This is a genomic window from Pseudoclavibacter sp. VKM Ac-2867 (assembly GCF_015351275.1).
GTDB lineage: Bacteria > Actinomycetota > Actinomycetes > Actinomycetales > Microbacteriaceae > Pseudoclavibacter.
The window spans coordinates 445,536-503,206 of record NZ_JADKSL010000001.1 but is presented as its reverse complement, the minus strand read 5'-3'; the positions used below and the strand labels follow the sequence as shown (position 1 = coordinate 503,206).

Below are 57,671 nucleotides of genomic sequence, written 5' to 3'. Positions count from 1 at the left end.
GGCTGTCCTTGTACTTGTGAGGGCTACGGATCACAGCGATCACGTTCTTCTCGGTAGGCAGGGGCACCGGACCGATGACGGAGGCGCCAGCACGGGTTACGGTGTCGACGATCTTGCGCGCCGAGCTGTCGATGACCTCGTGGTCATACGACTTCAGTCGAATGCGGATCTTCTGTCCCGCCATGGTTGACTCTCTCTCTCAATGACGTGCCGCCATTGCGGCTTCGCATGCAACCCCGTGGCGTCTTCACGCCGGGATTCGCACCACTGTTTTTCTGTCAAGTTCACCTGCTCGGAGCACAGGAGTGTACTCAAGCTGATGGACGGCCTTCCGGATTCGACCTCGGTGAGGTGTCGTCCTTTGGCCGGAGCTTTGCTCTGCTGCCGGCGGCCTAAGCTGCACACCAGGCGTCTTGCGACGCGGGGCGCTTATGCACACTCCGGGCAGTGATTCGAACACACGACTAGCGCCGTGCCCCGAAATACTGAACTCACCGAGTTTAGACCGGCGAGGCCCGTTCTTGCAACCCGGGCGTGTCGCGGATTTCGAATCCGCGGGTCAGAACCCCTTCGGTGCGAGAACGCGGTCGCCGATGACCTTCGAGAGGTAGAGCGAGTACTGCCGCCCGATGTGGGTCGGGTCGCTGTGCACCGGCATCCCGGCGACGACGCTCGGGCAGACGCCGAGCACTCCGTCGCAGAACCAGGAGGCCGTCGGGACGACCGTCGCGCCCGACTCCCCCATGATCTCTGCGAGCTGGTCGGCGCGCAGCTGACGCTCCGCGCCGAACGGCGTCTCGCAGGAGCCGGCAGCCTGCGCCGGCGTCGACGCCTCCATGCACTCGTCCAGGTCCTGCGTGGGAGGGACTGAGTCGAGCCAGACGACATCGACGCCGAGCTCGGTCAGTTCGCGGACGTAGTCGCTCGAGCCCCGCCCGAGGTCCACGCCGATGTCATCGCTGAGGTGCTCGTATCCCTCGCCGACCCACCAGGCACCGTAGGAGATCACCACGAGATCGGGAAGGCGCTCGGCCGCGAGGTCGACAACCCACTCGTTGTGCCCCTCGCAGGTCTCGCGGTAGTGGTCGATGCTGTCGAGCGCCGCGCCGGAGGTGAACGGACACATCGAGAGGCCCATGAGCTGCAGGCGCGTGTCCTCCCCGAGCGCCTCCCGGAAACCAGGAGCCCAGGTCACGGCCTGCGAATCCCCGACGAGCCACACCTCGCGTTCAGCATCAGAGCTTCCGTAGGCACAGCGATCCAGTGCGTCCTCAGAGGCGACCGAGACGCAGTCGTCGAGCTCCCACTCCTCGCTGCGTGCCTCGGCACCCGTGATGAGGGTTCCATCCGGCACGGTCGGCTGGGCTGCCGCCTCCGCGACCACTGCGGAGAGCTCGTCGAGGTTGTCCACTGCCGGTGCGAGCTCGATGGCCTCGATGGCGTCTTCGTGGACCTGCGGAGCGATCTGGACTCCGGCAAAGGCGACCAGCGCGACGAGCGGCACGGTCACCGAGGTGATGAGCCTCGGGTTCGGCTTCCACTTCGGGGCGGAGGCGTCGACCTGCGCGACCGGGTTCCTCACCCGACCGACCATCTTCAGCAAACGGGACGTCACCCAGGCGACCGCTATGGAGACTGCGAGCAGGATCACGCCATCGAAGAAGGAGACCGGCTCCGCACGCTCCGGGAAGAGGTCCACGAAGAGTTTGAGGATCGGCCAGCTCCAGAGGTAGAGGCCGTAGGAGAACCCACCGAGCCAGACGAGTGGCTTCCAGGTGAGCAGCCGGTTGCCTCCCGTGGGGGCGCCCGAGGCACCTGCGATGAGAACGAGCAGCGCGCCACCGACCGGGTAGAGCGCGATGAGTCCCGGGTACGGCCACTCGCTCGGCAGCAGCCCGGCGGTGAGGACCAGGAGGAGCCCGACGCTGCCGATCACAGCGCGCACGGCCTTGGGAAGATGGATGCGCGTGATGACCAGCGCCGCGATGGCGCCGATGCCGAACTCCCAGAGCCGCGCCCACGTGCTGTAGTAGGTCGGAACGGGGTCGACGGCGACGCCGTTCAGCGCGTAGGCGAACGATGCTGCGGTGAGGAGCACGAAGCCCACGGTGGCGACTCGGCGGACCGGCCAGCGCCCCACCTTCGCGATGAGGCCGAGCAGCAGGACGAATCCGAGCAGCAGGAGCGTCGACTGCCCTTGGACGGACATCGCCCAGAAGTGCTGGACGGCCGACTTGTCGTGTCCCGCCGCGATGTAGTCAGTCGCATCCCCCGCGAGGCGCCAGTTCTCCCAGTAGGTTGCGGCGGCGAAGACGTCGGTGACGTTCCGCTGGAACGACAGCGCCGGCGCCGTGAGCAGCAGCACGACCGAGACGACGAGCAGCACGAGTCCGGCCATCGGGAACAGCCGAGTGGCCGTGCGCTTGACGTACTGCCAGGCGCGGATGCTCCCCCGTCGCTCGAGCTCGCCGACCAGCGTCGTCGCAAGCAGGAAGCCACCGAGGACGAAGAAGAGGTCGACACCGCCAGAGACCGTGCCGAACCACATGTGGAACGACGCGACGAGAAGCGAGGCGATCGCCCGAAGGCCCTGGATGTCCGAGCGGTAGCGATTCGGCTCCGGTCGAGCTGGCACGCTCGTCGGGCGTTCTGCGCGTACGGACATACGTCGTGCTCCCTGACTGCACTGAGGCGATGGATGGCCCTCGGCTGGGGACGCGGAGGTGACCGATCAGCGCCAGGGAAGGGGCAGGCTTCGACCCGGCACACGAGAGACGAGTGTAGCTCGCATCTCGACTCCGTGAAAACGGATGAAAACACGAAATGGGGCCGGACCCGAAGGTCCGACCCCACTGCGAAGTGAGCTGGAAGCTTACTTGTTGATCTTCGTCACCGTGCCGGCGCCGACCGTGCGGCCACCCTCACGGATTGCGAAGCCGAGGCCCTCTTCCATGGCGATCGGCTGGATGAGCTCGACCGTCATGTCCGTGGTGTCACCAGGCATGATCATTTCCTTGCCCTCGGGCAGGGTGATCACGCCGGTCACGTCCGTGGTGCGGAAGTAGAACTGCGGGCGGTAGTTCGTGAAGAACGGGTTGTGACGGCCACCCTCGTCCTTCGAGAGGATGTATGCAGTTCCCTCGAAGTTCGTGTGCGGCGTAACGGAACCGGGAGCGACGATGACCTGACCGCGCTCGACGTCCTCACGCTTGGTGCCACGAAGGAGCAGACCACAGTTCTCACCGGCCCACGCCTCGTCGAGCTGCTTGTGGAACATCTCGATACCCGTGACGGTCGTCTTGACGGTCGGACGGAGTCCGACGATCTCGACGTCCGAGTTGATGGCGAGCGTGCCACGCTCGGCGCGACCCGTGACGACGGTTCCACGACCGGTGATCGTGAAGACGTCCTCGACGGGCATGAGGAACGGCTTGTCCTTGTCGCGGACGGGCTCCGGCACGTTGTCGTCGACAGCCTGCATGAGCTCGACGATCTTCTCGGCCCAAGCCTCGTCGCCCTCAAGCGCCTTGAGGCCGGAGACCTGGACGACAGGAGCGTCGTCGCCGGGGTAGTCCTGGCTCGAGAGGAGCTCGCGAACCTCGAGCTCGACGAGCTCCAGGATCTCCTCGTCGTCAACCATGTCGGCCTTGTTCAGCGCGACGACCAGGTACGGCACGCCGACCTGCTTCGCGAGCAGAACGTGCTCACGCGTCTGAGCCATGGGGCCGTCGGTTGCGGCGACCACGAGGATTGCGCCATCCATCTGCGCAGCGCCCGTGATCATGTTCTTGATGTAGTCGGCGTGACCCGGAGCATCGACGTGAGCGTAGTGACGCTTGGGCGTCTCGTACTCGACGTGGGAGATGTTGATCGTGATACCGCGCTGACGCTCTTCCGGAGCGGAGTCGATCGACGCGAAGTCACGCTGCACGTTGGTCGCCGAAGGGTACTTGTCAGCAAGCACCTTCGAGATCGCTGCGGTGAGCGTGGTCTTGCCGTGGTCGACGTGACCGATCGTTCCGATGTTTACGTGCGGCTTGGTCCGCTCGAACTTGGCCTTGGCCACTGTGGTCCTCCTAGGACGTCGTTGGTGTCCATCCGCCAATGATGCAGAAGGACTTCCGGGTTTTCAGTGATGAATGTTACCCGCTCGGGCGACGCGCTGCGTCACCCGAGCCGGTAGAGGCTTATTCGCCCCGGTTCTTCTGGATGATCTCCTCGGCAACGGCCTTGGGGACCTCGGAGTAGGTTTCGAACGTCATCGAGTACACGGCGCGACCAGAGGTCTTGCTGCGCAGGTCACCGATGTATCCGAACATCTCCGACAGCGGTACGAGTGCACGCACTACCTTCACGCCACTGGCATCTTCCATCGACTGGATCTGGCCGCGGCGGGAGTTCAGGTCGCCGATCACGTCGCCCATGTACTCCTCAGGAGTACGGACCTCGACCGACATGAGCGGCTCGAGGATGACGGGACCGGCCTTGGGGGCTGCTTCCTTGAACGCGATCGAGCCCGCGATCTTGAACGCCATCTCCGAGGAGTCGACGTCGTGCGCAGCACCATCGAGGAGCGACGCCTTGACGCCGACCATCGGGTAGCCGGCGAGGACGCCGACCTGCATGGCGTCCTGGATGCCAGCATCCACGGATGGGATGTACTCACGAGGCACGCGACCACCGGTGACGGCGTTCACGAACTCGTAGGTCTTCTCCGCATCCATCTCAAGCGGCTCGAGCTTGATCTGGATCTTGGCGAACTGGCCGGAGCCACCCGTCTGCTTCTTGTGGGTGTAGTCGAACTTCTCGACGACCTTCGTGAGCGTCTCGCGGTAGGCGACCTGGGGCTTGCCCACGTTCGCCTCGACCTTGAACTCGCGCTTCATGCGGTCGACGAGGATGTCGAGGTGGAGCTCGCCCATGCCCTTAATGACCGTCTGACCGGTCTCCTGGTCGAGCATGACGCGGAACGTCGGGTCTTCCTCGGCCAGCTTCTGGATAGCCGTTCCCAGCTTCTCCTGGTCGGCCTTGGTCTTCGGCTCGATCGCGACCTCGATGACGGGGTCCGGGAAGGTCATCGACTCGAGGACGATCTGCTTGTCCGGGTCGCTCAGGGTGTCACCGGTCATGGTGTCCTTGAGGCCGATGACGGCGTAGATGTGTCCAGCGGTCATCGACTCGACCGGGTTCTCCTTGTTGGCGTGCATCTGGAAGATCTTCCCGATGCGCTCCTTCTTGCCCTTCGAGGAGTTCACGACCTGCGCGCCGGACGGGACGTGTCCCGAGTAGACGCGCGTGTAGATGAGGCGACCGAAGAACGGGTGCACGGCGATCTTGAACGCGAGAGCCGCGAAGGGCTCGTCGGCGCTCGGACGACGCGTGAGCTCCTCCGACTCGTCGCGCGGGTTCATGCCGATGACGGCAGGAACGTCGAGCGGCGACGGGAGGTAGTCGACGACGGCATCGAGCATCGGCTGGACGCCGCGGTTCTTGAACGCGGAGCCGCAGAGCACCGGGTACATCTCGCTCGTGACGGTGAGCTTGCGGATGGCTGCCTTGATCTCAGGAATCGAGATCTCCTCGCCGGCGAAGAAGCGCTCCATGAGCGCGTCGTCGGTCTCGGCGACGGCCTCGAGAAGCTTCGTGCGGTACTCTTCCGCGCGCTCCTTGAGGTCTTCCGGGATCTCCTGGGTCTCGTAGGCGGCACCCAGGGTGGTGTCACCCTTGGAGTCGCTCGGCCAGACCTTGGCGTTCATCTCGACCAGGTCGACGACGCCGATGAAGTCGTTCTCAGCGCCGATGGGGAGCTGGATGACGAGCGGCTTCGCGCCGAGGCGGTTGACGATCGTGTCGACCGTGAAGTAGAAGTCAGCGCCGAGCTTGTCCATCTTGTTGACGAAGCAGATGCGCGGAACGTCGTACTTGTCAGCCTGACGCCAGACGGTCTCCGACTGGGGCTCAACGCCCTCCTTGCCGTCGAACACGGCGACAGCACCGTCGAGGACGCGGAGCGAACGCTCCACCTCGACGGTGAAGTCGACGTGACCAGGCGTGTCGATGATGTTGATCTGGTTCTTCTTCCAGAACGACGTCACAGCAGCGGAGGTGATCGTGATGCCACGCTCCTGCTCCTGCTCCATCCAGTCCGTCGTCGAGGCGCCATCATGCGTCTCGCCGAGCTTGTGGTTGACACCGGTGTAGAACAGGATGCGCTCGGTGGTTGTCGTCTTGCCAGCATCGATGTGCGCCATGATGCCGATGTTGCGGACCTTGTTCAGGTCAGTAAGCACGTCCTGTGCCACGGGTGTCCTCCGAAAGGATTGAAGCGAGAGTGGTGAGGGCTACCAGCTGCTGGATTACCAGCGGTAGTGCGCGAAGGCCTTGTTCGACTCGGCCATCTTGTGCGTGTCTTCACGGCGCTTCACCGCGGCGCCGAGGCCGTTGGATGCGTCGAGGATCTCGTTCGTGAGGCGCTCGGTCATCGACTTCTCGCGACGGTTCTTCGCGTAGCTCGTGAGCCAGCGGAGAGCGAGCGTGTTGGCGCGGTGAGGCTTGACCTCGACCGGGACCTGGTAGGTCGAGCCACCGACGCGGCGCGAGCGAACCTCGAGCGTGGGGCGCACGTTGTCGAGCGCCTTCTTGAGGGTCGCGACTGCGTCGAGCTCGGACTTGGCAGCGACACCCGCGAGTGCGTCGTAGACGATGCGCTCGGCGAGGCCCTTCTTGCCATCAAGAAGAATCTTGTTGACGAGCTGGCTGACGATGGGGGCGCCGTACACGGGGTCGGCGACCACGGGGCGCTTGGGGGCTGGACCCTTACGTGGCATTACTTCTTCTCCATCTTCGCGCCGTAACGGCTGCGAGCCTGCTTGCGGTTCTTCACTGCCTGGGTGTCAAGTGCACCGCGGACGATCTTGTACCGCACACCCGGGAGGTCCTTCACACGGCCGCCACGGACGAGCACCATCGAGTGCTCCTGGAGGTTGTGGCCCTCACCTGGGATGTAGGCGGTCACCTCGGTGCCGTTCGACAGCTTGACACGGGCAACCTTGCGGAGCGCCGAGTTCGGCTTCTTAGGCGTCGTCGTGTAGACGCGGGTGCAAACCCCGCGCTGCTGAGGGTTGGCCTTCAGGGCTGGCGTCTTGGACGCCGACGCCTTGGGGCGGCGGCCCTTGCGGACCAACTGCTGAATTGTTGGCACGAATAATCTCCTTGGTTTTGTACTGCGTGATCGTGGTAAGCACGATTCCTGTGCCTACGAGGCACTGTTTGCCTCTTGATAACCGACCGGCGGTACAAAATCTCTGGTATCGCTGGTTGGTGAAGCGGTGGCAGTCGAGGCGACTGGCGTTGCTTACAGTTGCGCGTCGAGCTGCGGTTTTACGCAGTTTCAACGTTCGCACGGTTTTGGGCGCGACAGGGCGCGCGCACCGAAAAATCCTACCCCGTCAGTTTTGCAGGGTCAAGCCACACCCCGATCGCGTCCAGGCGGACGCGCGGTCGAGAGGAGCACGGCGACGATCACGATGATCGCGAGTGGCACGATCGCGATCCCGAACGGACTCGTGGAGAGGCCCACGGCGACCTGTCCCGGAAGGGCGGAGAGCGCATCCGACTCCCCCGGCTCCGGCCGGGAGCTCGACACCGCGATGCCGGCCATGATCGCGAACGAGAGCCAGGCCAGCAAGCCACCGGGAAGTGACACCCACAGCGAACCCGGCTTGCCGAGGAACCTCCTCCGGAGGGCGAAAGCCGCCGAGAGCCCGACCACGACGGTCGCGGCCGCGACGGCCAATGGGGCCACGAGGACACCGACGCCAGGCAGCTCGATGACATCCCGATCGAGGCCGAGGGAGACGAATCCCCACGTGGCGATCACCAGCGAGGCGAACACGAGGCCGCTCACCGCACCCCACGTCGCGGCCCTCCCCCACGAGGAGCCGGGATCAGGCGGCAGCTCGGCGTCGAAGCGTTCGATCATGACCTCGCGGCCGCCTTCCTCAGGACGCGACCTCGACCTGCAGGCCGCGGACGATGCGCGCGATGTCCTTGCCGATGTGCGCCGACTGTCCCGCGGTGCTCGTCCCGACCGCCGTCACGATCTCCGTGACGGGCCCACGGTGCAGGATGACCATCTTCGAGCGCACTTCGAGTCCGCCGAGCCTCGGGTCGCGCTGCGTGGACTCGACGTAGTGGGAGAGCTGGGGCTGGTCGAGCGTCTCCGCGGAGCGCTCCTTGCCACCCCCCTGTGTGATGCGCTGCCGGAGCACGGTGAGCGCATCCTCTGGCGAGATCGTTCCCGGCCACCGCTCGATCGTGACGAGCACATTCGGGTTGAATCCATTGGTCGCCACGAGGTGACGCGCGCCGAGCACGGACCCCGCCCACTGGAGCGGCTCCCAGCCGGCCGGCACGTCGAGGGACACCGTTGGGAAGGCGGGGAACTCCTCGCTCGGCAACGTCAGTCGTCGCAGCTGCGTTCCGTCACTCACTCTGCCGCTCCGTTCGCCTCGGCGGTCTCGGCCGCGCGCTCTGCCATGCGCTTCTCGTAGCTGAGCTTGGCCCTGCGGTTCGCACGGGACACCCGTCGTCCGCGTGCCGCCGCGATGCCACCGACCCAGGTGAAGGCCTCACGGGCCGCGATGGCCGCGACGAGCGCCGTGAGCAGGTGCTCGGAGGCGCCGAACTTCGCGATCACCTCGTCGATCCGGATGCTCGAGAGCGGGAGCCCATCCGCGAGGTGCTGCTGCAGTGCGGCGCCGAAGTAGTAGCCGAGGACGACAAGCGCGGCCGCGAGGAAGCCCCCGAGCACGTAAGCCCACCAGCCAGCCCGATTCACGATGAGCGCCCAGATGACTCCGAACGCGGCGAAGACCGTCACCGGCACCGTGAAGGCCGCCGTTATGGCGAACTCCGAGGCTTCGCCGATCGGGTCGAGGCCGGCATTGAACGCCGTCCGGAGCAGAGCGAAGGCGAGGAGGTACAGGGCGGCGAACACCACAGCCGCGACCAGCGCGACGAACACGGCGAACATCCGGTTCCCGCGCTTCTTGGGCTTCACGGGCGCGAGGTCGTCACTGTCAGTAGGGGCGGAGAGACGCAGCGGGGCGAAAGTCGCGTCATCCGTCGACGGCGACGTTGCGACGGCTCCAGCGGCGCGCTCGTCATCGTCTCCGTCGTCAAGGCGCTCAGATGGGCGCGTGGCGTCATCCTCTGCGTCAATCGAGGAGACCTCTGCCCCCGGGGCTCCATCCGTCTCAGCGAGCCCCTCTGGAGCCTCTGCGGCCACCACGGGCACAACTGGGTCCGTGACCGACGCGCTCTCGAGGACATCGACCCGCTCCGTGACGGTGACGGCTTCGACCGTCTCCCCGTCGTCGGCAAGCTGCTCGGTCACCGTCTCCGTGACGACGACGTCCGCCTTCGCGGCGGTGTCGGTCTCCGTTTCAGTCTCCGTGGCCGCTGCCCGCTTGCCGTCCAGCGCTGCTGAAGCGACCGGGGCAGCGGCGCTGACCGCTGCGACGCGAGCCGCGGTGCGGTCGATCTCCAAGGTCCTACGGGGAGCGTCGAGCTCGTCCTCGGGTGCGGTTGCCGAACCGGCAGCGTCCACCGTGATCGCGGCAACGGATTCGGCGCCGATGGCATCGGCAGCGAGCTCCTGGGCAGGGACCGGCTCCGTCACCGGGAATTCTGCCGCGTCATCCTCCTCGGCGACCACTCGGTCCACGACAGGGACGGAATCGTAGGTGTCGACGAGGTGCTCACTGCTATCGGAGCGGACGTCGCCTGGCTCGGCGGCCTCCGACCGCACCGAGGCCCCCTCCTCGAGATCCGGAGACGAGGCGGCGTCACCATCCGTCTGCTCTGGGACGGCGTGGGATTCCTCGGCAGACAGCTCGGTTGCATCCTGATCCGGCTGGTAACCGAGCACAGCTGCCAGCTCCTCGCGGTCCAGGCCCACCGTGGCGTTGGGGTCTGCGGCCTCAGCAGGCGGCGCGCCGTCTGCCGCCAGCGGGTCGGAGAAGGCGACCGCGACGTCGTCCTGCGGGGCGAGTGCCGGATCGGTCGGTGCCTCAGCCCGTCCGTCGAACGCGAGGTCGTCCCCCGCGAGCACATCGCCAGAGCGCACATCCCCGTCCTCGCCGATGCCTCGGCTGCGCGCGAGCGCGGCCTCCAGCTGGTCCTGGGCGTCTGAAAGCTCTCGGGGCTCGCCCGTCCCTCCGCCGGCCTCCGGCTGCGGGCCGTCATCGAAGGGCTGGCGAGGCGCGCGCGTGTCGTCACTCATGAGGCCAACGTTAGGGCCGTCCGCACACATCGGGTCGGTGACAAGCCGCAGACGCACGAACGCCCCCACCCGAGACGGGTAGGGGCGTTCGCGTTGGAGCTGCGTCGAATCGACGCGAGCGAGTGACTAGCTGAAGTTGGATCCGCCGAAGTCGTCGCTCGAGAAGGCCTCGAAGTCCACGAAGGTGAGGTCGTTCTCGTCGAAGCTGCCCTCGTCGGCACCGAACGGGTACCGCTCGGCGCGCGCCTCGTCGGTCGGCTCGACCGACATCTCGCGGTACTTGGTGAGACCAGTACCGGCCGGGATGAGGCGTCCGATGATGACGTTCTCCTTCAGGCCCACCAGCGGATCGGTCGTCGCTTCCATGGCGGCCTGCGTGAGGACGCGGGTCGTCTCCTGGAACGAAGCTGCCGAGAGCCACGACTCGGTCGCAAGCGACGCCTTCGTGATTCCCATGACTTCCTGACGGCCGGTCGCGGGCTTGCGGCCCGACATGACGGCTGCGCGGTTGATGGAAGCGAAGCGCTGTCCATCAGCCAGCTCACCCGGCAGCATGTCGGTCTCGCCGTGGTCGATGACCGTGATCTTCCGGAGCATCTGACGGACGATGACCTCGATGTGCTTGTCGTGAATCGGCACACCCTGCGAACGGTAGACGCCCTGCACACCGCTGACGAGGTACTTCTGCACCTCGCGAGCGCCCTTGACGCGCAGCACGTCCTTCGGGTCGATGGGACCCTCGTGCAGCTGCTGGCCGTGCTCGACGTGCTGGCCATCCTCGACGAGGAGCTCAGCGCGCTTCAGCACCGGGTAGATGTGCGGCTCGTCGCCGTTGTCCGGGATGAGGACGATCTTGCGCGACTTGTCGGTGTCCTGGATCTCGATGCGACCAGCGGCCTCGGCGAGCGGCGATGCGCCCTTCGGGGTGCGGGCCTCGAAGAGCTCCTGGACACGCGGCAGACCCTGCGTGATGTCACCGGCGCTCGACACACCACCGGAGTGGAAGGTACGCATCGTGAGCTGGGTGCCCGGCTCGCCGATGGACTGTGCCGCGATGATGCCGACTGCCTCGCCGATGTCGACGAGGTTGCCTGTGGCGAGCGAGCGGCCGTAGCACGCCGCGCAGACGCCGACGCTGGACTCGCACGTGAGGACGGAGCGGATCTTGACCTCGGTGATGCCCGCATCCATGAGCTGGTCGATGACGACGTCGCCCATGTCGGTGCCTGCAGCTGCGACGACGTTGCCGTCGGCGTCGACTGCGTCGACTGAGATGCTGCGGGCGTAGACCGCGTTCTCCACGTTGTCGTCGACGACGATCTCGCCGCCATCGGTGATGTGGGCGATCTGGATGTCGAGACCACGTGCGGTGCCGCAGTCGTCCTCACGGATGATGACGTCCTGCGAGACGTCGACGAGTCGACGCGTCAGGTAACCCGAGTCGGCCGTACGGAGAGCCGTGTCGGCCAGACCCTTGCGTGCACCGTGAGTCGAGATGAAGTACTCGGCAACCGTCAGGCCCTCGCGGTACGAGTGCACGATCGGGCGAGGAATGGTCTCACCCTTCGGGTTGGCGACCAGGCCGCGCATACCGGCGATCTGGCGAACCTGCAGCCAGTTTCCGTTTGCACCTGCCGTGACCATGCGGTGGATGGAGTTGGTCGACGGGAAGGCCGCCTGCATCTCGTCGGCGACGAGCGCGGTTGCAGCTTCCCACTTCTTGATGACCTCTTCGCGGTACTCCTGCTCGGAGATCGCGCCCATGACCTGCCACTCGTTGCGCAGCTCGGCAACCTCGGCCTCGGTGCGCTCGACGATCTCGCGCTTCGAGTCAGGCGTCACGAGGTCGCTCAGCGCGATCGAGATGCCCGAGCGGGTCGCCCAGTAGAAGCCGGAGTCCTTGATGCGGTCGAGGGTCTCTGCGACCTCGTCCTTCGAGTACCGCTCCGCGAGGTAGTTGACGACACCGGACAGACGTCCCTTGGTCATCGTGTCCTCGACGTAGGGGTAGTCGGAAGGAAGCAGCTCGTTGAAGCGAGCCCGGCCGAGCGTCGTCTCGACGAGCACGGTCTCTCCCTGGACGTAGCCCTCTGGAGCCTTGCCCTCTTCGAACGTGATGCCCGTGAGGCGGAGCCTGATGGGTGCGTTGAGGTCGAGCGAGCCCTGGTCGAACGCCATGATCGCCTCGGCCGTGGACGAGAAGACTCGTCCAGCGCCCTCGACGTCGTCCTGCAGCGTCGTCAGGTGGTACAGACCCGCGACCATGTCCTGCGAAGGCAGGGTGACGGGGCGGCCATCCGACGGCTTGAGGATGTTGTTCGACGCGAGCATGAGCACGCGAGCCTCAGCCTGAGCCTCGACCGACAGGGGCAGGTGGACTGCCATCTGGTCACCGTCGAAGTCGGCGTTGAACGCCGCGCAGACGAGCGGGTGCAGCTGGATCGCCTTGCCCTCGACGAGGAGCGGCTCGAACGCCTGGATGCCCAGACGGTGCAGCGTGGGTGCACGGTTGAGCAGCACGGGACGCTCGCGGATGACCTCTTCGAGGACGTCCCACACCTCGGGCTTCGCGCGCTCGACGGCGCGCTTGGCTGCCTTGATGTTGGAAGCGTGCTGCAGGTCGATCAGGCGCTTGATGACGTACGGCTTGAACAGCTCGAGCGCCATCTGCTTGGGGAGACCGCACTGGTGCATGCGCAGCTGCGGGCCCACGATGATGACCGAACGGCCCGAGTAGTCGACTCGCTTGCCGAGGAGGTTCTGACGGAAGCGGCCCTGCTTGCCCTTCAGCATGTCGCTGAGGGACTTGAGGGCGCGGTTGCCGGTGCCCGTGACGGGGCGGCCACGACGACCGTTGTCGAACAGCGCGTCGACCGACTCCTGGAGCATGCGCTTCTCGTTGTTCACGATGATCTCGGGAGCACCGAGGTCGAGCAGGCGGCGGAGACGGTTGTTGCGGTTGATCACACGACGGTAGAGGTCGTTGAGGTCGCTCGTTGCGAAGCGGCCACCGTCGAGCTGCACCATGGGGCGGAGCTCCGGCGGGATGACCGGGACGACATCGAGCACCATCGCGGCGGGGCTGTTGCCCGTCGCCAGGAACGACGAGACGACCTTGAGTCGCTTGATGGCACGGATCTTCTTCTGACCCTTACCCTCAGCGATCTGCGTGCGCAGGAGCTCGCCTTCGGCCTTGAGGTCGAAGTTCTGCAGGCGCTTCTGGATCGACTCCGCGCCCATGAAGGCCTCGAAGTAGTCGCCGTAGCGGTCGACGAGCTCGTGGAAGTCGGTGTCCTCAGGCTTGAGCTCACCGACCTTCAGGTTCTTGAACGACTCGAAGACGCGCTCGACGCGGGTGATGTCCTCGTCGAACCCCTTGCGGAGCTGACCCATCTCCTTCTCGCCGGCGTCCTTCGTCTTGCGAAGCTGGTCTGCCTTGGCGCCCTCTGCCTCGAGAGCACCGAGCTCCTCTTCGAGCCGGAGCATGCGAGCCGCGATGGCCGCATCCTTCTGGTCGTTGAGGCTCTTGAGCTCAAGACGCATCTCGCTCTCGAGACCGCTGAGGTCGTCGCGACGACCCTCGGTGTCGACGGAGATGACCATGTACGCGGCGAAGTAGATGACCTTCTCGAGGTCCTTCGGCGCCATGTCGAGGAGGTATCCGAGACGGCTCGGAACGCCCTTGAAGTACCAGATGTGCGTGACGGGCGCTGCGAGCTCGATGTGGCCCATGCGCTCACGGCGCACAGCCGACTTCGTGACCTCGACGCCGCATCGCTCACAGACGATGCCCTTGAAGCGCACGCGCTTGTACTTGCCGCAGGCGCACTCCCAGTCGCGGGAAGGGCCGAAGATCTGTTCGCCGAACAGGCCGTCCTTCTCGGGCTTGAGCGTGCGGTAGTTGATGGTCTCGGGCTTCTTGACCTCGCCGTACGACCACTTGCGAATGTCATCTGCCGTGGCTAGGCCGATGCGCAGTTCATCAAACTTGGTTGCATCCAACAATGCTGTTGTCTCCTTGTGAAGAATGAGTCTTCGTCGTGTCGGGGAGGCTTAGATCTCGTCGACGGACGAGGACTCGAAGCGGCTGGAGATGTTGATGCCGAGTTCTTCGGCGGCCCGGTAGGCCTCGTCGTCGTTGTCGCGGAGGCTCAGCGCTGTTCCGTCGGCCGAGAGGACCTCGACGTTCAGGCACAGCGACTGCATCTCCTTGAGGAGAACCTTGAAGGACTCGGGGATACCCGGCTCCTGGATGTTCTCGCCCTTGACAATGGCCTCGTAGGCCTTGACGCGTCCGACGATGTCGTCGGACTTGATGGTGAGGAGCTCCTGGAGCGTGTAGGCGGCGCCGTATGCGTAGAGCGCCCACACCTCCATCTCACCGAAGCGCTGTCCACCGAACTGCGCCTTACCACCGAGTGGCTGCTGCGTGATCATCGAGTACGGACCCGTCGAACGCGCGTGGATCTTGTCATCCACGAGGTGGTGCAGCTTCAGGATGTACATGTAGCCGACGGAGATCGGGTCTGGGAAGGGCTCTCCGGAGCGGCCGTCGAACAGGACGGTCTTTCCGGTCGAGTTGATGAGGCGGTCGCCGTCGCGCGTCTTGAGCGTCGAGTCGAGGAGGCCCGTGAGCTCTTCCTCGGTCGCGCCGTCGAAGACGGGGGTTGCGAGCTTGACGCCCGGCGTTCCCTCGTAGGCCTCGGGAACGAGGTTCTTCGCCCACTCGGGCTCGCCCTCGATCTTCCAGCCGGTCTTCGCAACCCAGCCGAGGTGCGTCTCGAGCACCTGACCGAAGTTCATGCGCTTCGGGATGCCGAGCGGGTTGAGCACGATGTCGAGCGGAGTTCCATCGGCGAGGAACGGCATGTCCTCTTCCGGCAGGATCTTCGCGATGACGCCCTTGTTGCCGTGGCGGCCAGCGAGCTTGTCACCCTCGGTGATCTTGCGCTCCTGGGCGATGTACACGACAACGCGCTGGTTGACGCCCGAGCCGAGCTCGTCGTCGCCCTCCTCGGAGTCGAAGACCTTCACCTGGATGATCGTGCCGGCTTCACCGTGAGGAACCTTGAGCGAGGTGTCGCGCACTTCGCGGCTCTTCTCGTTGAAGATGGCGCGGAGGAGTCGCTCTTCTGCGCTGAGCTCGGTCTCGCCCTTCGGCGTGACCTTGCCGACGAGGATGTCACCGGGCTGGACCTCTGCACCGATGCGGATGATGCCGCGCTCGTCGAGGTCCTTCAGGAGCTCGGGCGAGACGTTGGGCAGATCGCGCGTGATCTCTTCCTTGCCGAGCTTGGTGTCGCGAGCGTCGACCTCGTACTCCTCGATGTGGATCGAGGAGAGCGTGTCGTTCTTCACCAGGTTCTGGCTGAGGATCATGGCGTCTTCGAAGTTGTGGCCTTCCCACGGCATGAAGCCGACGAGGAGGTTCTTGCCGAGCGCGAGCTCGCCATTCTCCGTCGCGGGTCCATCCGCGATGACCATTCCCTCTTCGACGCGCTCGCCGGCCGAGACGACAACACGGTGGTTGTAGCAGGTGCCGTGGTTCGAGCGGTCGAACTTGCGGAGGAAGTAGGACTCGGTTCCACCCTCGTCGAGCTGCAGGACGACGTGGTCGGCCGAGACCGACTGCACGACACCTGCGCGGTTCGCCGTGATGACGTCACCGGCGTCGATGGCCGCGAAACCCTCCATACCGGTTCCGACGACAGGGCTCTCGCTGCGAACGAGCGGGACGGCCTGACGCTGCATGTTGGCGCCCATGAGCGCGCGGTTCGCATCGTCGTGCTCGAGGAACGGGATGAGGCTCGTCGCGACCGACACCATCTGGCGCGGCGAGACGTCCATGTAGTTGACCTCGCCGGCTGGGACGAGCTCGACCTCTCCGCCCTTGCGTCGGACGAGGACCTCGTCCTCGACGAAGTGGCCGTCTGCCCCGATGGGAGCGTTGGCCTGCGCGACGACGTACTCGTCTTCCTCGGATGCGGTCAGGTAGTCGACCTGCTCCGTGACCTTGGTCTCGACGACACGGCGGTACGGCGTCTCGATGAAGCCGAACGCGTTGATGCGCGCGAACGTCGCGAGCGAGCCGATGAGGCCGATGTTCGGGCCTTCAGGCGTCTCGATGGGGCACATGCGTCCGTAGTGGGACGGGTGGACGTCACGGACCTCGACGCCGGCACGCTCACGCGAGAGACCGCCGGGCCCGAGGGCCGAGAGGCGACGCTTGTGCGTGAGACCCGCGAGCGGGTTGTTCTGGTCCATGAACTGCGAGAGCTGGGACGTTCCGAAGAACTCCTTGATCGCGGCGACGACGGGGCGCACGTTGATCAGGGTCTGCGGCGTGATCGCCTCGATCTCCTGCGTGGTCATGCGCTCGCGGACGACGCGCTCCATGCGGCTGAGGCCCGTGCGGACCTGCGACTGGATGAGCTCGCCGACGGCGCGGATGCGACGGTTGCCGAAGTGGTCGATGTCGTCGACGTCGAGGCGGATGTCAGCGGGCTCGCCGCCGCGCTTGCCATCGAACTTCTCGTCACCAGCGTGCAGCGCGACGAGGTACTTGATCGTCGAGACGATGTCCTCGACGGTCAGGACCGACTCGCTGATCGCGGACTCGATGCCGAGCTTGCGGTTGATCTTGTAGCGACCGACCTTCGCGAGGTCGTAGCGCTTCGAGTTGAAGTAGAAGTTGTCGAGGAGCGCACGCGCGGCTTCCGTCGCGACCTGCTCGCCCGGACGCAGCTTGCGGTAGATGTCCTTGAGGGCATCTTCCTTGGTGCGGATGTCGTCCTTCTCGAGCGTGAGCTCGATGGACTCGTATCCGGCGAACTGCTCGCGGATCTCGTCGGTCGTGAGGCCGAGGGCCTTCATGAAGACGGTGACCGACTGCTTGCGCTTGCGGTCGATGCGAACGGCGACCTGGTCGCGCTTGTCGATCTCGAACTCGAGCCAGGCTCCACGGCTCGGGATGATGCGGGCCGAGAAGACGTCCTTGTCGCTGGTCTTCTCAGGGGTGCGCTCGAAGTAGACACCCGGGCTGCGAACGAGCTGCGAGACGACGACACGCTCGGTGCCGTTGATGATGAACGTTCCCTTGCTCGTCATGAGCGGGAAGTCGCCCATGAAGACCGTCTGGGTCTTGATCTCGAGCGTCTGGTGGTTCATGAACTCGGCCTCGACGTAGAGAGGCGCGGAGTACGTCTTGCCGCGCTCCTTGCACTCCTCGAGGGAGTACTTCTCGGGCTCGAGGTACGGGTTGGTGAAGCTCAGCTGCATCGTCTCGCCGAGGTCCTCGATGGGAGAGATCTCTTCGAAGATCTCGTCGAGGCCTGAGCGGAGAGCGACGTCGGTGCGGCCTTCAGCCTGCGCCTTAGCGAGGCGCTGCTTCCAGGCGTCGTTGCCGACGAGCCAGTCGAAGGATTCGGTTTGCAGGGCGAGAAGATCTGGGACATCGAGTGTGTCGCTGATCTTCGCGAATGAGAGTCGGCGTGCATTCCGACCGGTCGTAGGCGTCGGAGATGCGTTGCGCGCAGCAGCCAAGGAAGTTCCCTCCACGATCCCGCGGATTCCGCGAGATGCCAGTAGTGTCGTCGGTGAGGTTCCGCCACGTTTCACGATGTACAAGGCGTGCCCATCGCCAACGGACGCGGTCGAGGAAGACCCGCGAAGAAGTTGGTGAGAGAAGCACTGCCAGGCCGACCGCAATATGAAGGCATGGTGAGACGAAGCGCAAACATCGAGTGTATGCGCCGTTTGGTGGTATGTCTACCCCGACCTTGCCTCAATCTGAATTCTCAGGTATAACGCGCTGGCCGATGGCGTTCGTGCTCCACCGAGCTCACCCGTCCGAGGCAGGCAAGGCTCTGCTCAGCAAGGGGACCCTGGCCTTATCAGAAAGGTGCCACGGAGTCCAGTGTCGGCTTGAGTACCGGCCTCTCCGGCTCCTACCGTGGGATCAACCCAACATCGGAGGCACACCATGACACTGCTCGATCTTCCCAACGTCAGCACCTGTTCAGTTGCCGGCTGCTCGTTCAACCACGACGGCTGCCACGCGCCCGCGGTGACCATCGACGGCCACGAGGGCTGCGCCACGTTCATTCCACTCGACCGCAAGGGCGGCCTCGACAAGGTCATCGCCGGCGTCGGCGCCTGCCAGTCGACCGACTGCCGCTTCAACAAGGACCTCACGTGCACCGCTCCGGCGATCCGCGTGGGCGCGCAGGGCAGCGATGCCGCTGACTGCCTCACCTACGAAGCCGCCTGACCGCCCCACAGCCCCGTTCCGAAGCGCCGACCTCCGCAAGGAGGCCGGCGCTTCGGCGTTCTCCTGCTGTTCAGGTGCTCGCTACCGCCACGGCACCCGCTCCCGCTTCGATGGGGGAGGCGCATGCGCTCGCCCCGAGCGCACTTCGCTTCATTCCCGAGCGCAGAGGAGCGCGTGCGTGCAAGCACAACGAATCACCCTGGCGGCCTTCGTCGCCGCCATCATCGGCGGAGGTGCGGCCCTGGCAGTTCCCATGTCGGCGAATGCGGCCACCTCCCCCGCGCCCCACCCGACCGGCGTCGTCATCAACGAGGTCGAGTCCGACGGCGACACGACCGACTGGATCGAGCTCAAGAACACGGGCGAGGTCCCCGTCGACATCTCCGGGTGGGCGGTCAAGGACAACGACGACACCCGCGACTTCCGCTTCCCGGCCGGCACGAGCATCCAGCCGGGCGCTCACCTCGTCGTGGACGACCTCCAGTTCGGCTTCGGGCTCGGCAAGGAGGACGAAGCACGGGTCTTCGACGCCTCGTCGACCCTCGTCGACTCCCACTCGTGGGCGCAGCACGCGGATGTCAGCTACGCGCGACTCCCCGACGGCACGGGCGCCTTCGCCCAGACGACAGCGAGCAGCAGGGGCGCGGCGAACCGCGACGCCCCCGCGGTCGGCTCCGTCGTCATCAACGAGATCGAATCCTCGGGCGGGGAGCCGGGCGACTGGGTCGAGCTCTTCAACCCGGGCATCGGCGCGATCGATCTGGGCGGCTACGTCTTCACCGACAACTCCCCGGAGGACACCACCCACCGCTCTGCGCTGGCGGAGGGCACGACCCTGCAGCCCGGGGACTACCTCGTGATCGAGGAGGCCGACTTCGCCTTCGGCCTGGGCGGCGGCGACAGCGCGATGCTCTTCGCGCCGGACGGGACCACGCTCGTGGACGAGTACTCCTGGACGCAGCACGCGGCGACCAGCTACGGCCGCTCCCCGAACGGCACAGGCGCCTTCACGGAGACCTCGGAGCCCACCAAGGGAGCCGAGAACCTCTTCGCCGGCGTCGCCCCCACCTCCCCCGTGGTCATCAACGAGGTCGAGTCGAACGGCGGCACCCCGGGAGACTGGGTCGAGGTCTACAACCGCAGCGCGGAGACGGTGGACATCTCCGGCTGGACGATCGTGGACGACAACGCAGGCCACACGCCCGCGCCCGCCCCCGCATCCACCGTGCTCGCACCCGGCGAGTTCTACGTCTACGAGGAGAGCCGCCTCGGTTTCGGGCTCGGCAGCGGGGACAGCGCCACGCTGGCCGACCCCAGCGGAACGATCGTCGACACGACCACCTGGATCGACCACGCCGAGGTGAGCTGGGCCCGCTGCGCCGACGGCGACGGCGACTTCCGCGCGACGACGGCTTCGACCAAGGGTGCGCTGAACGCGTGCTCCGACGTGCCCGTCGAGACGCCTGGACCCACGGCTCCCGCGCCCGAGCCCTGGACCGGCTCCCCCGAGGTGACTCCCATCGCGAGCGACATCACGCTCGGCGAGGACATGTCCGGCCTCGAGTACCAGTACTCCCCTGAAGGCAGCACGCTCTGGGCTGTCGACAACGGCACGGGCGGTCTGTACCGCTTCGACGTCGCGGTCGACGGCGGCGTCACCCCGGCGGCAGGCTGGGAGCAGCCCAAGCGGGTTCGCTTCCAGGCGGATGCGGAAAACCCGGCTGCTGCGGGCCCTGACGCCGAGGGCGTGACGGTCTCGGCCGAGCAGCCCGAGTCGGTCTACATCGGCTCGGAGCGCGACAACTCGGACAAGTCGACGAACAAGAACACGATCCTCAAGGTCGACCTCGGCGACGCAAGCGGCCCCGACGTCGTCGCGGCAGCCGAGTGGGACCTCACCGCGAGCCTGCCCCAGGTCGGCGCCAATACAGGCATCGAGGCCATCGAGTGGATGGCGGACAGCGAGCTCGAGGGGCGCCTCCTCGATGAGCGCACGGGGGCGCCGTACGACTCCGCGAACTACACGGGCGCCGACGGCCTGTTCTTCGTCGCCGTCGAGGAGACCGCAGGCGTGTACGCCTACGCGCTCTTCGATGACGGCACCGCCGCGCGCATCGCGACGCTGGAGTCGGGCCTCGGCGGCGTCATGGCCCTCGACTACGACGAATCGACGCAGACCCTGTGGGGCATGTGCGACAACGGCTGCGGCGGAACGAGCGCGCTCTTCCAGTTCGGCGCGGCAGACGGCGCCGCCGGCTACTCCGTGACGCACGTGGCACGCCCTGCCGGCCTGCCGGACACCAACAACGAGGGCTTTGCGATCGCGGCGAACGAGACCTGCATCGACGGCACCCGCGCAGCGTACTGGCTCGAGGACGGCGTGAAGTCGGACGCTCTCAAGCAGGGCGCGGTCGCGTGCGCCCCGCTCGCGACGCCCGACCCCACGGAGACTGCCGGACCCACGGAGACGCCCGGACCCACGGAGACGCCCGTCGGCACGGAGGCTCCGAGCGCGACGACGGCGCCGGGCGCGGGCTCCGGTGGCGCTTCGAGCGGTGGAAGCGACGCGGATGGCGAGGCCGTCGGCACGGGCACCACGCTGGCGACGACGGGTGCAGAGCACCTCGCCATCATCACGCTGACCGCCCTCGCAGCACTCGCTCTCGGAGGCGTGGCGCTCGCACGCCGCCGCGACGCGTAGCGGCACCAGCTCGACGAGCACAGCAATCGACGCACTGGGGGCAGGGGCATTCGTGCCGCTGCCCCCAATGCTCTTGCCACGCTTCCCGCCACGCTCATCGCCGGGCACGCGCACGTGCCAGCACCGGCCGTGCATCCGGGCAGTGCTCCCCCGCATGCACGCCGGATGCCCCTGTTCCGTTAGCGTGTCTTCCAGCAGATCGACTCCGTCGGGTCGCGAGGAAGCGCCCCAGCTGAGCTCGGACACGCCAAGCCCCGCATCGAAGGAGACCCCCGTGAAGAAGCTCATGCGCTCGTCGGCGCTCGCGTTCACCGCCCTGTTCCTGCTCTCCGGATGCGCGCTCGTCGACCAGATGTCCGGCAACGAGGCTCCGGAGGTCGAGACGACCTCGAGCGCCACCAGCGGGACCACGACGACAGCGCCGACGGAAACGGAACCCGCGGGAACGGGCGACACCGGCGCCTTCGCCGTCACCTACTCGTGTCGCATGGCCGACACCCGCAACTTCGCGGAGGCCCCCTCCGACCTCACCGAGATCTGGGCGCTCGGAGACGATGTCACGCGCTGCACCGGCAAGTCGAACGGCGGCACCACGTTCTCGGAGACCGAGCAGAAGGCCCTCGATGCCCTCGGCCAGGCGGCCACGGACGACGACAAGGAGGCCGCCCCAGACGACGTGCGCCTCGCCGACGTGTACGCGCTGTGCGCCACCCCTGGCTTCTACTTCGCGATCTCACCGGGCATCTCCACCGACGAGCAGGCCTCGCAGCTCGAATCCGCCCTCATCCTCTGCCCTGAGCACCCCGACGCCGACGCCGCCAGGACGTCGCTCAACACCTACGATGCCAACGTCACCGCAGGCAACGACGGCACTCGTTTCAACGACGGGGTCTGGCAGGTTGGCGAGGAGATCAAGCCGGGCACCTACAAGCCGGAGTCGCCCAGCGACAACTGCCGCTGGTTCCGCTACGACGACAAGGGCGACTGGATCGAGTCCTCCTACGACAAGGTGCAGACCGAGATCGTCGTCACGATCGCCGCGACCGACGGCACCTTCGAGTCCCGCAACTGCGGATACTGGCGAGCATCCTGACCCTCGTCTCCACGACGAAAGGCGTGCCCCCTCGAGAAGCTCTCTCGAGGGGGCACGCCTGTCTGTGCCGGTCAGCGACTAGTGGCCGACGCCGACGGGTGCCGGGTCGGTGTCCACGGCGTTCGCCTCGACGGCGGCGCGGATGCGCGCACCCGTCTCGGCGTCGATGTTCGTCCAGTACTGGAAGGCGTTCGAGCGAACGGGCTCGACAACCGTCTCGAGGGCTCCTGCCACGGTCTCAACGAGGCGGTCACGCTGCTCCGGCGAGTAGACCTCGCGAATGAGCGTGCCGGCCTGCGAGAAGTCGTCGTCGTCCTGGCGGAGCGTGTAGGCGCTGCGCACGAGATCGCCGTCGGTCTCCCAGGAGTTCTCGACCGGGCCCGTCTGGTCCGCGTAGGGGCGACCGAACGAGTTCGGCGCGTAGACGGGAGCCGCACCGGAGTGCGAAACCGTCATGTTGCCGTCGAACGTGTACGAGTTCGTGGAGTTCTTCGGCCGGTTCACGTCGAGCTGCTGGTAGTTGGTGCCGATGCGCGCGCGCTGTGCGTCCGGGTACGCGAAGACGCGACCGAGGAGCATCTTGTCGGGCGAGATGCCGGTTCCCGGCACCTGGTTCGACGGGGAGAACGCGGCCTGCTCGATCTGCGCGAAGAAGTTCTCGGGGTTGCGGTTCAGCTCGAGCGTTCCGACGGGGATGAGCGGGTAGTCGGCGTGCGGCCATACCTTCGTGAGGTCGAAGGGGTTGATGCGGTAGGTCTTCGCCTCCTCGAAGGGCATGACCTGAACGCTCAGCTTCCAGCGTGGGAAGTCCTTGCGGCCGATCGCGTCGAAGAGGTCACGGCGGTGGAACTCGGCGTCCGAGCCAGCGAGCTTCTCAGCTTCATCGTTCGACAGCACCTCGACGCCCTGCTCGGAGATGAAGTGGTACTTCACCCAGAAGCGCTCACCTGCAGCGTTGATCCACGCGTAGGTGTGCGAGCCGTAGCCGTTCATGTGCCGCCACGACTGCGGGAGTCCACGATCGCCCATGAGGTAGGTCACCTGGTGGGCGGTCTCCGGGTTGAGGGTCCAGAAGTCCCACTGCATGCTGTTGTCGCGCAGTCCGGAGTCTGGGAGGCGCTTCTGCGAGCGGATGAAGTGCGGGAACTTCATCGGGTCGCGGAGGAAGAAGACCGGCGTGTTGTTGCCGACGATGTCGAGGTTGCCCTCGCTCGTGTAGAAGCGAAGCGAGAAGCCACGCACGTCTCGCCACGTGTCAGGGGAGCCCTGCTCGCCGGCGACGGTCGAGAAGCGGAGGAGCGTCTCGCTCTCGGCACCCTGCTGGAAGACGGCGGCACGTGTGTACTGCGACACGTCTTCCGTCGCCGTGAACGTGCCGAACGCGCCGGCACCCTTGGCGTGCGGGTTGCGCTCCGGCGTGCGCTCGCGGTTGAAGCTCGCGAGCGTCTCGACGAGGCGCACGTCGTGGAGCATCAGGGGGCCGTCTGCCCCGGCGCTGAGGGAGTTGCGGTCGCTCTCGGTGGGCGAGCCGTTGGTCTCGGTCGATGGGACTGTCGGGTCGATGTACTCAGTCATAAACGCTCCTTGTCGGATTCATCTGGGCTGTGGACTGGGAAGGGGATCTGGGGTCAGGGCGTCGCGCAGTCGGCGCAGACACCCCGATACACGACTTCCGCCGTGTGCACCGCGAAGCCGCTGGGCGAAGCTGGAACGAGGCACGGCGCCTCGCCGACGGCGCAGTCGATGTCCTCGATGCGGCCGCATTCGTCGCAGACGGCGTGATGGTGGTTGTCGCCGATACGGGTCTCGAACCGGGCCGCGGTGCGCGGCGCATCGAACCGGCGCACGAGGCCGGTGCGGCCGAGGTCGTCGAGGATTCCGTAGACGGCCTGCAGGGTCAGCGAGCCGAGCTCGGCGCGCTGAGGGGTCGCCGCGGCGAAGATTCGCTCCGCAGACGAGTGCGGGCTGGCGTCGAGCAGCTCGAGCACCGCGACCCGCTGACGGGTGACGCGAAGACCGGCCCGGCGCAGCGAGGACTGCCAGAACGCGGAGTCTCGTCGCTCTCTGCTCGCGTGCTCGCTGCTGGTGGCCATGGGACCATCGTGGCCGTTCTTTTGAATGATTCCAAACAAGGTCACCCTTGCTCGAAATCCGCGTGTCTCTGCTTGACTTGCCAGGTGTCGCCAGCCAGCAGCAAGACCCCAAGCAGTGCAAGTCCCGCGACGAGCGTGACGCTCGACTCCGGAGCTCAGGCCCGGTTCTCGCGTGACGGAGAAGAGTGGACCCTCATCGTCGACGGCACCCCGCAGTCCGCGGTCAACCCGCTCGACCCCAGAGAGCTCTCCTTCGGCTACATCCGGCACATGGGCTACGTCCTCGACCTCGCGTTCCCCGAGGCGGAGGCGATCACCGCCCTCCACCTCGGCGCTGGAGCACTCACGATCCCGCGCTACGTCGACGCCACGCGGCCGCGCTCGAGGCAGCAGGTCGTCGAGCTCGAGAGATCCCTCGTCGACTTCGTGCGCGAGGTCGTTCCGCTCCCCGCCGGCGCGAGCATCCGCATCCGCTACGGAGATGCCCGAGAACAGCTCGGCAGACTCCCCCGAGGGCTCCTCGGCTCGGTCGACGCGATCGTCGTCGACATCTTCTCCGGCGCCCAGACGCCGGCGCATGTCACAAGCGTCGAGTTCTTCGCCGAGCTCGAGCCGTTCCTGCGCCCGGACGGCATCGTGCTCGTCAACATCGCCGACGGCCACGATCTCGCCTTCGCGCGGGCCGAGGTCGCGACCCTGATCGAGGTGTTCGGCGAGGTCGCGCTCGTCGGCGACCCGGCCATGCTGAAGGGGCGCCGCTTCGGGAACATCGCCGCGGTCGCCTCCCGCTCGCCGGAAGCGCTCTCGCTGCCTGGCCTCGAGAGGCGCGTCGCGTCGGGCTTCCCGCCAGCCGTCGTCGTGCGCGGGAAGGCGGTTCGCGAGTTCGTGCGCGGCACGGAGGCAGCGCGCGACGCCTCCGCGACGGCGTCGCCACTGCCCGGGAAGAGCGTCTTCCGCGAGCGCAGGCAGGGCGGCTGGTAGTCGCGAGCAGAAGGCCGACCGACAGGCTCTCCACAACGCGGCGAGGGATGCGCCCATTCCGTCGCGGCTGCGGCTAACCTGCTGGGGTGTCAGACGCTCCCATCATCCTCGGCTACGACCCGGAGACCCTCCGCGAGCGCATCGACATCGACGCCGCGGAGGCTCGCCTGGCGGAGATCGCCGTGCTTCGATCCCTCTCCGCACTCAACGAGAAGGTCGCGCTGCTGCGCATGCTCGGCCGGCTCGACGAGGCGTTCGACACCGCGCAGACCGCGTACCGCCAGTCGCGGTTCACGGGCGCCCGCGAGGATGCCCTCGCCGCTCGCATCCGCAAGGCGCAGGTCCAGCAGTTCCAGGGCAAGCACGACGTCGCGCTGCAGGACCTGAACAACTGCGTCGACGAGGCACTCACCCACGAGTGGGACGAGCTCGCGGCCTTCGCCCTGCAGCATCGCGGCAAGGTGCGCTTCGAGCAGCGCGAGTACACCGACGCGCTCGTCGACTTCGAGCGCGCGCACGAGCTGCGCCTCGCCAGGGGCGTCGCAGCCGACCAGCTGCAGTCCTCGAAGTTCGCGATCCGCGTCACCCGCGCGATCCTCGAGGGCGACGAGGAGCCCTCCTCGGAGCTGAGCGAGCCGATCACCTCGATCGACTCCTAGGAGGCAGGGTCCGTGGCCGACCTGGCCAAGGTGCGAGTCTGGGCGGAAGCGCTCATCCGCATGCACCTCGACGAGAGCTGGAGCTTCGGCTTCGATCACGCGAAGAAGCGCGCGGGTGCCTGCAACTTCCGAGACAAGCGCATCACCGTCTCGCGCTACCTCTCGGCCCGCTACGACGACGACACCGTGCACCAGACGCTGCTGCACGAGGTGGCTCACGCGGTCGCCGGGCACAAGGCGGGACACGGCCCCGAATGGAAGCGCATCGCCGACGAGCTCGGCTACGTCGGCGGTCGCACGCACGACGGCGAGGTGGCGACCGAGTTCGCGAAGTGGGTCGGCGTCTGCCCGAACGGGCACGAGGTTCTGAGGTTCCGCCGCCCGACGCGCGGCAGGCTCGTCTCCTGCCTCCGGTGCGCACCTTCCTTCGACCGGCGGTACCTCATCCAGTGGCGGGAGCGCTCGGAGGCCGAGCGGCGGGGTTGAACCCCGCTGGCGAGATGCGCGCGCTGGCGGGCAGGCCAGGCAGCACGGAGGCTCGCTCACTAGCGTTGCTTCCCCAGCCCTCCATTCCCGCACGGAGGGGCCCTCCACTCCCCGAGGAGGAACGTGCTCGATCCCTGGTGGAACTTCGCCCTCTGGATTGCCGTCGCCGTCGTCGCGGCCGTCGCTCTCACCGCGCTCGTCGCGCTCATCATCCGCCTCGTCGCGAAGCGACTTCGCTGGCCGGAGCCGCTCGTGCGACACACGCGGCGTCCGTTCCGGGTCGTCGTGCTCATCATCGCGCTCTGGGCCGCAGTCGCCGTCGCCTTCCCTTCCGACGGTGACGGGTCCTGGCGCGACCTCATCTACCACGCGCTCACGATCTTCATCATCGCCGCCGGCGCCTGGCTCATGGCGGGACTCGTCGCCTTCTCCACGGACATCACACTGGGCCGCAACCGCATCGACGTGGCGGACAACCGCGTGGCTCGGCGCATCCGCACGCAGACCCTCATCCTCCGGCGGCTCGCCGTCGCGGTGATCATCGTCATCGCGCTGGGGGCGATCCTCCTCACGTTCCCTGCGGTGCGGACCGTTGGGGCCAGCCTCCTCGCGTCCGCTGGCATCGCCTCCGTGGTCGCGGGCCTCGCCGCCCAGTCGGTCCTCGCGAACATCTTCGCGGGCCTCCAGCTCGTGTTCAGCGAGGCGCTGCGCGTGGACGACGTCGTCGTGGTCGAGGACGAGTGGGGGCGCATCGGCGAGATCACGCTGAGCTATGTCGTCGTCGACCTGTGGGACGACCGCCGCCTCGTGCTGCCGTGCACCTACTTCACGACCCAGCCCTTCCAGAACTGGACCAGGCAGGGCAGCGAGCTCCTCGGCTCCGTGGAGCTCGACGTCGACTGGCGCGTCTCCCCGGCGCTCATGCGCGAGCGCCTCGCCGAGGTGCTCACGCAGACCGACCTCTGGGATGGGCGGGCGCAGGTCCTCCAGGTGACCGAGGCGACCGGTGGGCTCGTCCGTATCCGCATCCTCGTCACCGCGGTGGATGCGCCCACCCTCTTCGACCTGCGCTGCTTCGTACGCGAGGCCATGGTGACGTGGATGCAGCGCACCATGCCGTCGGCGCTGCCCGTGCAGCGTGTGCTCATCACCGAGTCGGCGGGCCCGGGCGACGCCGCATCGCGCGCCTCGCAGGCGGAGGACACCAGGAGCGACGACGACAGCGCCAGCGGGTCGGGGCTCTTCACCGGCAGCGTCCAGGCGCAGGAGCGGGCATCGGTGTTCACGAACGCCATCCCCATCATCGACCCCGAGGACCGCGAGCGATAGCGGGCCGCTCCGGGACGGCTCAGTCCTCGCGGGTTCGTCCGCGCGGACTGAGCCGGACGTTCGGGAGTGCCGGAGCGGCGAGCGTCCTGCCGTCGTGGCTGTCGACGCGGCCGAAGCGGTCATCAGTGGCGGGGCTCGTCCTGCCCCGCTGCCACTCGTCGCGAGCTGCCGCGACGTCGTCGTGGGAGGAGCCGACGAAGTTCCAGAACATGACGATCTTCTCCTCGAACGGCGCGCCACCGAGCAGCAGGGCCCGCCCGCCGTCACGCGCGCCCACGATCGCGAGGTCGGTGCCGGTGGGCAGGTAGCCGACGGCCCCGACGGGAAGCTCGACATCGTCGACGGTGATGCCGGGCGAGCACGCGAGGATGCCGTGCTCGTAGCTGCGCTCGAGGTCGAGCTGGGCCTCCGCGCAGCCCGAGAAGGCGAGCTCGACGCCGACGAGCGGCGAGAAGCTGGGGGCCTGCGAGCGGAGACCCGCGAACTCACCCATGAAGACGGTCGCCTCCACGGGGGCCCCTGCCGTCGTCGGTGAGGAAAGTCGCAGCGATGGGCACCGGTCCAGGCCGATGAAGGCGGGCGCGATGTCCCGCTGCGCTGCCGGCAGGGCGACCCAGAGCTGCACGCCATGCAGCACGCGGGCCCGATCCGGGCGATCAGCAGACACCTCCGAGTGAGCGATGCCGCGTCCGGCGGTCATGACGTTGACGCCACCGGGCTCGACCTCGTGGAGACTGCCGATGGAATCCCGGTGCACGACCTCGCCGGAGAACAGCCAGCTGACGGTCTGCAGTCCGGTGTGCGGATGCGGGGGCACATCCATGCCAGCACCCGACGGCACATCCACGGGGCCGTAGTGGTCGATGAAGCACCAGGCGCCGATGAAGTGGCGGAACTTGTTGGGCACCGATCGCAGGACAGGCAGTGAGCGCGGGCCTCCCAGCGGCACCTCACGCGGCAGGAGCAGCTCGATGCCGGCAACCACCTGCCCGGTCTCGTAGGCGGCCTGCAGCTGTGCCTCGATGGGGTTGGCCTCCGCATTGCTCATAGCTCAGAGCGTAGACGCGAACCCATGAGTTCTCATCGATGTGGCGCGTGCGGAAGAATGGATCGGTGATCACGCAGCTGCACGACCCCCACCTCCGCACCTTCACCAGCGACAACGCCGCGGGCGCTCACCCGCAGGTACTGGATGCGCTCGTCACCGCCAATGGCGGGCATGTCGGCGCCTACGGGGGCGACCCCTACTCGGCAGCGTTCCAGGCACTGTGCAGGGACCTCTTCGGCCCAGAGGCGATCGGCTTGCCGGTCTTCAACGGCTCCGGTGCCAACGTCGTCGCGCTGCAGTCGATGGTGCCGCGCTGGGGCGGCGTCGTGTGCCCGGCGTCCGCGCACATCAACACCGACGAGAACGCCGCCCCGGAGCGCGTCGGCGGGGTGAAGCTCCTCACCGTCGAGACGGTGGACGGCAAGCTCGTTCCGGCAGACATCGAGCGGGCCGCTGCCGTACGCCGCGACGTGCACCGGGCCACGCCCCTCGCCGTGAGCATCAGCCAGGCGACCGAGGTCGGCACCGCCTACTCGCCAGATGAGGTCCGGGCACTCGCCGACGTCGCCCACGCGAGCGGCATGTGGCTTCACGTCGACGGCGCCCGTCTCTCGAACGCCGCCGCTTACTTCGGCTGCACGCTGGCCGAGGTCTCCAGCGCGGCCGGGGCCGACGTCATCAGCCTGGGCGGCACCAAGAACGGCGCGCTGGCCGCCGAAGCGGTTGTCGTCGTCAACCCGGAAGCCGTCTATGGCTCCGAGGAGGCCCGCAAGATCGACCTGCAGCTGTCATCGAAGATGCGCTTCATCTCCGCCCAGCTCCTCGCACTGTTCGGCGACGAGCTGTGGCGCGAGAACGCGGAACACGCCAACGCCATGGCCGCGCGCCTCGCCACCGGCATCGAGGGCGTCCACGGCTGCTCAGTGCCACTCCCCCGCCAGGCGAACGGCGTCTTCGCCGTCCTCCCCGGCGAGGTCGCCGAGCGCGTCAGCGAGAGCTACGCGTTCCACACCTGGGACGCGTCTCGCGGCCTGGTCCGCTTCCTCTGCTCCTGGGACACCACCGAGCACGACGTGGATGCCCTCATCGCGGCAGTCGCGGGAGCGTAGGCCAGCCGCGTGGCTCCGTGTGGGCGGGTACCCTCGGGGCCGTGACTGACTACACCGCCTGGGAACGCCTCTGCACGCTCATCGACGACGACCCCGAGATCTGGCCGAGCGTCCAGCAGGCCCTCGAGGGTGAGTCTCTGGACGAGGACGAGGACATGGGCAAGGACCAGTCCGGCGAGGACCGCGACGAGAGTGGCGTCGAGGAGGACGACGGCGCAGATGAAGCGTGGGGCGCGCTCATCGACGCGCTCGACGACTGTGGAGCGCTGGCCTACCTCCACGCCGAGGACACGGGCATGGAACTCGCAGACGCCCTCGCCGGAGTGCCGCGGATCGTCCGCCTCGGCCTCGACACCGACGAGGTCGGCGACGTGGACGGCGACGTGCCGACGGCAGCCGCCGCAGCTGATGCGCTCCTCGCGCCCGCGGGGCTCGCACTCGTGTTCCTCGAGGAGGACAGCGATGCCCACCCGCTGGTGGTCGTACCGCGCGAATCCGTCACCGAGATCGTCGACACGGCCGCCGCGCTCGGCTTCGTCGCGAGGCAGCTGCCCTGAGGCAGACCTGAGGACGCGTCGATCGCAGCGACTGCGTCTCGCAAGTTATTCACAATTCCTCGAATCTACATTCGAGTGATGCTACGATCGAACCATGTACCAAGCGGCGGCGAAGTTCGAGGAGCGGTGGCATTTCGATGTCAACGACCCGGCCTCCGTCGCCGCTGAACGCGCCGCCATCCTGTCCGAGACCTCCCGCATCGAATCCGCCAAGCGTGCGGTCGACGCCGAGCAGATCCTGCTCGAAGCTCGTGCGTACAACTTCGGCTACCTCCTCGACCTCGCCGAAGGGCATCCCGAGATGGGCATGCACGTACGGTCGATCTCGGCAGAGATCTCGATCGAGGTGCAGGCGAAGCACGGCTTCGTCATGAGGCAGCTCGCCGGTTCGTGGAACGCCGTGCGTGAATTTCCGGCCGCAGTGGACGCCGTGGCCGACGGGCGCATCTCCGGTCGCCACCTCGATGCCATCGTCAGCTCAGGGCTCCTCGTCACCCACGAGGTCGAAGCCGAGCAGACTGCGCTGCGTGCCCAGTATTTCGACCTCGCTCTCCGAGAGGTGAGCACCCAGATCCTCACGGACGCGGCGCTGAAGCGGCTGACCTCACGCATTGCAGAGGAACTCACGCGAGTCCCGCTCGCCCAGCGGCGCAAGGTGACACGCATGAAGGGCTTCGTGTGCGTGACCGACTCCGGTGACGGACACGGAGTGCTCCAGGTCGGCGGCTCACTCCTTCTCCTCACCGCCGTCCGGGACAGAGTCCGAAAGCAGGCGACGCTTGTCCTACGAGCTCGATCACGGGCGCAGAAGGCTCAAGCAACGGGAGAGGTGCCGCACGGCGCTGCCGACGAGCGCACCCTCGGCGAGGTCAGCGCTGACCTCATCTGCGACCAGCTCCTCACGAGCGAACCGACCTCCGCACCCCTAGCATCCGGGGTCCAGGCGAAGGTGCACCTGGTCATCCCCACGACCACACTGCTCGCCGACGAACGCGACCCCGGCCACCCTCCGGCTCTCCTCGATGGCCTCGTACCGGTACCGCTCGACGAAGCCAAGCGTCTCGCGGCCAACGCCCCCATGTTCACGAGAATTCTCACCCACCCGATCACGGGCACCGTCCAGGCCGTCGACACCTACAAGCCAACAGCGGCGATGCGGCGGTTCCTGGCGGCGCGCGACGTGCACTGCCGGTTCCCGGGTTGCCGACTCCCAGCGCGCGGATGCCACATCGACCACACCCATGAGTGGCAGCACGGCGGCGCAACCTGCACGAACAACTTGGAGCACCTCTGCGTGTTCCACCACGTCATGAGGCACGCAACACCGTGGTCAGTTCTGCAACTCGAAGGCGGAGTCCTTCAGTGGACGACACCAAGCGGAAAAGTCTTGACAGACAGACCCGACAGGCAAGGCGTTCGCTTCGCGCCGTCGGCGGACGCCGGAAGCACCAGCCCGCCGAATGCAACGAGTGAGGCGGATGCAAGGTCTGGGTCTGGGTCTGGGTCAGGGTCAGGGTCAGGGTCAGAGACAGAGACAGACGCAGGACCAGACACAGGCACAGGCACAGGCACAGGATCGGACGCCGAGCGGGGCAGCAGCGCCCAGCGAGAACGCGACGCGGGCACCGACCCTCCGCCGTTCTGAGGCCTCGTCGAGCTAGACCTCTTCGATACCGACGCCGCGCAGCAGAAGCCTCTGCTCGCCAACCCCTGCGCGCTCCGAGAGGAAGACCCGCGAGAGCACCCGTTGCACACGAACGAAGAACGACGGAGCGCCGGCCGCATGCCCGTCATTCGTGCGTCCGTCCGTCGTGCGGTTGTCGGTCAAGCGGCCGTGCGTCATGCGGAGCGTGATGCTCATGATCTGCCCTCTCGTGCGGCACCGGTTGGATAGGTCGTCCCGTCAGCGTAGGAATCCCCGGTCCGGAGGAACAGCAGCCTGCGCAAGACGGACACACGAGACGACACCGCGCTTCGCGGGGCGAAACACGGCGTCACCTGGGGGCCGAACGAAGAGCGAGACGCCCGGAGGCGGAGCAACATGTGCGCATGACAAACGCGCTCACCGTCCGCCACCTTGACATCACCTCCGCCGAGGTGTCGGAAGTGCTCGACATCCTCGACGCGGAGTACCGGACCAGGTACCGGGAGTTCTACAAAGACGACATCACCGCGTACCCCGTCACCGACTTCACGTCCCCCGACGGCGCCTTCATCGGCATCCTCGAGGGTGACGTCCTCGTTGCCGCCGGCGCCATCCGCCGGTACGACTCCACCACCGCAGAGGTCAAGCGCATGTGGACACGCGACACGCACCGCCGCCGCGGACTCGCCCAACAGGTCCTGCGAGAACTCGACGCAGCAGCCGGCGACCTGGGCTACACCCGCATCTTCCTCACCACCGGCTCCCGGCAGCCCGAAGCAGTCGCCCTCTACCGAGCGTCGGGCTTCGAAGGTGGCGAACGACGCATCCCGGAATTCGACCTCCCCATCTTCGCGTTCGAGAAACCCGTCGGCCGCACCACCCTCATCGAGCGTCCCTCCCACAGCTGAGCGATATCCTCTGCGGGTGCCAGCAACTCCCCCGAACCAGCAGCCACCACGACGCAGACGCAGCCGGCTGCGCCGCGCGCTGATCTGGACGTTCTCCGTCATCGCCGCGGTCTTCGTCGTCGCCATCGCGGCATTCCTGATCTGGGCGAACGTCGGGGTCATGGCAGCCGAACCAGAACCCCTCGCATCCGTCACCAATGACCCAGCCATCTCGGTCACCGAGGTCGACGGCACCCTCGTGCTGAGCCCGAGCGAGGAGCCAAGCGACACCGGACTCGTGTTCATCCCCGGAGCCAAGGTCGAGCCGTCGGCCTACGCCGCGAAGCTCTCGAGCCTCGTCACCGACGACAACATGACCGTCGTCGTCCCTCAGCCGCTCCTCAACCTCGCCTTCTTCGACACCCGCACGCTCGACGACTACGCGGCCGTGGCCCCCGAGGTCACCACCTGGTCCGTGGGAGGGCACTCCCTCGGCGGAGTCCGCGCCTGCCAGCTCGCCGAGTCGCCGGACGTCGCCGGCCTGCTGCTGTTCGGCAGCTACTGCGCCAACGACCTCGCCGCCGACGAGTCGCTCGACGTGCTCAGCATCACAGGAAGCGCCGACGGGCTCAGCACCCCGCAGAAGGCAGCGGATGCACGCGGCCTGCTCCCCGCCGACGCCGAGACCCTGGAGATCGAGGGCGCGAACCACGCGATGTTCGGCAACTACGGCCCGCAGTCCGGCGACGGAACAGCGACGATTTCCGACGAGGACGGGCGCCAGCAGATCGCCGCGGCGACCTCAGCATGGGCGGCAGAACTTCAGCCCTAGGCGGAAGGCACGGCGTCACGCTGAGTGAGTATCCGTCGCACGGTCGACTGCACGTCGACGGACACGTCAGGGAGGTCCTCCTGTGGCAGGGAGAGCCGGTGCAGGACGGCCCCGTCGATGAACGCGAACAGCGCTGACGCACAGGCCTCGGCATCGTCGACGCCGAGACCGGCGATAGCGCCCGCCGCCCAGCCCCGTAGGCGATCACGGCCCACCCGGATCGCCTCGGCGACCATCGCGTTGTGGGTTCCCTCGAGGACCAGGACGTACCGGGCGAGCGCCTGCACTCGCCCGGCGCCGGTCATGTCGTCGACGGCGGCGCCGATCGCCGCGCAGAAGCGGTCCACGCTCGGCTCGCCCCACTCGTAACTCAGCAGCCACTCGGCGTAGTCACTGCGCTCCAAGCGACCGATGACACCCTCGATGAGCGCCTGCCGGGTCCTGAAATGGTTCGAAGTCGACCCCCGCGGGAGCCCCGCCTCGACGTCGACCCGCACGTGCGTGAGCGCACGCATGCCGCCAGATGCGAGGAGCTCGAGAGCGGCGGTCAGCGAACGTTCACGCGTTGAGGGCACCCCCGAACTCTAGACGCAGAGATCTCGACACGAAAACTACGGACGTAGTGCATCCACTACGAATGTAGTAATCGGCCGGTATGGTCAGAATGCTGTGATTGTCTGACGTGATGACCTCAACCGCCATCAGCACGCAGATCCAGCTCGCCTCCCGCCCGGAGGGGTGGCCCAAGGAAACGGACTTCCGCACGGTCACGGTCGAGTACGCCGAACTGCAGCCGGGTCAGGTGCGCGTCGAGAACCTCTTCCTCTCGGTCGATCCGTACATGCGAGGTCGCATGACCGACGCGCCGAGCTACGTCGCCCCGTACGCCCTGGGCGAGACACTCACCGGCGGCGCGGTCGGCGTCGTGGTCGAGTCGACCAGCGATGACGTGCCGGTCGGGGCCCACGTGCTGCACGCCTTCGGATGGCGCGACATCGTCCAGGAGGACGCGGCATCCTTCCGCGTCGTCGACGAGATTCCCGGTGTCCCGCTGTCGCTCTACCTCTCGATGCTCGGCATGACCGGCCTCACCGCCTACGTCGGCCTCACCGCCATCGCAGGGCTCAAGGAGGGCGAGACCGTCTTCGTGTCCGGCGCGGCGGGAGCCGTCGGCACCGCCGTCGGACAGATCGCCCGCAAGCTCGGCGCCGGCCGCATCATCGGCTCAGCGGGCTCAGCCGAGAAGGTGGCCCTCCTCACGGAGAAGTACGGCTTCGATGCCGCCTTCGACTACAAGGAGCAGCCCGTGCGGGAGCAGCTCGCAGCGGCGGCGCCAGACGGTATCGACGTCTACTTCGACAACGTGGGAGGCGACCACCTCGAGGCGGCACTCGACGTCTTCAACCGGGGCGGCCGAGCGGCGCTGTGCGGCGCCATCTCGAGCTACAACGAGCGCGAGAAGCCAGCGGGCCCGGACAACATGGCCAACCTCATCAAGCGCGCCCTGCGACTCGAGGGGTTCACCGTCGGAGGCTACGGCCACCTCGCTGGGGAGTTCCAGCGGCAGATGGTCGAGTGGATCCGCGCGGGCGAGATCGCCTACGACGAGACGGTCGTCGACGGCCTGGACAGCACCGTGCAGGCGTTCCTCGACATGATGCGCGGTGCCAACACGGGCAAGATGATCGTGGATCTCAGCGGTGAAGCGCGCGCTCGTGTCGCGTGTGCATGACGAGCCCTGGCACGAACAGAACGAGAACGACGGGAAGCATCGCGAAGAGCCCGACGACGTGCCACAGCTGCCCGGCGGCGATGACAGCCAGGAGGGCCCCACCCATGCGCAGCCAGCTCGCGAACTTCGGCGTCCCCGGCGGGTCCCTGAAGATCGGCAGCCTGCGCCCGGCACCCGCCCGGCCGACAAGGAAGTGCGCCCAGGTCGTGAGCGCGAGGCTGAGCCCGAGCAGCACGGCACCGAGGATGAACATCACGCTGCCACTGTAATCGAGATTCACGTTACGGCCCACGACGGCGACCCCGACACGGCCCACCACGCTCCCGGAGAATCGAGGCACGATGGAAGCGGACGGCCCACCCGGGGCTGCCGGCGGCAAGGAGCACACCACGTGAGCGAAGCAGCGGACCCGACCAGCGCACCCAGAGCAACAGGGGCGACCCGCGGAATCCGGGTGGGCGCATCCCCCACGACGCCCAGCACCACCTACCTCGACCTCGTCGCCGCGGAGACCGCGATCGCGGCGGCTGCTGCGCCGCGCATCACCTCATCGCACGACGGAGCATCCATCGAGGACGCGTCGGCCATCCGCGTGGCCGCTGATTCCCTGCAGCCCGAGCTGGTCGAGCTCTCCCACCGCATCTTCGAGTACGCCGAGGAGGGCTTCGAGGAGACGCAGAGCGTCGCCGACATCGCCGAGCTGCTCGCGGAGCACGGCATCTCGGCACAGCTCGGAGCCTTCGGGCTCGACACGGCGCTCGTCGCTGAGCTCGTCGTGGGCGAAGCGAAGCCAGATTCGACGGATGCGCCGACGGTCGCGATCCTCGCCGAATACGACGCTCTGCCCGGAGTCGGGCACGGCTGCGGGCACAACATCATCGCCGCCTCCGCAGTCGGCGCCTTCCTCTCGCTCGTCGAGGCGAGCCGCCGCCGCGAACTCCCCGCCGGCCGGATCGTGCTCTACGGCACGCCCGCAGAAGAAGGCGGCAACGGGAAGGAGATCATGGCGCGGGCTGGCGCGTTCGACGGCATCGACGCCGCCATCATGATCCATCCGTTCGGCTACGACGTCACCGACCAGCCATTCATCGGACGACGCATTCTGCGCGTGCGCTACTACGGCGTCCCGGCGCATGCCTCCGCCTCGCCGTTCCAGGGCCGGAACGCGCTCGACGCCGCCAACCTCAACTACCAGGCCACGGGCCTCATCCGGCAGCACCTCTACCCCGGCGACCGCATCCACGGCGTCATTCTCGACGGCGGGCAGCGCCCCAACGTCGTGCCGGAGTTCGCGGAGCTCGAGTACTACGTCCGCTCGAACGCGGCAGAGACCCTGAAAGAGCTGAGCCTGCGCCTCGAGGACATCGCCAACGGCATCGCCCTCGCGACCGGCACCGGCGTCGAGGTCGAGTGGGACCCGCAGCCGTTCACGATGCCGCTGCGCTACAACACGCCCCTCTCCGAGCGGTGGGCGGTGCACCAGGAGGCGCGGGGCCGACGCGTCCTCACGAAGGCGTCCGTGCCATCGCACCTCGCAGCATCCACCGACTTCGGCAACGTGAGCGTTCGCGTGCCGGGCATCCACCCGGTCATCGCCATCAGCCCGCCGGATGTGAGCCTGCACACGCGCGAGTTCGCCGAGTACGCGACCAGCGACGCCGCGAGCACGGCCATCGCCGATGCGAGCGCCGGCCTCGCCCTCGTGGCCGCCGATTTCCTCGCCGACTCCAACCTCCGTGCCGCCGCACGCGCCGACTTCGACGCGGCCGGCGGCGCACTCGATGTCGAAGGGTTCTTCTCATGAGCGCAGCTCGCTCCTCCCAGCCCGTAGCTGCGGGCCCCGTCGTCTACGCCCTGCACGAGAACCCCGAATGGTGGCCGCCGTTCCAGGCCGCCTTCGACGCGGCCGGCGTCCCGGTCGTCGAGTGGCGCCTCGTCGAGGGCGTGCTCGACATCGACGCGCTCCCGCCAGAGGGCATCTTCTGGTCGCGCATCAGCGCCTCGTCGCACACCCGCGACCACGCACTCTCGAAGGACTACGCACGCTCGGTGCTCAACTGGGTGGAGGCTGCCGGCCGACGCACCGTCAACGGCCGGCGGGCCATCGAACTCGAGGTCAGCAAGGTCGACCAGCTGACGCTCCTGCGCCGCGCGGGCATCGACACGCCCCGCACGGTCGCCGTCATCGGCAAGCAGGGGCTGCGGGACGCTGCGAGGGAGTTCCCGACGCCCTTCATCACGAAGCACAACCAGGGCGGCAAGGGCCTCGGCGTGCGCCGCTTCGACGCCTTCGCCGATTTCGAGAGCTACCTCGACTCCCCCGAGTTCGAGGAGCCGCTCGACGGCATCACCCTCCTGCAGGAGTACCTGCGACCGGCAGGCGGGTTCATCACCCGCGTCGAGATCGTCGGCGGCGAGCACATCTACTCGATCGCGGCAGACACCATCCACGGCGGGTTCCAGCTCTGCCCGGCGGATGCCTGCGCGATCGACCCAGATACTGGGCGCCCGGTCGTGCCACCTGGTGCCGAGCTCGCGCCGGAGCCAGGCACCTCGATCTTCTCGCTCCGACAGGGCGGACACGACGAGCTCGTCGAGCGCCTCGTCGCGTTCACGAAGGACATCGGCCTCGAGATCGCCGGCATCGAGTTCATCGAGACCGAGGACGGCCGTCAGGTGGTGTACGACATCAACACGAACACCAACTACAACGCCGACGTCGAGCGCGTCGCCGAAGGATCCGGGCCGGGCGCTATCGCCGCTCTCCTCGGGCGCATCCTCCGCGAGACGTACCCGAACTCGTAGTCGAACGCAGCGCCTCGGCCCAGCTCCGGGTCAGTGCGCGAAGGCCGAAGGCGCGCGCGTTCCTCGCTCGGGCACGGGGATGCCGAGGTTGTCCCGAAGCGTCGTCCCCGTGTACTCCTCGCGAAGCGAGCCGCGCTCCTGGAGGATCGGAACGACACGGTCCACGAACTCGTCGATGCCGCCCGGGGTGAGATGCGAGCCGATGACCAGGCCGTCCGAGCCCTCGTTCTGCACGAAGTCGTCGATCTCCTCGGCAACCTGGGACGCCGTCCCGACGTACCGCACACCGCCGAGCTCGTGGCGCGCGAACTGGCGGATGCTCCAGTCGTTCTCCCTTGCCTTCTCGCGCCACCTGCGCACAGTCGCGAGGCGGTCGCCGTAGGTGAAGGCCCGGCCCTCGATGATGGGCGCGCTCTCCCCATCCGGGTCGAAGTCGGGCAGCGGACCATCGAAGTCGATCTCCGAGAAGTCTCGGTTCCAGACCTGCTCGAGTCGCACCTGGATGGTGCGCGGGCTCAGCTGCTGCTCCGTCACCCAGCGCGCCTTCTCCTGCGCCTCCTCGCGGGTGTCGCCGAGCACGAAGCTCGACTGCGGGAGGATCTTGAGGTCATCCCGGTTGCGCCCGAAGCCCTCGACCCGACCCTTGATGTCGGCGTAGAAGTCTCGTGCCTCCTCGAGGCGCGAGTACGGGGAGAAGATGACGTCGGCGTTGGCGGCCGCGAAGTCGCGACCCTGCGGCGAGATGCCGGCCTGCACGATGATCGGTCTGCCCTGCGGACTGCGGGGAACCGTGAACCGACCGCTGATGTCGAACTGGCTCGTCGAGACGTCGAAGCGCCCCTCGTCGGCGGAGTCCAGGAATCGGCCGGACTCCTTGTCGGCGACGATCGCATCCGCCGACCAGGAATCCCACAGCTCCCGGACCGTGTTGACCGTCTGCTCTGCCCGCTCGTAGCGCTCAGCATGCGGGAGGAAGCCGCCGCGTCGGAAGTTGGCACCGGTGAACGCGTCGAACGACGTGACCACGTTCCAGCCGGCCCGCCCCCCGGACAGGTGGTCGAGGCTGGCGAACTGGCGCGCGAGCTCGAACGGCTCGTTGAAGGTGGCGTTGATGGTGCCCACGAGCCCGATGTGCTCGGTGACCGCGGCGATGGCGGCAAGCACGGGAATGGTATCGGGGCGACCCGCAATGTCGTGGTCGAAGATCTCGCCCCGCCGCGAGCGCAGCGCGAGACCCTCCGCGAGGAAGAAGTAGTCGAACTTCCCCGCCTCCGCCTTCTGGGCGGCGTGCTTGAACGTCGAGAACTCGATCTGGCTCCCCGCATCCGGGTGCTCCCAGAGGGTGTGCTCGTTGACTCCGCCGACGTAGGCGGCGAGGATGATCTGCTTCTTGGTCACGATGATCTCCTGATCGAGTCGGGCCTAGACGGCGGCGTAGCGGTTCGGGACGGTGGTCGGCAGGCCGAGGAGGCCGCGCAGGGAGCGTGCTTCGTAGCGCTCCCTGAAGAGCCCCTTCTGCTGGAGGAGGGGAACGACATCGGCGACGATGCGGGGAAGGTCGTCCGTCACGACTCCGGGGTGCAGACGGAAGCCGTCGTAGCCGAGCGCCGAGAGCGTCTCGAAGTGCTCGACGAGCTCGGAGGCCGAACCGGTGAATACCGCTGGCGGCTGCCCGAGCGTGCGGCCCTTCGCGTCGAGGCGCGCGAGACGAGCGACCCCGGTCTCCTCGGGCCCGTCGAGGAACACGGCCACGTCGACGTAGACGGAGAGCGGCTCGCCGGCACGGCCCACCTTCTGCTCGGCAGCCCGCACCTCCGAGAGGATGCTCACGGCCGAGGCGACATCCGACGGGGTGACGAAGAGCAGATCGGAGCTCGCGGCGGCGAACTCGTACGGCACCTGGGCGTGCCCGAGGGAAGCGACCACGGGTTGCCCCTGCGGCGGACGCGGCGTGATCGACGGACCACGCACGCTGAACCATCTGCCCTCGAACTCGACGCGGTGCACCTTCGCCGCATCGAGGAAGCGGTCCGTGGAGGCGTCACGGATCTCCGCGTCGTCCTCCCAGCTGTCCCAGAGCCTGCGCACGACCTCGACGAAGTCGTTGGCCTCGGCGAAGAGGTCGCCGAGGTCGGCGGTCGATGCGCGCTCGAGGGTCTCCAGGAACTCCGCCGGGTCGCGGCGCCCGAAGTGCGTGTGGTCCGACCCGATCGAGAGTCGAGCCTGCCAGCCGGCGCGACCCTCGCTCGTGTAGTCGAGCGTCGCCACAGCCTTGGAGACGTGGAAGGGCTCGGTGTGCGTCGTCGTGACGGTCGGGATGAGACCGATGCTGTGGGTCACGGGGGCTACCCGCGAGGCGATGAGCAGCGCATCCAGTCGACCCCGAACCTCGTCGGTGCGATCGTCGTCGTGCAGCCGCTCGGACGACTGCAGCGCCAACGAGTCCTCGATGGATACGAAGTCGAGGAGCCCCTGCTCGGCGAGCTGGACGAGCCCCACCCAGTAGTCGGGCGTGAAGAGCTCGTCCGGACGAGCGCTCGGCTCCCGCCAGGCGGCCGGGTGGAGGCCGGCGCCATCGAGTGCGACGCCGAGGTGGATTCGGGGTGGGTTCGTCATGGTCTGACGCTAGGTGGCGCCTCGCGGCGGGACCACGGCGCCTGACGCACCCCGTTACGCGTCGCAACGTGGGGACATGTTCGTGGAGGCTCCTCGCACCAGAGGCGAGCATCATCGGGGCATGGCTATCAAGGGCGTACTTGCGCAGATCACCGTGTCCGACCTGGCTCAGGCTACGGAATATTACGGCAGGCTCTTCGGCCGCGGCCCCGACGAGAATCCGATGCCCGGACTTCTGGAGTGGCACTTCACAAGCGAAGCCGGCCTGCAGCTCTGGGCCGACTCGAGCCGCTCGGGCAGATCCACGGTGGTGTTCACCGAAGACGACCTCGCCGGTGTCGCCGAACGGCTCGACGCGGCCAGGATCGAGCACGGCGGAATCGAAGACGCCACTCACTTCCAGATCCTCCAGGTGCTCGACCCGGAAGGCAACCACGTGGTCTTCACGAGCGCAGGGAGCTAGGCGCGAACTGCGCCGGGGCTACAGTGTGGCCGTGCACGGGAGCCCGATGAGTCGGGCTGAGAGGGAGTACTCGAACTCCGACCGTTGAACCTGATCTGGGTAATGCCAGCGAAGGGAGTCAACCCACCCGTGCCGTCACGCTCCGACGGAAGGCACGCACATGGAAACCATCACCCAGGACCCGCTCGCATTCGGGGTGGGCGCACGAGTCACCGTCTCGGTCATGTCCGACCGATACGTCGACGTGATCCTCGCCGCACTCGACGCCGCGGACGCTTCCGGCCTCGTGCTCGAGACGGGCGACGTGAGCACCTACGCGGGCGGCGACGAGCAGTCACTGCTGCGCTGGCTCACCGACCTCTCGCAGCACATCGCGGCGACGGGACTGCACGCCTCCATCCAGGTGCTGCTGTCTCGCGGCTGCCCCGGCGAGGCCGTGTGCGATCTGCCGGGAGGCGCCGGCCCCAGGCGAGTGGATGCGCCCCGCGGCCGGAGGTCTGGCAGCTTCGCGAGTGCGGAGTGGGCGCTCTACCCCCTCGAGGATGCGGGCTCGGCGGAGCGGACGCCCGACCACATGCGCGAGATCTACGCGGCCATAGAGACGGCGAAGGCGAGCGGCACGTTCGTAGCCTCCGAGCACTTCGTGACGAAGCTCAGCGGCGACCTCGGGCGCGTGCTCGAGACGGTCGCGGTCGCCTGGGCGGGGGTCGGGGCGCACGTGCAGCATGTGACGAGCCACCTCACGATCTCGCTGAACAGCCCCAGCCACGCAGGCGGCCAGGCAGACACAGCAGTTGACTCGGCATTCGACGCAGCAGCCGAGGCCCGCGCATGAGCCTCAAGCTGCGAGACATCGTGCTCATGGTCGTGCTCGGCACGGTCTTCGGCTTCCTGTACTGGGCGCTCGTGCAGGCGTGGACTGCGCTCTCCATCGCGATGGGGCCGGCCGGCGACCTCGCCCAGCACTTCCTCTTCGGCGGCTGGCTGCTCGTCGCGCCCATCGCGATCGCCATCATCCGCCGGCCGTTCGTCGGTGTCATCGCGGAGGTGCTCGCCTCCGTCATCGAGGTCGTGTTCCTCGGCTCTGCCGTCGGCCCCCTGCTCTTCGTCGCCGCCGCCATCCAGGGCATCGGCAGCGAGCTGCCGTTCGCGCTCGGCCGGTACCGGAAGTACGGCTGGCTGCGGTACGCGATCTCCGGCGCGCTCGGCGCCGGCCTCGTGTTCTTCTACTCGGCGTTCCGCTCAGGCTGGTACGGCCAGGAGATCCTGTTCCTGCGCTTCGGCATCCAGGTCGCGTCCGGCATCATCCTCGGCGGCCTCCTCGCGAAGCTCATCGTCGATTCGCTCGTGCGCACCGGCGTGCTCGACAACTTCGCGATCGTGCAGGACTCGAAGCCGCTCGCCGTGCGCCGTGCGGCCTGACAGCTCGAGCGTCGACATCTCGAGCGTCGACATCGAGGCGGTCGGCTTCGAGGCGATCCACTCCTCGGGAGACGGGCTCGGGCCAGTGGATCTGCGCGTGGCGCCCGGCGAGCACGTGCTCGTCATCGGGCCGTCGGGGGCGGGGAAGTCGACGCTGCTGCAGGCGCTCAGCGGGGTCATCCCCCACAGCGTCCCCGCACAGGTCAGCGGGCGCATCCGCATCTGCGGGGTGGATACGCAGGAGTCGGACGTGCCGCGCCTCTCCAGGTATCTCTCCGTCGTCGCGCAGAACCCGAGCTCATCGGTGTGCCTCCCCGACGTCGCCGACGAGATCGCGTTCCCGCTCGAGAACCACGCCTGGGCTCCCGAGGCGATGGGGCCAGCGGTTGACGCGGCCCTCCACCTCGTCGGCGCAGGGACGCTCGCGGACCGTCGCACGGCGACGCTCTCGGGTGGCGAGACCCAGCGCGTGGCCATCGCCGCGGCCATCGTCACGGAGCCCCGTGTCCTGGTGCTCGACGAGCCCACATCGATGCTCGACCCTGCGGGAATCGCGTCGGTCCGACAGGCGGTCGACGCGGCCTCTGCACGAGCATCCACGATCGTGCTCGTCGAGCACCGACTGGACGAGTACGCGGGAGCGCGCGGCATCGCGGGCCTCCCGGGACGAACGGTCGTGGTCGCGCGCGGTGGTGTCATCGCACACGACGGCCCGACGGCGCGCGTGCTGGTCGAGCACGCAGCGGAGCTGCAGGAGGCCGGGTGCTGGCTGCCGCTCGACGCGGAACTCGCCGCACTCACCGGCCTCGAGGGCGGACTCGCGAACGACGAGGTCGCGGACCGTGTCGCCGCGCTCGGGGCGCGCGCCGCAACTGGCGCAGCCGCAGCGGCGCCCTCGACGCCGACCCGCGAGGCGGAGGTCCTCAGCGTCGATAGCCTCGACGTCGTCGCTGGCGGGGCCCCGAAGCGCCCTCGCGCGAAGAACGCCGTAGAGGCGGTCCTCCGAGGCATGAGCTTCAAGCTCAGAGCGGGTGAGGTCGTGGCGCTCCTCGGCCGCAACGGATGCGGGAAGTCGAGCCTGCTGCGAACGCTCGCGGGTCTCGCGCGGGCGGGCTCGGGGCAGGTGCACGGCCCCCGCCCCGGCCTCATCTTCCAGAACCCGGAGCACCAGTTCTCCCAGCCGACAGTGCGGCGCGAGATCGAGCACGGCCTCGGAGCGGATGACGCGGAGCGCATCGCCGAGCTGGTCACCCGCTTCGACCTCTCGGCACAACTCGACCACAGCCCATTCCGCCTCTCGGGCGGGCAGCAGCGGCGGGTGAGCATCGCCGCCATGCTCGCCCACGACCGGCCGTTCCTCCTCGCCGACGAGCCCAGCTTCGGCCTCGACCGCCGTTCGAGCATTGCCGCGATGCACGCCCTGGAGCGCACCGCGCGCAGCGGCTGCGGCGTGCTCTTCTCCAGCCACGAGCTGCGTGCCGTCTGCACGTACGCCGACCGCGTGCTGGTCCTCGCCGAAGGCGGTCTCCTCGCCGAAGTGACGCCGTTCGAGCTCCTCGAGGACGAGAGCCTCCTCGCCGCAGCGGGCCTCGAGCGAACGCCGCTGCTGAGCTGGCTCCAGGCGCGGCGCTTCCCCGCCGAGCGGGCACGCGCGATCCTGCGCGAGCTCGACGGCGCCGCGACACGGGTCGCGGCATGAGTCCCGCACTCGAGCGCCGCAACCCCACCGTCAAGCTCGTGGTGCTGTTCGCCTGCTCGCTCGCGACGCTGTTCATCCTGAACCCGCTGACCCTTGGCGTGCTGACCGTGCTCGCGATCATCGCCACGCTGACGACGACGAGGCTCACCCCGGGAAGACTGCTCGCCGCATCCGTCCCCTTCGTGGCGTTCGGGATCGGCCTGGTCATGGTCAACGCGCTCAGCCGCCCAGGGAGCGAGATCCTCGAAGGTCTGCCGGTTCGGGTGACCAGCGAGGGCCTCGCCATCGGGTTCGCGCTGGCGCTGCGCACGACGGTCATCGGCATGCTGTCGATCGCGTTCATCGCCAGCACTCCGCCCCGTGACCTCATGACGAGCCTCACGCAGCACGCGCGGCTCAGCCCTCGCTTCGCATACGCCCTGCTCGCCGGATTCCGCCTCCTGCAGCTGCTGCCGAGCGAGTGGCAGAGCATCCGCGCAGCGCAGGCCGTCCGGGCGCCGCTCGGACGAGGCGGTACGCCGCGCACCGGTGTCACCGCGTTCGGCACGGCCGCGTTCTCGCTGCTCGTCGTCTCGATCCGCTCCGGTGAGCGCATCGCCCAAGCCCTCGAGTCGCGAGGCCTCGGAGCGGGTCCACGCACCGTCTGGCGGCCGGTCGCGCTCGACACCCGCGACGCAGCACTCGCCATCGTCGTGCTCTGCGCGTTCGCACTCGCGGCCATGCTCGGCATCGCCGCAGGAACGGGGCTGTCGCTTGTCTGAGAACAGCACGCGTCAGCTCACGCTCGTCGGAATGGTCAACCCGCCGACGCAGCGGTACGCCGCCGCTTGGCGCCACCCGCACTCGAACCGCGACTGGCTGCACGCCAGCTCGTACATCGATATCGCGCGACTCCTCGAAGGCGGCGGCTTCGACCTGATGTTCCTGCCAGACGCGCTCGCGATCCCGGAAGACGCGCTCGGCGACGTGGCGACGACCCTCGCCAGCGGCGGCAAGGGAGCCGTGACGCTCGACCCCATCACAGTGCTGAGCGCCGTCATCGGGGCGACGCGCAGCATCGGACTCGGGGCGACCGTGTCGACCTCGTTCCTGCCGCCGTACGCCATAGCGCGGACGCTCTCGAGCCTCGACCACCTCTCTGCGGGGCGCGTGGCCTGGAACATCGTGACCTCGACGACGGATGCCGAGGCTCGCAACCTCGGCCTCGACCGCATCCCCCCGAAAGAGGAGCGCTACGACCGCGCCGACCGCGTCGTGGCGCAGGTGCTCGAGCTCATGGGCACCTGGGGTCCTGCTGCGCTGGTGCAGGACGCCCAGAGCGGCGTGTTCGCCGACCCGAGCCTCGTCTCGCGCACTCCGGCGCCCCGCGAACGTGCGGCGGCACCCGGCCCGCTGAGCCTCCCGAGGAGCCCCCAGGGGCATCCGGTGCTCATGCAGGCGGGCGCCTCCCCGCGCGGCATGCAGTTCGCCGCGAGGTGGGCGGAGCTGGTCTTCGTCGCGGCCGACGGCATCGACGGCAACCGCGCGGTGCGCACCGAGCTTCGCGAGCGGGCCAGACTCGCGGGACGCGACCCGAACGAGATTCGCGTGTGCGCAGCGATCCAGCCGATCGCTGGATCGACGCGCATCGATGCAGTGGGCGTCCGCGACTCACTGCTCGCGCACATCGACGAGGCCTCGGCCGTGCGCTCGCTCGTGCGGCTCATGCACGCGAACGCCACGACACTGCGACTCGACGAGGACGCGGAAGGCTTCCTCGCCGCGCACCGGGGCGCGACGGGAAGCGACGGCTTCGAGGACATGCTCGCGGCAGTGTCCGCCAGGGAGGGGCTCACCGTCCGCGACCTCGCCCTGCGCCAGTCGTTCGACCAGCTCACGCCCTCCCCGCTCGGCAGCGGCGCCGACATCGCCGACGAGCTGTGCGAGTGGCAGGATGCGGGGGCGGCTGACGGCTTCGTCGTGACCCCGGCCCTTCTCCCCGGCTCGCTCGAGGACTTCGTCGAGCACGTGGTTCCCGAGCTGCGCAGGCGCGGCCGCATCAGCGAACCTGCCGATCAAGCTCCTGGTCAGGATCCCGGTCGACCCGGCGACGAAGCGCCCTTGGCGCCGACGCTGCGTTCGCGCCTGGCCGCCAAGGACGCCCTGAGAGCTCAGCCCTGAGAGCTCAGTCCTAAGCACCCCAGCTGGCCGACTGACCCGCGGCGGCCCGCTGCTGCGGCACACCCCACGGGTTCGCGTCCTGCAGTGGCTCCGGGAGTGCCTCCTGCGGCGCACCCTGGTAGGCGACACCGCGCAGGAAGCGGGAGATGGATGCGGTGCCGACCGACGTGGAGGTGTCGTTCGACGTCGCCGGGTATGGCCCGCCGTGCTGCATGGCGGGCGTGACGGCGACGCCGGTCGGCCAGCCGCCGAAGAGCACTCGTCCCGTCTTCCTCGCGAGCCCCGCGACGAGCGCGGAGAGCGCGGGCGACTGCTCACCGTCAGCGGCGTGCACTGTGCCCGTGAGGTTGCCGACGTACAGATCGTCGAGGCTCGGCGCAAGCGACGTCTCGTCCTCGTACTCGACGATGACCGAGAACGGCCCGAAGACCTCGTCGAGCAGCGTCTCGTCGCCCGCCGCGAGCTTGCTCGCCGGCACGGCCACGATCGTCGGCGTCGCCCACACGTTGCCATCGTCATCGCTGCGCACAGCGCCTTCGGCGACGACCCGTACACCGTCCGCGTCGAGCACGGCCGCCCGACGTTCGAGGTACGCGCGGCCGATGCTCGGGTTGAGGAGCCGGTGCTCCGGGGCCTGCTCGGCCGCCTGCGAGACGCGCAGCTGCAGCTCGGCGGCCGCATCCGTCGCGGGAACCCAGAGGAAGCCGGGCTTCGTGCACAGCTGACCTGCCGAACCGGCGACCGATGCCGCGTAGCCTGCAGCGATCTCCTCGCCGCGCTCCGCGAGCGCAGCCCCCGTCACGAAGACGGGGTTGACGCTGCCGAGCTCGCCGTAGAACTGGATGGGGCGGGGGCGGGCCGCGGCCTTGTCGGCGAGCAGACGTCCCACGCGGATCGATCCGGTGAAGGTCCCGACGTCGACGCGGTTGTCCTCGAGCACGGTGACCCCGGCCTGCTGGCCGATCACAAGCGCGAAGACGCCATCGGGGGCGCCGGACTCGCGGAGGGCGCCCTCGACGACGCGGGCCGTCGCCAGGGACAGCTCCGGGTGCCCCGAGTGGCCCTTCACGATGAGCGCGCATCCCGCCGCGAGCGCGGCGGCGGAGTCGCCACCGGCCACGGAGAAGGCGAAGGGGAAGTTCGACGCGGAGAAGTTGACGGCGACTCCCACCGGCACGAGCATCCGGCGCACGTCGGGCCGCGGGCCGAGCACGAAGTCCGGGTCGGCCTCGTCGAGTCGGACGTCGAGGTACGAGCCGTCGCGGATGACGTCGGCAAAGAGGCGGATCTGCACGGTCGTGCGCTTCAGCTCGCCCGTGAGGCGGGCCTGGGCGAGGCCGGTCTCCCGCATGCCGACGGGGATGAGCTCCCCCGCCGCGGCGTCGAGCGCGTCGGCGACCGCGATGAGGGCGGTGGCGCGCTGAGTCGGTGGGGTCGCCGCCCAGAGAGGGGCGGCCACGGCGGCTGCCGCGAGGATCTGCTCGAGCTCGACGTCGCTGGTATGCGGGGTGGGTGTGCTCATCGATGAGTCCAATCTAGAATTCGAATCCTGCCGGGAAGGGGTCTGTCGGGTCGAGCATGTACTGGCCCATGCCGGTGATCCACGCGCGGCCGGTGATGGTCGGGATCACGGCCGACCTGTCACCGACCTGGACCTCGTCGATGAGCTGGCCGGTGAAGCTCGTGCCGATGAACGACTCGTTGACGAAGTCGGTGTGCAGCGGCAACTCGCCTCTGGCGTGCAGCTCGGCCATGCGCGCGGAGGTGCCGGTGCCGCAGGGTGAGCGGTCGAACCATCCAGGGTAGATCGCCATCGCGTGGCGCGAGTGGGCGGCGGTGGAGCCGGGCGCGATGAACTCGACGTGGTGCACGTGGTCGACACCCTCGATGGTCGGATGCTTGGGCGCGTCGTGGGTGTTGATGGCGTCCATGATTGCGAGACCGGCACGCATGATGTCGTCTTTGCGGGCCCGATCGAAGGGCAGATCGACGTCGTCGAGGTCGACCATGGCGTAGTAGTTGCCGCCGAACGCGAGCGAGTAGCGGAGCGCGTCGATGCCGAGTTCCGGCACCGGGACTACGGCGTCGAGGCGTTCGCAGAAGCTGGGCACATTCTCGATGGTAACGCTAACAGCGCGTCCTTCGCTCACTTCGACGCGAGCGATCACGAGACCCGCCGGAGTATCGAGCCGGATGACGGTCTCCGGCTCGTGGACCTCCACCATGCCCGTCTCGACCAGCACCGTCGCCGTGCCGATCGTCCCGTGACCGCACATGGGCAGCAGTCCGGAGACCTCGATGTACAGGACGCCGAAGTCGGCATCCGGGCGCGTGGACGGCTGGAGGATGCTGCCGCTCATCGCCGAGTGCCCGCGCGGCTCCCGCATCAGGAACGTCCGCAGGTCGTCGCGATGCTCCTGCACGTACAGCCGCTTCTCGTTCATCGTGGCACCGGGGATGACCCCGATCCCACCCGTGACGACCCTCGTCGGCATGCCCTCAGTGTGGGAATCGACGGCGGAGATGACTCGTGATGCTCGCATGCGAAAAAACCTCGTGATCGGAAGTGAGGGGCCGCCCAGGGCGGGGGGACGCCCCGGGCGGCCGGCCCAGCGAGATGAGGGGGGATCGCCCCGCGGGCCAGACGCAACCAGCGCTATTGCCGGATTGCGTCGCATTGGTGCGGGAAGAGCCCCCGCAAGCAGACGGCAGAGAGGCCAGGAAAGCGACCCCCGTGTCTGCTGCGACCCTACTTGAGGGTGGCGAGCGCGTCGAGGGCGCGCTGCGTGTCGGCACGCACGCGCGCCTCCATCTCCGGCGTCAGCGCAGCGCGCGGCGGGCGGCACGGCCCGCCGTTGCGGCCCACCATGTCCATGCCGAGCTTGATGGCCTGCACGAACTCCACGCGGGAGTCCCAGCGGAACGCAGCGATGAGGCTCTTGTAGATCTCACGTGCCTCGACGTAGCGGCCCGCGGCCATGTGGTCGTAGATCGCCACGGCCTCCGCGGGGAAGACGTTCGGGTAGCCGGCGAACCAGCCGGTTGCACCGTCGATCATGAGCTCGAAGAGCACGTCGTCGCTCCCCGCGATGACGTCGATCGTCGACCCGGCCGCCTCGCAGGCCTCCTGGATCTCGAATGCGCGCCGGACGTCGCCGGAGAACTCCTTGACGGCGACGATGCCGTCGATCTTCGCGATCTCCGCGACGAGCTCCGGGCGGAGGTCGACCTTCGTGTCGAGCGGGTTGTTGTAGATCATGACGGGCAGCCCCACTTCAGCGACCTTCGCGAAGTGCTCGATGACATCCGCATCCGCAGACCGGTACATGGTGGGCGGAAGGCAGAGCACGCCATGGGCGCCATCTTCCTTGGCGAGCTGCGCCCAGTGCTGCGCCTGGTGCCACCCTGGGCCGTGCACGCCCGCGACGACGATGCCGCGGTCACCCACAGCCTCGACGGCGACCTGCACGACCTTGCGGCGCTCCTCGTCGGTGAGGGACGAGTACTCGCCGAGCGAGCCGTTGGGGCCGACGCCACGGCAGCCGTTCTCGATGAGCCAATTGCAGTGCTCGGCGTACGCCTCGTAGTCGACGGCCAGGCCGGCGGGAGCAGAGGCGTCCTCCTTGTAGGGAAGGGCCGTCGCGACGACGACTCCGCCGAGGTCGAGGTGGGTTGAGGCTGCTTCGGTCATGGGTGTTGCCTTCCTGTCAGGGGATGCTGTTCTTCTGAGGTTCCTGCCAGCTCAGCGAGCCGGATGGGGGTCTGGATGGGCCGACGGTCGACGATGCCCTCGTCGAGGCCACGACCGAGCACCGTCTCGATGAGCTCCTCAGCGCTGCGGCCGCAGATACGGGCCTGGCAGATGCCGAGACCGGCTCGAGTGGAGAGCTTCTGGGAGCGCAGACTGTGCGAGCGCGTGGCGGCGGCCTTCCGCCGCAGCTGACCTGCGGTCACCTCTTCGCAGCGGCACACGATGGTGTCGTCGCGCAGCCACGCCTGCCAGCCCGGCCGCACGCCGTGCGCCGCCTCGATGCGCTCCGCGAACGAACCGAAGATCGCGCGCTTGCGCTGGGCCGTGCTGATCTGAGGGTCGCTGGACGCGCCACCCGCTGCGCAGTGCCCGGCGACGCGCCCCTCGGCGAGGGAGAGGTCGACGCCGCCGATGCCCGTCACCTCGCCCGCCGCGTAGACGTCGGAGGTGCTCGTGGCGCAGGACTCGTCGATGACCACGAACCGGCTGTCGTCGAGCGCGCAGCCGGCCGCGATCGCCACCTCGAGGCGAGGCGTGAAGCCGTGCGTCACGCAGACGGCGTCGCACGCGACCTCTCGTTCACTGCCGGCGATGGGCCGCCACTGAGCGTCGACGCTCATGATCGTGACGCGCTCGACGCGCCCCTCCCCGTGCGCCTCGACGACCGCTTCGCCGACTCGATACGGGATCCGGTGCCGCAGCTGACCGGCGACGTAGCCGAAGAGCTCCTGCACCTTGCCGGGGGCACCCGCGAGCTGCCACGGCTTGGGCAGCCAGCCCGAGGCGAGACGTGGGATGCGGTTGGCCTCGACGACCTCCACGACCTTGGAGCCGACCTGGGCGAGTGAGGCCGCGACGGGAAGAAGGAACGGACCCGCGCCGGCGACCACGACAGTGTCGCCGACCGCGATGCGCTCGCTCTTCGCGAAGGCCTGAGCAGCACCCCCGGTGTAGACGCCGGGGAGGTCCCAGCCGGGAAACGGGAGGGTGCGGTCGTGAGCACCTGTCGCGACGACAACCGCGTCGGGCTCGAGGGTCGAGCGAACGCGGTCGGCTGCGTCGGACGTGCCGGTGAGCAGCTCCAGCGCGGGCAGCCCGACGGCCCACACGCTCGTCTCGCTGAGCAGGGTGATCCGGGCGTGCGAGCGGACACGTCGGTCGAGGTCCAGGAACGTCGACCAGCCGTGGTGCATCGCGGCCTGCCCCTCACCGTCGCGCTCCTTCGGCAGGTGACGCCAGTACTGGCCGCCGAGCTCTCGACTCGACTCGATGAGCGTCACGCGGGCCCCGGCTTCCGCGGCGGCCAGCGCGGCCGCAAGACCTGCGGGGCCACCGCCGACGACGGCGACATGGCGCGGCCTCGACTGCTCGGTCTGCGTCGAGCTCATTGTGAGCTCACCTCATCCCCCTCGCACGCACGCCTCTGGCACGCTCGAACATCCGGCACGCCGTCCACCGTGACAAGGCAGTCGAAGCACACGCCGATGCCGCAGAACAGGCCGCGCGGCTTTCCCGCGACGGCGGTCTCACGCCAGGAGACTCGACCGGAGCCGAGCAGGACGCCCGCGATGCTCTGCCCCTCGAGGCCTTCCACGGTCTCACCGTCGACGGTGATGCGCACGGGCTTGTCGGCGAGCTCGCTCATGCGACCGCCTCCAGCTCTGAGGCGAGCGTCGCGCGGGTCGGCGAGAACAGGGCTGCATCGATCTGCGTCGATCTGCCGTCCATGAGGTCCCCGATCAGCGATGCCGTGGGCAGGGAGAGGCCGATGCCGGCACCCTCGTGGCCGGTGGCATGCCAGAGGCCCGGCAGGCGCACATCCTGGCCGATGAGCGGCAGGTGGTCTGGCATGAAGGGGCGGAAGCCCGAGTAGCTGCGAATGACGGCCGTCTGGGCCAAGAAGGGGAAGATCGAGATCGCCTTCACCGCGAGCTGCCCGAGCACGTTCGCGCGGAACGCGTCGTCGAAGCCGACCTGCTCGCGACTCGAGCCGATGAGCACCGTGCCCCCGGGAGTCGATTCGACAACACTCGAGGTCATGAGGCCCGCGTCGCCAGACCCGACGGCACCGACGTAGTCCGCGTCGTACACCTTGTGAAACACGCGCTGGGGCATCTTCGCCGTAACGAGGACGACTCCGCGGCGCGGACGAACGGGGAGGGGTACGCCGAGCGTCGCGGAGACCTCGCCGGACCACGGGCCGGCGGCGACGACGATCTCGGCGCCGCGCACGTCACCTGCCGAGGTGCGGACACCGACGATGCGGCCGCTCTCGCGGATCGCGCCGACCACGTCGTGATGCTCGAGGATGCTCGCCCCTCGTGCCCTGGCGAGGGCGACGAGTGCTTCGTTCGCGATGGTCGGCTGCACCTGGCTGTCGCCCGGGTACCAGACGGCTGCGGTCATCCGCTCGGTGATCCACGGCTCGAGCTCTCGAGCCTCGGCGTGCGTGACGGGCTCAGCCGAGACCTGCGCGTCGCGCTGCGTGGACGCGAAGTCCAGGAGGGCGGCCGCTCCCCCGTCGGTCGTCGCGACGACGAGGCCGCCTTTGGCCTCGAACTCGATGTCGGGGAAGTCGTGGCCGAGCTCGTCGCGGAAGGTTCCGGCGAGCGACGACCAGGCTGCGTTGGCGAGCTTCGAGAGCTCGAGCTCGGCGCCTGGCCCCTTGTCCGAGACGAGCAGGTTGCCTTCGCAGTGGGCGCTTGTGCCGCTCGCGACGCGACCGCGTTCGACGAGCGCGACTCGCCGACCACGGCCGGCGAGCTCGGCAGCACAGGCCGCTCCGATGATGCCACCGCCGATGATCACGACGTCGTACCTGCCCATCTCGCACCTCCTGTCAGTAATATGTCACACACCATCCAGTGGTGCAAGCCTGGCCCGCCCCACAATCGGGACGGGCCAGCGAAGCGTCCATCCGCGACCGGCCAGCAGAGCCGACCAGCCCCGCGAGCGCGTTCAGCCCAGGTACGCCTCGATGACCGCCTTGTCCTTCGCCAAGTCGGCAGCGAGGCCCGAGAGCGTCACGCGGCCATGCTCGATGACATAGGCACGATGCGCCACCTTGAGCGCAGCACGGGCGTTCTGCTCGACGAGCAGCACCGTCGCACCATGCTCATTGATGCGCCCGATGAGCTCCATGACCTGCTTCACGACCAGCGGAGCGAGCCCCATCGACGGCTCGTCGAGCAGCATCAGCTTCGGGCCGCCGACATACGCTCGCGCGATCGCCACCATCTGCTGCTCACCGCCCGACAGGGTGCCGCCCTGCTGAGCGCGTCGCTCGAGGAGACGCGGCATGAGCTCGTAGCACTCCTCGACACGCTCAGCCACGACTTTCTGGTCCTTCACCTGGTAGCCACCGAGCAGGAGGTTCTCGTGCACCGACATCGTCGAGAAGATGCGCCTGCCCTCAGGCACGTGGATGAGGCCGTCGCGCACGAGGTCCCACGGCTTCGCATTCGAGATGTCCTTGCCGCGCCACATGATCGTTCCGCGCTTCGCTCTGGCCAACCCAGAGAGCATCGTGAGCGTGCTCGTCTTGCCCGCGCCGTTGTTGCCGAGCAGAGAGACGACCTCGCCCTCGTTGACCTCGATCGACAGACCACGAAGCGCTTGCACGCGCCCGTAGAAGAGATCCACATCCTTGATCTCGAGCTCGACGCTCATGATCGGTCCCCCTCGTCCACTCGCTGGTTCTCGGGCCCGCCGTCTGGCTCGCCCTCGTGCTGGTCCTCGGGATCCTCGACGCCGAGGTACGCCTCGATGACCCGAGGGTCGTTCTTGACATCCGCGGGCAGACCGTCGGCGATCTCTCGGCCGAAGTTGAGCACGATCACGCGCTCCGAGATCTCCATCACGAGACCCATGTCGTGCTCGATGAGCACGATTCCGACGCCGAGATCCCTGATCTTTCGAATCAGGGCGATGAGCTCCTGCTTCTCGTTGTGGTTGAGGCCAGCAGCAGGCTCATCGAGTAGCAGCAGCTTGGGCTGCGTGGCGAGTGCCCGCGCGATCTCCACTCGGCGCTGCTCGCCATACGGCAGCTGCGACGCGAGCAGCTCGTCATCGAGCGAGTAGCCGACGAAGTCGAGCCAGCCGCGCGCATCCTCGAGCGCCTTGGCCTCGACCTTCTTGTAGCCGAACGTGTGCAGCATCGTCTGGAACACGTTCTGACGGATGCGCGCGTGCATCGCCGTCTTCACGTTGTCGATGACCGACATGTCCCGGAACATGCGGACGTTCTGGAAGGTGCGGCTCAACCCGAGGCGCGTGATCGTCGACGGCTGCTTTCGCATGATGCTCTCGCCGTCGAAAGTGATCGAGCCCGATGTCGGCCGATAGAAGCCGGTGATGCAGTTGAACGCACTCGTCTTGCCCGCCCCGTTCGGCCCGATCACCGAGATGATCTCACCCGCGTACGCATCGAACGACGTTCCGTCGACCGCCTTCACGCCGCCGAACTGCAGCCGCAGATCACGGACCGAGAGCAATGGCTCCCCCCGATGCGCCCGCCTGAACTCCTCGGCGACCGCGGTCACCGACTCCGTCTTCGGCACGTCGATGGGCGCCGTGCCGTACACGTCACCCGTGCCTGAAACCTGGCTCATGCCTGCTCCTTCGAGAGGTCGATGTTGGCGTCGGGCGCCTCATGGGCCGAGAAGCCGTCCTTCGGAGACGGCGCCTCGCCCTTGGCTCGCGACTTGAGGAACGGCAGGATCGCCGTCGCCGGCCAGATGCCCTGCGGCCGGAAGATCATCATGATCACCAGCAGCACGCCGAACACCAGGAAGCGCCAGTCGGAGAACTCGCGCAGGATCTCGGGCAGCAGCGACACAAGCAACGCGCCGACGATGACACCCGGGATGGAGCCCATGCCGCCGAGCACGACCGCCATGAGCAGCAGGGCCGAGTTGAGGAACACGAACGAGGTCGGACTGATCGCCGTCTGGTGCGCTGCCATCAGCACACCCGCGAGTCCGCCGAAGACGGCGCCGAGCACGTACGCGCCGAGCTTCGTGGTGTACGTGTTGACACCCATGGCCTCGGCCGCATCCTCGTCATCCTTGATGGCGCGCCAGGCGCGACCCATCTTGCCCTTGCCCAGCCTCGAGGCGGCGATGATCGCGGCACCACCGGCGATGATGACGCAGAGGAAGTACAGCAGGATCTTGCCGTTGAACTCGATGCCGCCGATCGTGAGACCATCCGCGAACGACCAGCCGAAGAACTCGAACGTGTCGATGCCGGAGATGCCGGACGGGCCACCCGTGACCTCGAGATTGTTCGCGGTGAGACGGATGATCTCACCGAACCCGAGGGTCACGATCGCGAGATAGTCGCTGCGCAGTCGCAGCGTCGGCCCGCCGATGATGAGCCCGGCGAGGATGCACGCGACGATCACGAACGGGACCGTCGCGATGAGGGGCATGTCGAGCAGCGTGTTCAGGACGCCGGCCGTATACGCACCGACGGCGAAGAAGGCGTAGTAGCCCAGGTCGAGGAGACCGGCGTAGCCGACGACGATGTTGAGGCCCATCGCGAGCATGATGTAGATCATCGCGGAGGTGCCGATGGAGATGACGTACGGCGTCGCGTTGATGAAGGGCAGCAGGAACGCGAAGAGGAACAGCACGAGGCCGACCAGGTTCATGAACGTCTTCGGGTTCAGGATGCCCTTGCGTGGCGTGGGCCGCTCGACGGTGGGCGCGGGCGCCTGGAGTCTGATGTCGGTCATGGGATCACATCCGTTCCACGACGCGTGCACCGAGGATGCCGGTCGGTCTGAAGGACAGGAAGAGGATCAGGCACGCGAACGAGAAGACGTCACGCCACTCCCCGCCGAGCCAATGGGTGCCGAACGCCTCGAGCAGACCGAGCACGAGGCCGCCGAGCATGGCGCCGTAGAGGCTGCCGATGCCGCCGATGACGGCCGCCGTGAACGCCTTCAACCCGATGACGAAGCCAGCGAGGAAGTCGATGGTGCCGTAGTAGGCGCCAGCCATGACGCCAGCCGCGCCCGCGAGGGCCGAGCCGATGAAGAAGGTGCGCGAGATGACCTTGTTGACGTTGACGCCCATGAGCTGCGCTGCCGTGGGGTCGAGCGCGATGGCCCGCATGGCACGGCCGTCTCGGGAGCGCATGATGTAGGTGTTGAGCGCGAACATGAGCGCCGCCGCGACGAGCATCATGACGATCTGCGGCATCGTGATGCGGCCGCCGAGCAGGTCGAGCGTCTCGCCTTCGAGACGCGTCGGGTAGACCTTGGGGTCCGGGCCGAAGATCTGGCGCACTCCGTACTCGAGGATGAACGACATGCCGACCGCGGTGATCAGCACCGCGAGCCTGGGGCTCGAACGCAGCGGCCGGTAGGCGACCCGCTCGATGGTCACGCCGAGGATGCCCGTGAAGATCATCGCGAGGAGCATGACCAGCAGGATCGACAGGATGCCGCCGCCCGCGAGGCCCGAGAACGCCGAGAAGATGGTGAGGCCGGCGAACGCGCCGACCATGTAGACGTCGCCGTGCGCGAAGTTGAGCAGCTTGATGATGCCGTACACCATGCTGTAGCCGAGTGCGACGAGCGCGTAGAAGGATCCGACGAAGAGCCCGTCGATGATGAGTTGAATCACAGTGGTTCCTGACTGCAGAAGCGGGCGGGGAGTTCCCTCCCCGCCCGCCGTGGCTGACTAGCTCTTCAGGTCATCCTCGAGGATGAAGGTGCCGTCGGGTCCGACGGTGACGATGGCGAAGCCGCCCTCGCTGAGCGTTCCCTCATCCGTGAAGGTGAGGGGGCCGGAGAAGATGTCGAAGCCGTCCAGGGCACCGAGCGCCTCGATGACCGCGGGGCCCTCGGTGGTGCCGGCATCCTCGATCGCCTGGGAGACGACGCGGACGGCGTCGTAGCTCTGCGTCGAGTAGGGTCCGGGCGCTGCGCCGAACTTCTCGGTGTAGGCGTCGATCCACTCGGTTGCGCCCTCGAGCATGTCGGGGGTCTGCGTGAACGTGCCGAGCACACCCTCGGAGGAGCTGCCGGCGATCTCAGCGAA

General features: G+C 67.9%; 51 protein-coding genes and 1 riboswitch (2 of these 52 cut by a window edge). Of the genes, 21 read left to right on the top strand and 30 right to left on the bottom strand.

Annotated features, from left to right (window positions below; all coding sequences use genetic code 11):
• The 11 genes from rpsJ to ITJ67_RS02135 form a co-directional block, all read right to left on the bottom strand.
• Positions 1-184: the 5' portion of a 30S ribosomal protein S10 gene (rpsJ, locus tag ITJ67_RS02185; protein WP_068479296.1), read on the bottom strand. It extends 125 nt beyond the left edge of the window; the window shows 184 of its 309 coding nt (coding positions 1-184); the start codon lies at positions 182-184; its stop codon lies off the left edge, out of view.
• 375 nt (positions 185-559) lie between these two features.
• Complete coding sequence (locus tag ITJ67_RS02180; protein WP_194676595.1) at positions 560-2,665, bottom strand: acyltransferase family protein; 2,106 nt, start codon at positions 2,663-2,665, stop codon at positions 560-562.
• A gap of 207 nt (positions 2,666-2,872) precedes the next feature.
• On the bottom strand, positions 2,873-4,066 hold the full coding sequence (tuf, locus tag ITJ67_RS02175) for an elongation factor Tu (protein ID WP_104242686.1): 1,194 nt from the start codon (positions 4,064-4,066) through the stop codon (positions 2,873-2,875).
• Positions 4,067-4,187: 121 nt separating this feature from the next.
• Positions 4,188-6,302 (bottom strand): elongation factor G, encoded by a 2,115-nt coding sequence (gene fusA, locus ITJ67_RS02170; protein WP_160071258.1) that lies wholly within the window; start codon positions 6,300-6,302, stop codon positions 4,188-4,190.
• A 54-nt stretch (positions 6,303-6,356) separates the two neighbouring features.
• Complete coding sequence (rpsG, locus tag ITJ67_RS02165) at positions 6,357-6,827, bottom strand: 30S ribosomal protein S7 (RefSeq protein ID WP_194676594.1); 471 nt, start codon at positions 6,825-6,827, stop codon at positions 6,357-6,359.
• Positions 6,827-7,201 (bottom strand): 30S ribosomal protein S12, encoded by a 375-nt coding sequence (rpsL, locus tag ITJ67_RS02160; RefSeq protein ID WP_068479306.1) that lies wholly within the window; start codon positions 7,199-7,201, stop codon positions 6,827-6,829. The genes rpsG and rpsL overlap by 1 nt, the downstream gene beginning before the upstream one ends.
• A gap of 261 nt (positions 7,202-7,462) precedes the next feature.
• Positions 7,463-7,981 carry a hypothetical protein gene (locus ITJ67_RS02155; protein WP_194676593.1) on the bottom strand — a complete coding sequence of 173 codons (519 nt, stop codon included), beginning with the start codon at positions 7,979-7,981 and terminating at the stop codon, positions 7,463-7,465.
• Positions 7,982-8,000: 19 nt separating this feature from the next.
• Entirely contained in the window at positions 8,001-8,492 is a 492-nt protein-coding gene (locus ITJ67_RS02150; protein ID WP_194676592.1) for a hypothetical protein, read from the bottom strand.
• Positions 8,489-10,285, bottom strand: coding sequence for a hypothetical protein (locus tag ITJ67_RS02145; protein ID WP_194676591.1), 1,797 nt, complete (start codon positions 10,283-10,285; stop codon positions 8,489-8,491). The genes ITJ67_RS02150 and ITJ67_RS02145 overlap by 4 nt, the downstream gene beginning before the upstream one ends.
• A 126-nt stretch (positions 10,286-10,411) precedes the next feature.
• Positions 10,412-14,290: a DNA-directed RNA polymerase subunit beta' gene (locus ITJ67_RS02140; RefSeq protein ID WP_160071254.1), complete on the bottom strand. Its 3,879-nt coding sequence runs from the start codon at positions 14,288-14,290 to the stop codon at positions 10,412-10,414.
• Positions 14,291-14,338: 48 nt separating this feature from the next.
• The gene (locus tag ITJ67_RS02135) at positions 14,339-17,827 is read right to left on the bottom strand and encodes a DNA-directed RNA polymerase subunit beta (protein WP_160071253.1); all 3,489 of its coding nucleotides are present in this window, start codon (positions 17,825-17,827) and stop codon (positions 14,339-14,341) included.
• A 439-nt stretch (positions 17,828-18,266) separates the two neighbouring features.
• On the opposite strand from ITJ67_RS02135, the gene ITJ67_RS02130 reads away from it, so the two are divergent.
• From ITJ67_RS02130 to ITJ67_RS02120, 3 genes are all read left to right on the top strand, one after another.
• The gene (locus ITJ67_RS02130; RefSeq protein ID WP_104242700.1) at positions 18,267-18,554 is read left to right on the top strand and encodes a DUF1540 domain-containing protein; all 288 of its coding nucleotides are present in this window, start codon (positions 18,267-18,269) and stop codon (positions 18,552-18,554) included.
• 178 nt (positions 18,555-18,732) lie between these two features.
• Positions 18,733-21,255: a lamin tail domain-containing protein gene (locus ITJ67_RS02125; protein WP_194676590.1), complete on the top strand. Its 2,523-nt coding sequence runs from the start codon at positions 18,733-18,735 to the stop codon at positions 21,253-21,255.
• A 274-nt stretch (positions 21,256-21,529) separates the two neighbouring features.
• Positions 21,530-22,348 carry a hypothetical protein gene (locus tag ITJ67_RS02120; RefSeq protein WP_194676589.1) on the top strand — a complete coding sequence of 273 codons (819 nt, stop codon included), beginning with the start codon at positions 21,530-21,532 and terminating at the stop codon, positions 22,346-22,348.
• A gap of 78 nt (positions 22,349-22,426) precedes the next feature.
• Here ITJ67_RS02120 and ITJ67_RS02115 read toward each other — a convergent pair whose 3' ends face one another.
• Entirely contained in the window at positions 22,427-23,923 is a 1,497-nt protein-coding gene (locus ITJ67_RS02115) for a catalase (RefSeq protein WP_160071250.1), read from the bottom strand.
• Positions 23,924-23,976: 53 nt separating this feature from the next.
• Positions 23,977-24,441, bottom strand: a complete 465-nt coding sequence (locus tag ITJ67_RS02110) for a Fur family transcriptional regulator (protein WP_194676588.1) — start codon at positions 24,439-24,441, stop codon at positions 23,977-23,979.
• An 84-nt stretch (positions 24,442-24,525) separates the two neighbouring features.
• Between ITJ67_RS02110 and ITJ67_RS02105 the strand changes: the two genes are divergently transcribed.
• The 4 genes from ITJ67_RS02105 to ITJ67_RS02090 all read left to right on the top strand — a co-directional run bounded on the left by ITJ67_RS02105 (position 24,526) and on the right by ITJ67_RS02090 (position 27,896).
• Positions 24,526-25,422, top strand: a complete 897-nt coding sequence (locus ITJ67_RS02105; protein ID WP_194676587.1) for a spermidine synthase — start codon at positions 24,526-24,528, stop codon at positions 25,420-25,422.
• Positions 25,423-25,508: 86 nt separating this feature from the next.
• Positions 25,509-26,081, top strand: coding sequence for a hypothetical protein (locus ITJ67_RS02100; protein ID WP_104242710.1), 573 nt, complete (start codon positions 25,509-25,511; stop codon positions 26,079-26,081).
• Positions 26,082-26,093: 12 nt separating this feature from the next.
• Positions 26,094-26,567 carry a SprT-like domain-containing protein gene (locus tag ITJ67_RS02095; RefSeq protein ID WP_160071248.1) on the top strand — a complete coding sequence of 158 codons (474 nt, stop codon included), beginning with the start codon at positions 26,094-26,096 and terminating at the stop codon, positions 26,565-26,567.
• Positions 26,568-26,690: 123 nt separating this feature from the next.
• Entirely contained in the window at positions 26,691-27,896 is a 1,206-nt protein-coding gene (locus ITJ67_RS02090) for a mechanosensitive ion channel family protein (protein ID WP_194676586.1), read from the top strand.
• Between the two features lie 19 nt (positions 27,897-27,915).
• On the opposite strand, the gene ITJ67_RS02085 is transcribed toward ITJ67_RS02090, so the two are convergent.
• A complete protein-coding gene (locus tag ITJ67_RS02085; RefSeq protein ID WP_194676585.1) occupies positions 27,916-28,944 on the bottom strand; it encodes a pirin family protein in 1,029 nt (342 codons plus the stop codon).
• Positions 28,945-29,012: 68 nt separating this feature from the next.
• Here ITJ67_RS02085 and ITJ67_RS02080 point away from each other — a divergent pair, with 68 nt between their 5' ends.
• The 3 genes from ITJ67_RS02080 (at position 29,013) to ITJ67_RS02070 (ending at position 32,255) form a co-directional block, all read left to right on the top strand.
• A complete protein-coding gene (locus tag ITJ67_RS02080) occupies positions 29,013-30,053 on the top strand; it encodes a threonine aldolase family protein (protein WP_323741371.1) in 1,041 nt (346 codons plus the stop codon).
• A 41-nt stretch (positions 30,054-30,094) separates the two neighbouring features.
• Positions 30,095-30,610 carry a hypothetical protein gene (locus ITJ67_RS02075; protein ID WP_160071244.1) on the top strand — a complete coding sequence of 172 codons (516 nt, stop codon included), beginning with the start codon at positions 30,095-30,097 and terminating at the stop codon, positions 30,608-30,610.
• Between the two features lie 94 nt (positions 30,611-30,704).
• A complete protein-coding gene (locus tag ITJ67_RS02070) occupies positions 30,705-32,255 on the top strand; it encodes an HNH endonuclease signature motif containing protein (RefSeq protein ID WP_194676583.1) in 1,551 nt (516 codons plus the stop codon).
• 12 nt (positions 32,256-32,267) lie between these two features.
• Here ITJ67_RS02070 and ITJ67_RS02065 read toward each other — a convergent pair whose 3' ends face one another.
• On the bottom strand, positions 32,268-32,471 hold the full coding sequence (locus tag ITJ67_RS02065) for a hypothetical protein (protein ID WP_194676582.1): 204 nt from the start codon (positions 32,469-32,471) through the stop codon (positions 32,268-32,270).
• A 188-nt stretch (positions 32,472-32,659) separates the two neighbouring features.
• On the opposite strand from ITJ67_RS02065, the gene ITJ67_RS02060 reads away from it, so the two are divergent.
• Positions 32,660-33,163, top strand: coding sequence for a GNAT family N-acetyltransferase (locus ITJ67_RS02060; RefSeq protein ID WP_194676581.1), 504 nt, complete (start codon positions 32,660-32,662; stop codon positions 33,161-33,163).
• Positions 33,164-33,179: 16 nt separating this feature from the next.
• Complete coding sequence (locus ITJ67_RS02055; protein ID WP_323741360.1) at positions 33,180-33,974, top strand: alpha/beta hydrolase; 795 nt, start codon at positions 33,180-33,182, stop codon at positions 33,972-33,974.
• Here ITJ67_RS02055 and ITJ67_RS02050 read toward each other — a convergent pair.
• Positions 33,971-34,549, bottom strand: a complete 579-nt coding sequence (locus tag ITJ67_RS02050; protein ID WP_194676580.1) for a TetR/AcrR family transcriptional regulator — start codon at positions 34,547-34,549, stop codon at positions 33,971-33,973. The two genes, ITJ67_RS02055 and ITJ67_RS02050, sit on opposite strands and share 4 nt — an antisense overlap.
• A gap of 110 nt (positions 34,550-34,659) precedes the next feature.
• Here ITJ67_RS02050 and ITJ67_RS02045 point away from each other — a divergent pair, with 110 nt between their 5' ends.
• The gene (locus ITJ67_RS02045) at positions 34,660-35,706 is read left to right on the top strand and encodes an NADP-dependent oxidoreductase (RefSeq protein WP_194676579.1); all 1,047 of its coding nucleotides are present in this window, start codon (positions 34,660-34,662) and stop codon (positions 35,704-35,706) included.
• Here ITJ67_RS02045 and ITJ67_RS02040 read toward each other — a convergent pair.
• Positions 35,669-35,962: a hypothetical protein gene (locus ITJ67_RS02040; RefSeq protein WP_194676578.1), complete on the bottom strand. Its 294-nt coding sequence runs from the start codon at positions 35,960-35,962 to the stop codon at positions 35,669-35,671. The genes ITJ67_RS02045 and ITJ67_RS02040 overlap by 38 nt on opposite strands.
• 135 nt (positions 35,963-36,097) lie before the next feature.
• Here ITJ67_RS02040 and ITJ67_RS02035 point away from each other — a divergent pair, with 135 nt between their 5' ends.
• Entirely contained in the window at positions 36,098-37,510 is a 1,413-nt protein-coding gene (locus ITJ67_RS02035; RefSeq protein ID WP_323741359.1) for a M20 family metallopeptidase, read from the top strand.
• A complete protein-coding gene (locus ITJ67_RS02030) occupies positions 37,507-38,511 on the top strand; it encodes an ATP-grasp domain-containing protein (protein WP_194676577.1) in 1,005 nt (334 codons plus the stop codon). The genes ITJ67_RS02035 and ITJ67_RS02030 overlap by 4 nt, the downstream gene beginning before the upstream one ends.
• A 30-nt stretch (positions 38,512-38,541) precedes the next feature.
• On the opposite strand, the gene ITJ67_RS02025 is transcribed toward ITJ67_RS02030, so the two are convergent.
• On the bottom strand, positions 38,542-39,909 hold the full coding sequence (locus tag ITJ67_RS02025) for an NtaA/DmoA family FMN-dependent monooxygenase (protein WP_323741358.1): 1,368 nt from the start codon (positions 39,907-39,909) through the stop codon (positions 38,542-38,544).
• 24 nt (positions 39,910-39,933) lie between these two features.
• Positions 39,934-41,127, bottom strand: coding sequence for an LLM class flavin-dependent oxidoreductase (locus ITJ67_RS02020; RefSeq protein WP_194676576.1), 1,194 nt, complete (start codon positions 41,125-41,127; stop codon positions 39,934-39,936).
• Positions 41,128-41,248: 121 nt separating this feature from the next.
• Between ITJ67_RS02020 and ITJ67_RS02015 the strand changes: the two genes are divergently transcribed.
• From ITJ67_RS02015 to ITJ67_RS01990, 6 genes are all read left to right on the top strand, one after another.
• Positions 41,249-41,590: a VOC family protein gene (locus ITJ67_RS02015; protein ID WP_104242817.1), complete on the top strand. Its 342-nt coding sequence runs from the start codon at positions 41,249-41,251 to the stop codon at positions 41,588-41,590.
• A gap of 25 nt (positions 41,591-41,615) precedes the next feature.
• Positions 41,616-41,725: riboswitch (TPP riboswitch) on the top strand.
• Between the two features lie 25 nt (positions 41,726-41,750).
• The gene (locus ITJ67_RS02010; protein WP_194676575.1) at positions 41,751-42,425 is read left to right on the top strand and encodes a YkoF family thiamine/hydroxymethylpyrimidine-binding protein; all 675 of its coding nucleotides are present in this window, start codon (positions 41,751-41,753) and stop codon (positions 42,423-42,425) included.
• Complete coding sequence (locus ITJ67_RS02005) at positions 42,422-43,012, top strand: ECF transporter S component (RefSeq protein ID WP_194676574.1); 591 nt, start codon at positions 42,422-42,424, stop codon at positions 43,010-43,012. The genes ITJ67_RS02010 and ITJ67_RS02005 overlap by 4 nt, the downstream gene beginning before the upstream one ends.
• Positions 43,002-44,711, top strand: a complete 1,710-nt coding sequence (locus ITJ67_RS02000; protein ID WP_194676573.1) for an ABC transporter ATP-binding protein — start codon at positions 43,002-43,004, stop codon at positions 44,709-44,711. The genes ITJ67_RS02005 and ITJ67_RS02000 overlap by 11 nt, the downstream gene beginning before the upstream one ends.
• Complete coding sequence (locus ITJ67_RS01995; RefSeq protein WP_194676572.1) at positions 44,708-45,472, top strand: energy-coupling factor transporter transmembrane component T family protein; 765 nt, start codon at positions 44,708-44,710, stop codon at positions 45,470-45,472. The genes ITJ67_RS02000 and ITJ67_RS01995 overlap by 4 nt, the downstream gene beginning before the upstream one ends.
• Positions 45,465-46,871, top strand: coding sequence for an NtaA/DmoA family FMN-dependent monooxygenase (locus ITJ67_RS01990; protein WP_228502166.1), 1,407 nt, complete (start codon positions 45,465-45,467; stop codon positions 46,869-46,871). The genes ITJ67_RS01995 and ITJ67_RS01990 overlap by 8 nt, the downstream gene beginning before the upstream one ends.
• A gap of 10 nt (positions 46,872-46,881) precedes the next feature.
• Here ITJ67_RS01990 and ITJ67_RS01985 read toward each other — a convergent pair whose 3' ends face one another.
• The 11 genes from ITJ67_RS01985 to ITJ67_RS01935 form a co-directional block, all read right to left on the bottom strand.
• A complete protein-coding gene (locus tag ITJ67_RS01985; protein WP_194676571.1) occupies positions 46,882-48,393 on the bottom strand; it encodes an aldehyde dehydrogenase family protein in 1,512 nt (503 codons plus the stop codon).
• A gap of 13 nt (positions 48,394-48,406) precedes the next feature.
• Positions 48,407-49,414, bottom strand: a complete 1,008-nt coding sequence (locus tag ITJ67_RS01980; protein ID WP_160071230.1) for a proline racemase family protein — start codon at positions 49,412-49,414, stop codon at positions 48,407-48,409.
• Between the two features lie 206 nt (positions 49,415-49,620).
• Positions 49,621-50,562, bottom strand: coding sequence for a dihydrodipicolinate synthase family protein (locus ITJ67_RS01975; RefSeq protein ID WP_160071229.1), 942 nt, complete (start codon positions 50,560-50,562; stop codon positions 49,621-49,623).
• On the bottom strand, positions 50,559-52,010 hold the full coding sequence (locus tag ITJ67_RS20100) for an FAD-dependent oxidoreductase (protein ID WP_194676570.1): 1,452 nt from the start codon (positions 52,008-52,010) through the stop codon (positions 50,559-50,561). Before ITJ67_RS20100 ends, ITJ67_RS01975 begins: the two co-directional genes overlap by 4 nt.
• Entirely contained in the window at positions 52,007-52,267 is a 261-nt protein-coding gene (locus ITJ67_RS01965; protein ID WP_194676569.1) for a (2Fe-2S)-binding protein, read from the bottom strand. Before ITJ67_RS01965 ends, ITJ67_RS20100 begins: the two co-directional genes overlap by 4 nt.
• Entirely contained in the window at positions 52,264-53,448 is a 1,185-nt protein-coding gene (locus tag ITJ67_RS01960; RefSeq protein WP_194676568.1) for an NAD(P)/FAD-dependent oxidoreductase, read from the bottom strand. Before ITJ67_RS01960 ends, ITJ67_RS01965 begins: the two co-directional genes overlap by 4 nt.
• Before the next feature lie 132 nt (positions 53,449-53,580).
• On the bottom strand, positions 53,581-54,291 hold the full coding sequence (locus ITJ67_RS01955; protein ID WP_194676567.1) for an ABC transporter ATP-binding protein: 711 nt from the start codon (positions 54,289-54,291) through the stop codon (positions 53,581-53,583).
• Complete coding sequence (locus ITJ67_RS01950) at positions 54,288-55,232, bottom strand: ABC transporter ATP-binding protein (RefSeq protein WP_194676566.1); 945 nt, start codon at positions 55,230-55,232, stop codon at positions 54,288-54,290. The genes ITJ67_RS01955 and ITJ67_RS01950 overlap by 4 nt, the downstream gene beginning before the upstream one ends.
• Positions 55,229-56,359 (bottom strand): branched-chain amino acid ABC transporter permease, encoded by a 1,131-nt coding sequence (locus ITJ67_RS01945; RefSeq protein ID WP_104242762.1) that lies wholly within the window; start codon positions 56,357-56,359, stop codon positions 55,229-55,231. Before ITJ67_RS01945 ends, ITJ67_RS01950 begins: the two co-directional genes overlap by 4 nt.
• A gap of 4 nt (positions 56,360-56,363) precedes the next feature.
• A complete protein-coding gene (locus ITJ67_RS01940) occupies positions 56,364-57,254 on the bottom strand; it encodes a branched-chain amino acid ABC transporter permease (protein ID WP_104242764.1) in 891 nt (296 codons plus the stop codon).
• 57 nt (positions 57,255-57,311) lie between these two features.
• On the bottom strand, positions 57,312-57,671 hold the 3' end of the coding sequence (locus ITJ67_RS01935) for a branched-chain amino acid ABC transporter substrate-binding protein (RefSeq protein WP_104331878.1). The gene runs 840 nt beyond the window's last position; only the last 360 of its 1,200 coding nucleotides appear in the window; the start codon falls outside the window, past its right edge — the gene reads right to left on this strand; the stop codon is at positions 57,312-57,314.

Excerpts from the sequence above, each read along its gene's own strand:
- ITJ67_RS02180 (WP_194676595.1), bottom strand. The coding sequence starts at position 2,665 with ATGTCCGTACGCGCAGAACGCCCGACGAGCGTGCCAGCTCGACCGGAG.
- rpsG (WP_194676594.1), bottom strand. The coding sequence starts at position 6,827 with ATGCCACGTAAGGGTCCAGCCCCCAAGCGCCCCGTGGTCGCCGACCCC.
- ITJ67_RS02155 (WP_194676593.1), bottom strand. The coding sequence starts at position 7,981 with ATGATCGAACGCTTCGACGCCGAGCTGCCGCCTGATCCCGGCTCCTCG.
- ITJ67_RS02145 (WP_194676591.1), bottom strand. The coding sequence starts at position 10,285 with ATGAGTGACGACACGCGCGCGCCTCGCCAGCCCTTCGATGACGGCCCG.
- ITJ67_RS02130 (WP_104242700.1), top strand. The coding sequence starts at position 18,267 with ATGACACTGCTCGATCTTCCCAACGTCAGCACCTGTTCAGTTGCCGGC.
- ITJ67_RS02115 (WP_160071250.1), bottom strand. The coding sequence starts at position 23,923 with ATGACTGAGTACATCGACCCGACAGTCCCATCGACCGAGACCAACGGC.
- ITJ67_RS02110 (WP_194676588.1), bottom strand. The coding sequence starts at position 24,441 with ATGGCCACCAGCAGCGAGCACGCGAGCAGAGAGCGACGAGACTCCGCG.
- ITJ67_RS02085 (WP_194676585.1), bottom strand. The coding sequence starts at position 28,944 with ATGAGCAATGCGGAGGCCAACCCCATCGAGGCACAGCTGCAGGCCGCC.
- ITJ67_RS02070 (WP_194676583.1), top strand. The coding sequence starts at position 30,705 with ATGTACCAAGCGGCGGCGAAGTTCGAGGAGCGGTGGCATTTCGATGTC.
- ITJ67_RS02065 (WP_194676582.1), bottom strand. The coding sequence starts at position 32,471 with ATGAGCATCACGCTCCGCATGACGCACGGCCGCTTGACCGACAACCGC.
- ITJ67_RS02060 (WP_194676581.1), top strand. The coding sequence starts at position 32,660 with ATGACAAACGCGCTCACCGTCCGCCACCTTGACATCACCTCCGCCGAG.
- ITJ67_RS02045 (WP_194676579.1), top strand. The coding sequence starts at position 34,660 with ATGACCTCAACCGCCATCAGCACGCAGATCCAGCTCGCCTCCCGCCCG.
- ITJ67_RS02030 (WP_194676577.1), top strand. The coding sequence starts at position 37,507 with ATGAGCGCAGCTCGCTCCTCCCAGCCCGTAGCTGCGGGCCCCGTCGTC.
- ITJ67_RS02020 (WP_194676576.1), bottom strand. The coding sequence starts at position 41,127 with ATGACGAACCCACCCCGAATCCACCTCGGCGTCGCACTCGATGGCGCC.
- ITJ67_RS02015 (WP_104242817.1), top strand. The coding sequence starts at position 41,249 with ATGGCTATCAAGGGCGTACTTGCGCAGATCACCGTGTCCGACCTGGCT.
- ITJ67_RS02010 (WP_194676575.1), top strand. The coding sequence starts at position 41,751 with ATGGAAACCATCACCCAGGACCCGCTCGCATTCGGGGTGGGCGCACGA.
- ITJ67_RS02005 (WP_194676574.1), top strand. The coding sequence starts at position 42,422 with ATGAGCCTCAAGCTGCGAGACATCGTGCTCATGGTCGTGCTCGGCACG.
- ITJ67_RS01995 (WP_194676572.1), top strand. The coding sequence starts at position 44,708 with ATGAGTCCCGCACTCGAGCGCCGCAACCCCACCGTCAAGCTCGTGGTG.
- ITJ67_RS01985 (WP_194676571.1), bottom strand. The coding sequence starts at position 48,393 with ATGAGCACACCCACCCCGCATACCAGCGACGTCGAGCTCGAGCAGATC.
- ITJ67_RS01980 (WP_160071230.1), bottom strand. The coding sequence starts at position 49,414 with ATGCGAGCATCACGAGTCATCTCCGCCGTCGATTCCCACACTGAGGGC.
- ITJ67_RS01975 (WP_160071229.1), bottom strand. The coding sequence starts at position 50,562 with ATGACCGAAGCAGCCTCAACCCACCTCGACCTCGGCGGAGTCGTCGTC.
- ITJ67_RS20100 (WP_194676570.1), bottom strand. The coding sequence starts at position 52,010 with ATGAGCTCGACGCAGACCGAGCAGTCGAGGCCGCGCCATGTCGCCGTC.
- ITJ67_RS01965 (WP_194676569.1), bottom strand. The coding sequence starts at position 52,267 with ATGAGCGAGCTCGCCGACAAGCCCGTGCGCATCACCGTCGACGGTGAG.
- ITJ67_RS01960 (WP_194676568.1), bottom strand. The coding sequence starts at position 53,448 with ATGGGCAGGTACGACGTCGTGATCATCGGCGGTGGCATCATCGGAGCG.
- ITJ67_RS01955 (WP_194676567.1), bottom strand. The coding sequence starts at position 54,291 with ATGAGCGTCGAGCTCGAGATCAAGGATGTGGATCTCTTCTACGGGCGC.
- ITJ67_RS01950 (WP_194676566.1), bottom strand. The coding sequence starts at position 55,232 with ATGAGCCAGGTTTCAGGCACGGGTGACGTGTACGGCACGGCGCCCATC.
- ITJ67_RS01945 (WP_104242762.1), bottom strand. The coding sequence starts at position 56,359 with ATGACCGACATCAGACTCCAGGCGCCCGCGCCCACCGTCGAGCGGCCC.